Here is a 56,208-nt window from a genome sequence, read left to right on the forward strand (position 1 = left end):
ATCGGGGCTGGCGCGCGTGGCCCGCACCAGCCTTGCGATATAGTCCACGACGTCGTCGACAAGCGTGACCTCGCCGACGGTCGCCAACGCCTTTTCCAGCGTCTTGCGGTCGGCCTGGGCGGTGATGCCGTATTGCTTGATATCGTGCGAGGCGGTGCCGCCGCCATGGTGGATGATGATCGCCTTTTCCTCTTGCGCGCCGGGGTAGCTCACCCGGTGCTTGAACAGGAAACGGTCGAGCTGGGCTTCGGGCAGAGGATAGACGCCCTGATGTTCGATAGGGTTCTGCGTCGCCACCACCATGAAGTTCGGGCCGAGCGCATGAGTGGTGCCGTCGAAGGTGACGGCATGCTCCTGCATCGCCTCCAAAAGGGCAGCCTGGGTCTTGGGCGGCGTGCGGTTGATCTCGTCGGCGAGCAAAAGGTCGCAGAAGATCGGGCCGCGCGTCAGCGTGAATTGCCCGGTCTGGAAATTGTAGATGTTGGAACCGACGATATCGCCGGGCATCAGGTCGGGTGTGAACTGGATGCGGCCATAGGCGACGCCCAGCGCCTGGGCAAAGCAGCGCGCCGTCATCGTCTTGGCCGTGCCCGGCGGTCCCTCGAGCAATATATGCCCGCCGGCGAACAATGCCGTCAGCATCAGATCGACCGTATCGTGTTGCCCGGTGATGGCCTTGGCCACCTCTTCCCTGATCTGTGTCGCCAGGGCCTTCACATCATCGACGTTCACCGAGCCTCCTTGCCGTCCAGTCGTGCAGCTTTTCGGCTGCATCATGCATTTGTGTCAGGGTCTTTGCCGCGTTCGCAGCTTGCAGGCGGGTCGTGAACCCGCCGGCTTCGTCCTTATCGCGGGAATCGAGCCAGCGGTCGAGCGCTTCGCTCTGCAAACCGTGCGGCGCGCCGAGCAGCGCGCCGGCGCGTACGCGTGCCAGTGCTCCATAGCGGTCGCCTAGTTCTTCGAGCCGGCCGGCGCGGCGCAACAGCATCGCCGTGGTGTCGACCAGCGCGCGTTTGCCGAAGGCGATGGCGCGCTGATCGGCCCGTGGCGGCCCGAACCGGCCAAGGCCATGCAGGAAGGCAAGTGCCGCCGCCGCCAGGATGGTCAGCGTCAGCGCCAGGAAGGGCGGCTCGACCAGAAGCTTGGCGAGATCGTATTTTCGCCCGACGCCATGCAGCGTCAGGTCGAACATGACAGCACCCTCTTCGGGCTGCAGGAGCTCGATCAGCTTGAGCGCCGCCGCCGCCTTGTCGGGATCTTTCAAGCCGGCGTTATTGATGAGATCGGGGTCCGTCAGAATGTAGAACCGCTCGTCTTCGACCTCGGTCAGCACGGCCTTGCCGTTGCCGGCGGCAATCAGCGGGTGTTCGTCGGCCACCCATTGCAGCTGGTCGGGAACGCTGACCATTTGCCCTGAGACGTCGAGTTGCTTGACCGTGGTCTCACCTTCGCCGAGCTTGGCCTTGGCGATCCGGGCGAGCCAGTCGTTGACCACGACGTCCGGCAGCCGCTGGATCTTCATCTCCCACCCCTCGTGCTCGAACAGCGGCAAGGTCGCCCATTTGGGCAGCACGAACAGCGTATCCAGGCCCTTGCGAAGCTTGACGATGTTGGCAAGCGCATCCGGGTCGCTGTCGGGCGAAATCGTGACGATCAGGAGGTTCGTGTCGATCTGAAGATCGCTGTCGGACCGCGCCATGTCGGGCGCTTCGCCGGTCAGCTCCAGCCATTCCGCCAAGCCGGCATAGCCGATGCCGCTCTTCGAGAGCGGCGTTGCGCCACCGACGCTCGGCTGGCGAAAATCGGGGGCATAGGTGGACAAAAGGAAGAAGCCCGCCGCCGCGAGCAGGCTGGCGAAAATGCCCCAGAACACCGTCCTGCGGCTGAACGGTTCCTGCTGGGCGATGTCGGCTGTCGTGTCACTCAAGTCCAGGCATCCCTGAAGACGAATCGCTCATAGGCGCTGCGCGCCTCCTGCCAGCCCTCTGGCCCGACCGGCCGGCGCGCGAACAGAGCGGCCTCGACGATGCGCGCGATCTGGGTAAAGGCGCCACGCGCCCGCGTTGGCAGCGACGCCGCTCCCGCGATATCGCGCGCGGTCAGCGACGGGCGCAGGAAGTCGGGCAGGCGGCCGGCAATGTCGGCAACGCTGCGGCGAAGCAGGAGATGCACCGCCTCGTCATACTCGCCCCGGGCGGCCAGCGCATCGGCTTCCGACAGCAGGACCTGCGCGGCGCCCACGTCGGGGTGCCATGTCGCTTCCGCCTCGGTCACGCTCTTTTTGCGCCACCAGGGCAGGCGCCAGGCGACGCCTTTCACCTCAAGCAAAATCAGCAGCAGAATGATTGCGGCACCTGTGATCACGGCCCCCCAGAACAGGTAGATCATGTACGGGCCGAGCGATTTCAGGAACTCGCCCAGCGGTCTTAGCCACTCGGGGGTCTCGGGTGGTCTGTAGGCCGGCAGGTCGAACTGGATCGAATCGTCCGACAGCAACTGCTTGTGCAGTTTGGCCAGCCATTCGGCTTGCGCAGCGTCCGGCTGTGCAGCAGTCACCTTCTCGCCCCCCTGCAACCTGCGGTTCGCGAGCCGACACTGGCAATGCAGCGTAACTTTTGCAAGTGGGCTAGACGCCAGTCGTTAATCTTGGCAAATTTACTACTGCGGCTGCCGGACAATATTCGGCGGTGGAACAGGGGGCGCATCATGACTTCGGCAACATTTGCACGGCCTGAGAAATTTCAGATCGGCAGGGTCTTCAACAACATCTTCTCCGTCATCGGCCGCAATGTCGGCCTTAGCGTCGGACTGGCACTGCTGTTTTCCGGTTTGCCGACGATCTTGCTCCAGCTGTGGACCGGCTCGCGCATGCAAGCGCTCCTGCAGGCCGATCCTGGCGCCGCGGCCGATCCCACTTTCGCCCTTCGCAATTCCTGGGTCACGTTCGTCGCCATTTTCATCAGCTCCATTTTCGCGCTCCTGCTTCAGTCGTCGCTTGTACGGGCCACGATCGAGGATTTGAACGGCAAGCGTCCGACCTTCGGCGACAGCCTGCAGATTGCCATTCGCTTTTTGCTGCCGACGCTGGCGATAGGTTTCCTCGTCGCCCTGGGGGCGGGCCTGGCCGCGATCGCCTTGATTGTGCCCGGCATCATCCTGTGGCTTGGCTGGTCGGTCTCGGTGCCGGTCCTGATCCAGGAGCGGCTCGGCGTGTTCGGTTCCATGTCGCGCAGCCGCGCCCTGACCAAGGGCAGCCGTTGGTCGCTGTTCGGCCTGTTCCTGGTCCTGATCATCATTGCCATGGTCATCCAGGGTGCAGTCGGCGTGGTTGTCTACCTGTTTCACGGCATCGCCGCGGCCATCGTCGCTGGGCTGGTGCAGAGCGTGATGTCGATGCTGCTGTCGGTCGCCGCCGCAGTCAGCTATGTCGAGCTGCGCCAGGTCAGGGAAGGCACAAGCGTCGACGAACTGGCCGAGATTTTCTCATAAGCAGACGGCTTTGCACTGCCTTGACCCGGCTGGGTCAAGGCAGTGCGGGGAGGAGGCATCATAACGTCACTGGCGCAGGACCGACCGGAAAAATTTCGCATCGGCAGGGTTTTCAGCAACAGCTTCGCGGTCATTGGCCGCAATCTGGGTTTCCTTGCTGTGGTTGTCGGACTTTTCTCGACACTGCCCGCACTGCTGTACAATCTCTGGAACCTGTCCCGGGTCGCTACATTGGTGAACGTCGACAGCGCCGGGAACGCCGCCGCTTTCGAGACGTCGGCCATGGGAGACTACTCGGGCTTATCGATAGTCGCTTCCTTGATCATTTTCGTTCTGGCCTTGCTGGTGCAAGCGGCGCTTGTCAGAGCGGCAATCGAGGATTTGAACGGCAAGCGGCCGGTCATCGGCGACTGCATCCAGATAGCATTGCGCAGCTTCTTGCCCACGCTGGGCATAGGCATTCTGATCATTGTCACTCTGGTGGTGGCTGTTTTTGTGATGGTTTTCATCGCCTGGGTCATTCCCCCTATCGGGTGGCTGATCGGGCTTGCCCTGGCGTTTATCCCCGCTTTCATGTGGCTGATTTCCGTATCGGTTTCCGTGCCCATTGCGGTTCAGGAGCGGCTTGGCGTGTTCGGCTCGATATCGCGCAGCCGTGCCCTGACCAAGGGCAGCCGTTGGTCGATATTCTGGCTGCTGCTGATCATTGGCGTGGCGGCGATGCTCATCCAGGCGGTGTTCACTTTGTTTTTCGGACTGGCCGTCGCCACCACCGGCGGCATCACCGGCGTCGGTGTCCTGGTCGGAGCGCTCGGCAGCACTCTGGTGTCGACGATCTTTTCGACGATGCTGTCGGTGACCATTGCCGTCACCTATGTCGAACTGCGCCAGGTCAAGGAAGGCACCAGCGTGGATGAGTTGGCGGAGATTTTCTCGTAGAAGGCGAAGCCGACTCGGATGGTCGGGCGGCGGGATCTCAGTGACAGCAAGCGTGTTTCGCCTGCACGCTCGTCCGTGTTCCTTCCAGGTGAGGTTGTAAAAAGGCCCGGCGGCATAGGCGATGCCCCAATGCACGAAGGCGCAATCGGGGTCCGTATCCAGCGCCTTCTCGAAGCACTTTATGCCTTCCTCATGGTTGAAGCCGTAGCACCAGTTCAGCCCGATATCGAACCAGCGTTGCGTCTCGGCCGAGGTGGTGGAAATGGGGCGGCGATAGGTGCCGAGGTCGAAATGATCCATGCCTGATTCGCTGAGCCGAAAGTCGGTCAGGCGCAATCTGTGCCAAAATTCTTGCGCATGGCAAATGGCATTCGGCCGGCGTGGTCCCCCGAACCACCCCAGCCGTTTTCGTTCTGGAAAGGATCACCCCTCCAGCCACACCTTCTCAAAATGCTGTTCCAGCGACTGGTGCTGTTCGCAGCCTTGCACGCCCTTGCGATAGGTGCGGTAGACCGAGCGCCAGTAGGGCTGGATGATGATGCCGGCATCGCGCAGATTCTGCTCGATCCTGGCCATGATCTCCTTGCGCTGGGCGGCGTCCGGCGTTGCCAGCGCCTTGTCGAGAAGCGTGTCGAATTCCTTGTCGGCATAGGCGCTTTCGTTCCAGGCGGCGCCCGATTTGTAGGCGAGCGCCAGCACCTGGACGCCGAGCGGGCGGCCCAGCCATTCGGTTGTGGAGAAGGGGTATTTGCTCCAGTCGTTCCAGAAGGTCGCGGCCGGCAGCACGGTGCGCTTGATCTTCAGGCCGGCTTCGCGCATTTGCGCGGCGATCGCATCGCCGGTGCTCTTTTGCCATTCGACGTCGACCGAGATCAGCTCGAATTCGTGGTCGGCCTTGCCGGCCTCGGCGAGCAGTTTCTTCGCCTGGTCCATGTCGCGCTTGGCCGGACCGATATCGGCAAACTCAGGATGCATCGGGCCGACATGGTGGTTGTCGGCAGGCTTGCCGCGCCCGCCGAGGCCGAGCGCTAGAACGGCGGAATTGTCGACGGCAAGCTGGGCGGCGCGGCGCACCTTGACGTCGTCATAGGGTGCGTTGCCGACATTGAAACGGGCAACGATGGTCGATCCGGTGGCGATCTCGGAATTCAGCAAGCCCATCTGCTCGGTCTGCGACACGGCGTCGGACGCGGTTTCGTGGTCGGTGTCGATCTCACCGGATTCGAACGCCGACAGCATGGCGTTGGGGTCGGAGCCGTAATCGACCCATTTGATGCCATCGAGATGGAAGTCGCCTTTCCACCAGGGCTTGTCCTTGCGCTTCACCTCAGCACTTGTCTCGGCATTCCAACTGACCAGTTCGCAGGGTCCGGTGGTGATCGCCAGCGCCTTCATCGGATCGTCGCCGCCCTCATAGGAGCGGTGCATGATCAAAGCCGGATAGTCGGCCATACCGGCGATCAGGGAAATGTCGGGCTTCGGCAGATTGAGTTTGACGGTGAAGTCGTCGACCTTCTCGATGCCGCCGTCGACCGGTTTCTTGGTGTCGGCATTGATCAGCGCACCCATGCGCGCGGCGACCGAGTTGCCGGCGACGGAAGCATCGCACCAGCGGGTGAGATTGTGGATGACGTCGTCGGCGTTGAAGGCATCGCCATTCGACCAGGCGATGCCCTTGCGCACATGCAGCGTCAGCGTCCTGGCGTCGTCGCTGGTTTCCCAGCTTTCGAGCAGCCACGGCTCGAAGGTGAAGTCGCGGTTCCAGCGCACCAGATATTCGTTGCAATGGCGCGCGACATTGGACATCTCGACGCCGTCGAACGTGCGCGGATCCTTGAACCCCTTGACGTTCATGGCGACGCGCAAGGTGCCGCCGCGCTTCGGCTCCTCTGCCCGGGCGGGCGACGCGCTGAGGCCGCCCAATGCCAGTGCTCCGGCCGCGCTGACGCCGAAGCCGGCCATGATGGCGAGATATTCGCGGCGGTTGACAGCGCCCTTCCTGAAATCGTCGGCAACGGGCTTCGCCTGCGGGTGCAAATTGCGGTCGGTCAGCATGAATTTCATCGTCGTTCCCTTTTTTGTTGGGCGCCCCGACGGTCCGCTTCCGCTGGGGGCGGATGCGATCGCCGAGGCGCCGTTGCCTGAGCAGGTGATGATAAAGCGGGCCGACACCGGGAAATGTTCGCTTTTCCGCAATTCTTGTGCACTGCTCCGCAGTGGTAGATGGCCAATCTCCCCCCTTGTGGGGGAGATGTCCGGCAGGACAGAGGGGGGCGCTGTCCCGCCATCCCGTCTGCCGACTGGAGTATCTTCACAGATAATCGTTGCGTTGATTTAGGATACTGAAGGGCCGCGATCCTTCGCGCGCCCCTCTGGCCTGCCGGCTTTCGTCGTTTGGAAAGCCAAGCAATTGGCTTTCCATCCGCTACGCGGACCACTCCTCAACCCCCATGAGGGGGAGATCAGCGCTTCGCCGCCTCAATATGGCCAGTCGTTCTTGCCGAGCACGGCGACGGCGGCGATGGCTGCAAGCGTGCACACGAACGCCTCGCCGGCGCGCTGAACACTTTTGCGGGCGCGCAGAAAACTGTGCACCAGCCGCGGCTCCTCATACCACCAGGCGCGGCCGCCGGCGGCAACGATGCGGTCGCGATAGGTCTCGCCGTCCGATGACAGCGGATCGCACTGGGCGGTGATGATGACAGTCGGCGGCAGGCCGGAGAAGTCATTGTCTTTCAGCGGAGAAAAAGTCGGGTCGTCGGGCGACTGTGCCGGGGCAGCGCGAATGGTGCGGTAGAACGCGATGTCGCGCAGCGTCAGCAACGGTGCCTCGGCATGTTCGACATAGGAGCCGGCACTCTCGTCGCCGCCGAGGCCGGGATAGATCAGCACCTGGCCGACCGCCCGGCGCAGGTGGCGGCGCGAGGCGTGCGCGACCGCGGCGGCAAGGTTGCCGCCGGCGCTTTCGCCAACGAGCACGATCGGCAGGTCCGTTGTCACCGCCGCCCATTCGAACACGGTCAGCGCGTCGTCGAAGGCGGCCGGGTGCGGATGCTCCGGCGCCAACCGGTAGTCGGCCGAGACAACGTCGAAACCGGTGCCGGCGCAGATCTCGGCGCAGATGTCGTCATGGCTGTCGAGCCCGCCAAGCACAAAGCCGCCGCCATGATAGTAGACGATGACGGCGCGCACGGGCTTGCCCGCCATCCGGTAGTAGCGGATCGGGATGGCGTGTCCCTCATCGGCGGCGATGATGCCGTCGCTGGCCGAAACCCCCTTGGGATGACCCTGATGGAAGGCGCGGCACATCGCATCATAGACCGACCTTTGCTCGACGATCGGAAGTTCGGGGATTTCGGGCGGGAACCAGTCATTGGCCAGGTCGATATACTCCCACAGCGCCGGATCGAGCAGGGTGGCGTATTTCCCCCGCCTGGCGGTCTTGAGCTTGTGGACCGTGCCCATCTCTCAGAACTCGCCGTAGAGCCGTTCGGCGTTTTCAAACGTGAAGCGCAGCGGTACCGAGCCTTCGACCCGCCATGCATCGATGGTGTCGCCCGCCATCAGCCGGCACGCGTCTATCGTGTTGGTGACGGCGCCGCCATAGAGCCGGTTGGCAAGGTTGAGGATGGCGGTCTGGTGCATGGCGGCACTGCCGCTGCCGCAGGCATCCTTGACCAGAAGCACGCGAAAGCCGGATGCCACCGCGTCCTTCACGGTGGCGTCGATGCAGGCCTCGGTCCAGACGCCGGCGACGATCAGCCATTCGATGCCGCGCGCCTTGAGTTCGGTTGCGGCAGGCCCGGCGCCGAAGGCGCTGGCCTGCGTCTTGACCAGCATCGTCTCGCCGGCCGCGGGCGCCACTTCCGGGCAGATTTCCGTCAGAGGATCGCTCTTGTCGGAAAAGGCAGACTTGCCGTCGGCGTCGAGCGGATGGAACGGACGCGCCTTGGCGGTATCGACGACATAGGCCCAGTGATAGAGCGGCACGAAGTTGCGCCGCGCCGCCGCCTGCAGGCGCTGGACGTTGGCCAGCACCTCGCCAAAACCTTCGACCAGATAGCGCTTGTCCTGCCGATGCTCTTCCTGGAGGTCGATGAACGCCGCGGCGACCGTGCCGCGTTTGATCGAGATGGGGCTTTTCATGCGGATAGGCCTTGGTTCGCGACCAACGCCATTCCGTTCAGCGAAGTCGCGCAAACAGTGGTGATTGGCCGGTGCCTCCCCACCTTCGTCATCCACGGGCGAAGCAGGAGCGAAGCTCCGTCGCGGAGACCCGAGGATCCATGCCGTGACGCTGGTCGGAGAGTGCGGCGGAGCAGAACTTGCACCGTTGCGGCGCGGATGAGTCCCGGCATGGATCCTAGGGTCTGCGCCGCGTCGCTGCGCTCCTTGCTTCGCCCTAGGATGACGAAGGCATAGCTGCCGCGACTATTCCCGAAGGTTTGCGATACCGCGCTGACGTTAGTGAGGGACGCTGCGATCAAACCTGTTTCTCCAGAAACTCATCCTCGTAGGGAAAGCGCGACAGAAGCTCGGTGCCGGTGTCGGTTATCAGGATTTCGTCCTCCAGCTTGACGCCCTCGCGGCCGCCTTTCTCGCCGATATAGCTTTCCACGCTCACCACCATGCCGGGCACGATAATGCCGTCGCGGCCATAGGTTTCATAGTCCATGGCGTGCGCAATGAACGGCGTCTCGCCATGCATGCCGACGCCGTGCATCACCGAGGTATAGCGCTGGTCGACGAAACGGTCCGGGATTTTCCACGCCTTTTCGGCGATCTCGCGAAAAGCCATGCCCGGCCTGACGATCGAAATGTTGTGCTGAACCTGGTCGTGCGCCATGCGGTAGAGCGATTTCTGATAGCCGGTCGGCTTGCCCGGCCCGCAGCGGAAGGTGCGCGAAAAATCGGAATAATAGCCATAGCAGCCGATCGTATCGGTATCGAGCGCCAGAAGCTCGCCCGGCCGGATCTTGCGGCCGCTGGCCTCGTTGAACCACGGATTGGTGCGCTGTCCCGAGGTGAGGAGCCGCGTCTCGATGAACTCGCCGCCCTGGCGGATCACCTCGCCATACATGATGGCGAACAGCTCGTTTTCGGAAACGCCGGGTTTTATCGCCTCGCGCACGGCGTAGACGGCAGCTTCCGCGCCGGCCATCGACACCTGCAGGCATTTGACCTCCTCAGGCGTCTTGACCGCGCGCACCGCCAAAATCTCGCCCTGGCAATCCCTGACGTCGCAGCCGCGCTTTTCCAGCGCCAGCGCCTGCAAATGGCTGCAGCGGTCGAGCCCAAGCTTCATCGAGCCGCCGCCGTGCTTCGTCAAAAGCTCGGCGATCTCGTCGGCGAAAGGACCGGCGGTTTCGTCGTCGCGGCCCGACACCGAAGACCACACCAGCTTCGACGGCCGCGCCTCGTCGATCGTGTCGAGCACCATCGAGACATGGTAGCTCTGCGGATATTCGAACAGCACGATCGGCCCGTCGGTCGGGATGAAGAAATAGCGCGTCGAGTTGCGCAGGAAATAGCCGAACATGTTGCGCGAGCCGGTGGCATAGCGCTGGTTGTAGGGGTCGAACAAAACGACGCCCCCATAGCCCGCCTCGCGCATCCAGCCGCGCAGTTTCGCCAGCCGCCCTTTGCGCAAGGCGTCGGCATCGATGAAGGACGGCTCGGTGTCCGACAGCCACATGCCGCCGGCGGAGTCAGCCGCGACCGGGTGGCGCATGCGGTCCTTGAAATCCACATCCACGGTGCTGTCGGGGTCGAAAACGACGATGCTCATTGGGTGCGCCTCCTGAAGGGCTAGACCATAGCCATGCGCCGAAAAATGTCTGTGCGAGAATCCGCAGATGTCGTGCGAAATGCCGCAAGAAGGGCATGGATACAAAGGGCAATGTTGCGATCCTTCGCGCCCCCCTCTGTCCTGCCGGACATCTCCCCCACAAGGAGGGAAATTAGCAGCTTTCGCGTCCCGCTCGCCCTGCAACGTGGTGATTGGCGAAAGCCGAGGCGACATCTGATCTCCCCCCGTGTGGGGGAGATGTCCGGCAGGACAGAGGGGGGCGCTGTCCCGCCAGCATCTCACCGCGTTAGCGCGCAGCGCCCTCTAACGCCGCCGCATCGCCTTCGGTGCATGCCCATGCTCTTCGCGAAAAGCCCGGGCAAAACTCGACATCGAGGCGAAGCCGCAGGCCAGCGCCACGTCTCGCACCATCAGCGTCGAATGGGCCAACAGGTCGGCGGCGCGTCGCAGCCGGAGCCGCCGGTAATATCCATTGGGCGAAATGCTGAGCTGGGCGCGGAAATTACGCTCCAGCTTGTCGGAGGAGACGCCGAGCCTTGCCGCCAGTTCCGTCATCCCAAGCCGCGCCTCGACCGCATCCTCCATGAGGGCGATGGCCGACAGCACCAGTTCGTTCTGGACGCCGGTGCGCAGGCGCAGCGGCATCAGCTTGCGGTCGACGCTCGAACGCAAGGGGCTGTGCACGAACCATTCGGCAACGCCCGCCGCGAGCTCGCCGCCATAATCGTTGGTGATGATCTCCAGCATCATGTCCAGGCTGCCGACGCCGCCGGCCGAGGTGAAGCGCTTGCGGTCGATGACGTAGAGATCGCGCCGAAGCTCGATATCCGGGAACGCCTCGGTGAAGGCGGCCTGGCTGGTCCAGTGCAAGGTGCAGGCATGGCCGTCGAGCAAGCCGGCCCTGGCGAGGAAGAAGGCGGCGTCGGCCACCGCGCCGATATGGGCGCCGGCGCGCAGGCTCCTGCGGATCCAGGCAACCGCATCGTCCGCGACAAGCAAGTCCGCGTTGCCGCCGGAGCAGACGACGATGCGGTCGACCTTCGGTGCGCTCGAGGCTGAGAATCCCGGTTGTATGACAACCCCATTGGACGCCTCGACCGTGCCCTGGTCGGCGCCGACGATCACCCAGCGGTAACAATCGCGCTTGGCCAGCACGTTGGCGGCGCGCAATGGCTCGATCACCGAACTGAACGCCATCATCGGAAAGCCGGGAAAGACCAGAACGGCGAAGGTGAGGGGACCTTCGCTCGCTGCGGGTTGCGCCCGGTCGTGTGTTTGGCTGGCACGGTCGGTATTCACAATTGTGTATTTCCTGGGAGCGTCATTGGTGGCAGACAGGAAATGTAAGGGGCTTTTTGCCCCGCCGGCAATGGAGACGACGCCATGTTTGCGGCCCAGACCATCGACAGCACCGACAAGCCAGCCTTCTACCGCGAACTGGCCACCCAGTTGAAGGCGCTGCTGGAAGGCGAGAGCGACTCCGTCGCCAACGCCGCCAACACATCGGCGCTGATCTTCCAGATGGTGCCCGATCTCAACTGGGCCGGCTTCTATTTCCTGGCGTCGGACGAGGAGCTGGTGCTTGGACCGTTCCAGGGCAAGCCGGCCTGCGTGCGCATCGCCGTCGGCAAGGGCGTGTGCGGCACCGCCATCGATCTCGAAATGTCGATGCTGGTCAAGGATGTGCATGAATTTGCCGGCCACATCGCTTGCGACGCCGACTCGCGCTCGGAGCTCGTCGTGCTGCTGAGCGACAATGACGGCGTCTTCGGCCTGATCGACCTCGACAGCCCGACGCCCGGCCGCTTCGACAAGGACGACCAGGCCGGCATCGAAGCGCTGGCCGCGATCTATGTCGCGGCGAGTTCGTTCGAGGACTAGGCGAACTTCACCAGCATCAGGCTGAAGCCTCCGATGAACAGGAAGGCGCAGAAGGCGAGCGCCAGCGGGCGAAGGCCGCGCGAGCGCAGTTGCGAAATGTTGGCCTGCAGACCCATGGCGGCGAGCCCCATGGTCAGCATGATGGTGGTGGCGAACGCCATGGCCGACTTCACTTCGGCCGGCACGGCAACCAGGCTGTTCAGCGCCACGACGGCGACGAAAGCGGCGACGAACCACGGTATCGGCGGCCGCGCACCGGATTGGTCGCTTGGGCGATCGCCATTGCTCTTGCGGCGCGCCATCAGGCCGAGCGCGATCACCATCGGCGCCAGCATGGCGACGCGGGTAAGCTTGGCGACGGTGGCGATTTCGCCGGACTGGGCGCCGTTCTGGAAGCCGGCGCCGATGACCTGCGCCACCTCGTGGATCGAGGCGCCGGCCCACAGGCCGAATGCGTGCTGGTCGAGGCCGAGCACCGGCGCCAGCAGCGGAAAGCCGAGCATGGCGACGGTGCCGAACAGCGTGATCGAGGCGACGGCATAAGTGACGTCCTCGTCGCGCGCATCGGTGACGATGTTGGTGGCAACGATCGCCGAAGCGCCGCAGATCGAGGTGCCGGCGGCAATCAGCTGCGCCAGCTTGGCGTCGACGCCGATCAGCCGGCCAAGCGTGATGGTGAAGACGAAGGTGGCGCCAAGGGTGGCTGCCACGATGCCGACGCCGCCGGCGCCGATGGAGACGACCTGGCCAAGCGTCAGCTGGAAGCCGAGCAGCACGACGGCAAAGCGCAGCAGGCGCTTCTGCGAGAATGCAATGCCGGCCTTGGCATGGGCGGGCGTGCCGAGCACGTTGGAATAGATCATGCCGGCGACGACGGCGAGGATCATCGGGCTGAACAGCGCGAAGCCGGAGACATTATGGGCCGAGAAGGCCACAGCCGTGATCATCGCTACCAGCACGATCCCGGGGATGACGCCATTCCACACGGAATCGAGCCGCTTCCGGCCCACGGGCAGGTCGGCGGAAATCATGCTGATCGGAATATCGTTCGCTAGTTGGGCGGCGGCAGACAATGCAATTCTCCAGGCAAGTACCTCAGGAGAATGTCATTCCAGAATCGATCTTTCCAACGAATTGTTTTTGTTGAAATGATCGATTTTTGTGAACGTTTAGGGCGGCCGAGGTCAGAATGAGAAAGAGCGGCCGGGCGAAACCTGGAGCCGCCCTAGACCATGATGAATTCCCATCACGATCTAACCCCACTTTTTGGGATCATGCCCTAGTATTTCATCCCAATTCGCGCGGCGATCGTATGGTCCTGGCTGTCGCCGTTGCTGCCGACCGGGGTGCTGTAGTTCAGCCCGAAGGCAATACCGCCGATTTGCGCATCGACGCCGAGCCCGATTGACAAATAGTCGTTGGAAAAGGCATCTGCGTCCAGCGCGTAACGCGTGGTGCCGATATCGGCATAGCCGAGGCTGACGCGGCTGGAGCCGGCAAAGTCGTGCGTATACTCAAAGCGCGCGCGCGGTGTGAGCAGACCCCAGCTGGTAGGAATGTTGTTCTCGATGCGCAGGCCAAGGGTGCCCGACAGCGTGTCGACGGTCTGCTTGCCGAAGGTCAGATTATAGATGTCGCCACCCGTCTCGGTGAAGCCGCCAAGCGTGGAGTGGGACCCCGACAGACGTCCATAGGGTGATATCAGAGAGTCCGGCCGGCGAAATTCGTAGCCCGCCGTCAGCGACCCGAAGACCTGGCTTCCGTCGCGCGTTCCAGACGCGAAATCGCCGGTATCGGTCACATAGCGCTCACTGTCGAAATTGAGGGCGCCATAGCCGGCAAGGCCATCGACAAAAAAACCTGGCGCCGGGCGGTAGCTGCTATAGGCGGCGACCGAGATGGCATGGGCGCGGCTTTCGGTGCCGTTGCTCCCGACGTCGGTGACGTCATGGCCATAGCCAAACCCGAGACCGGCGGTGAAGGTCGGGGAAAAGCGGTAGTCGGCACCGACGCTCACGCCGACCAGCGTATGGTCGAGCTTGATGGCTCCATCGTCATCGGTGCCGAAATTGACGTAGCCGCCGCTCCAGAAGGCCAGTTCGCCAAATGGGTTCTCGGCCGGCAGTGACGACGTCTGGGTGTCCACGTCCGTGCCAGTTGAAGACTGTCCGGTCTTGATCGGCGACGCGCCGGTCGAGGTCCTGTCCTGCTTTGCGTTGGCGTTGGGCTGAATGCGCTCCGGATTGGGCGCTCCGTAAGTTGACTGCGACGATGCCGTGGCGATTGCGGCGAGCGCCGGATCGTTCGCCGCATTCTGCTGCTGAGCGTATGCGTCGGGATTGTCCGACGATTGCTGGACGGCAACGCTGAGGCCTATCGAATTGTGGCGCTGGTCGCCCTCGTTGTGGAGCTGTTCCAGCCTCTGTCCAAATCCCTGGATCTGAATGTCGGCGAAGTGCTTTGCCGCCTCCACCTGTGCCCGAATCAGGCCGATCACTTCCGGATCGCGGGAGGGGTCGGGCCGTGCCGTGACGTTGATGGTCACGGTTGCGGGAGGTGACGTTCCGTCGGCATTCGAGAGCGTGTAGGTCAGGCTGGTTGTGCCGGCAAAGGTGGCTGCCGCGGCAAACTGCAGGATATAAGCGCCGCCATCGGGCACAATGGAAGCCGTGCCAGCTTCGCTCGGCGGCGGCGAGGCAATCGTGGCGCTGGTAAACGGCCCATTCGTAGCCCCTTGCGTCAGGTCGAGGGACCCGGTCGTTCCGGCCATCACGTCCAGCGTGTGGTCCTGTGCCGACGGCAAGTGGATCTCGACGACCACAGTGTAGTCACGTTGGCCGGTAAAGCCGTTGCTGTCCGTGGCCCGCACCGTAAAATCGTAATTGGCCGCGACAGTGGGTGTGCCAGCCAGTGTACCCCCAGGCGAGAGTGCGAGGCCGGGAGGCACCGAGCCGGAAACCACGGTGAAGGTGTAGGGTGCGGCGCCGCCATTGGGGCTGCTTGCGGTGATGGTCTGGCTGTACGGCGTGCCAATATGTGCATTCGGCAATGTTGCCGGCGAAAACTCCACCGTCACCGTGGTGCAGGACAGGACAAGATTGGTCACGTCGGCTCCCGCCACCGTGCCCGAGGCCGTCGTGACCGTGCATGTCTGGTCGGCCGGCTTGGCAGTAACCTCAACGCTCCAGTTGGAGCCGGTCAGCAGGCCATCCGCAAAGGCAAAGGTGGTATCGCCGACATTCACGTCCCTGGTTTGCGTCCCTGCCGGCGAGCTTGATGTCAATTTCAAACTCACCGTCCCGGTCTGACCGCTCGCTGTGCCGCTGATCACATAGAGCGGCTCATCAAAACAGATCAATGCGGACCCATCGCCGGAATTGACGCCTTCCGCCACCGCAGCCGATTGCAGCGAGCCGGCATCCGATGATCCGCCGCCGCCGCCGCCGCCGGCGCCGTTCCAGTTCTGCTGGCACGAGGTCGTGCCGACGCCTGCGCCGCCACCACCGCCGCCGACAGTAGCCCCGCCACCGCCACCACCAGCATATCCGGCGCCCAGGAAAGACCCTGAGAAATTTCGTGCAGTTCCGCCTTGGCCATTTGCCTGACCGGCCGTGCCAGGAAAACTATCGCACCCAGCGCCGATCGCGCCACCGGCACCTACAGTGCCACCTTCACCGCCGAAGGGGCCAAGGCCGCCCGAAACATCGGTTCCTGCCGAGCCGGATCCCCCGCTCTTGCCACCGGCGCCACCAGCTATCGAATTTGTAGTGTGCCAGCCCCCGTTGCCACCGCCGCCACCGCCGCCAGCAATTGCCAGGCGGGTTCCGCCCAGCCGCAGGTCGGTCGCCCCTCCACCATTGCCGCCGTCGGGAGTACCGCTCGCGCCACCGGGATTGACCGCGAGCGAGCCACGGCCGCCAACGCCGACAGAAAGGATGTCACCCGGCGCGACAGTCAAGGAACCGCTCACCTGGCCGCCGAGCCCGCCGGCGCCGCCTGGGCTCAATGGGCTGCCCCCGATGGTGCCGGCGCCGCTCTTGCCAACCCCGCCTTGCGCTCCCTTGAGGTATACTGTGGCGGAATGGGTGTTGCCAGGAACCGAGATGGACTGGTCGGCGCCAGTAAAGCTAAAAGCATGAGCTGTCTGTGTGGGACTACAAGACTGCCCGAGCGCTGACGTCGTGCCCGCGAGCGCGTAGACGACCGTCATCGCGCCTAACAAACGTGAGATTGTACGCTTTGCCAGCCCTCGATGCATGGCGCCCCCCCGTCAGCCCGTCCAGTGCTTCTCCGCTTATATTATGATGCCAAGATTAGATCAAATAGAAATTTGAACCAATGGTAGGTTGAATGTCCAACAATATTAGCTGTTGCTGTTTTTTTGTACGCGTACGAGAGCCCTACTCGACGGCGCAGCAGTTTAGGCGAGCAACCACCGCGCAAGGTGAAGACTGGCGTTGCCTGGCAGTACACTTATGGCCTTGCCGGCGCCGCCCGCTCTAGCCGCGCGGGTCAACTCGGAGGCTGGGCCAACGCCAAAATCTTGACAGCGCCGCGCTTCCTGCTCCAGCGTGGCGTCATGTTCGTTTTCTCGTTCGCCATCGCCAAGCGACGCCGTTCCTGCACCACGCAGCGCGGCAAGCTGTTTGCGCGACGAAAAGGACCGGCCCAATAAAATTCCGGTTCGTTCGTTCCAGCCCCGCCCGCGATGTCTGCCGGCGGGGTTTTCATGTCTGGAGCCTTTGCCATGTCCAATTCTTCCATCCTGTTTCGGCCGGCCCAACCGGCGGACGCTGCTGCCATCCGGGACATTGTGCGTGCCGCCTATGCCAAATGGGTGCCTCTGATCGGCCGCGAGCCGCTGCCGATGCGCGCCGACTATGACAAGGCGGTCGCCGAACATCCGTTCGATCTCGCCATCGAAAATGGCCGCATCGTCGGCATGATCGAGACCATGCTGGCCGAGGATCATCTCTGGATCGAGAATGTCTGCGTCGCGCCACAGGCGCAGGGCAGGGGAATCGGCCGGCTGTTGCTGGAACGGGCGGAGCAGAATGCGCTGGAGGCCGGCTGCTTCGAGCTGCGCCTGCTGACCAATGGCGCCTTCATGGCCAATGTGTTGTTGTACAAACGGCATGGCTATACGATCGACCGGGAGGAGCCGTTCATGAACGGCATGACGGTCTATATGAGCAAGAAACTGGGGTGATGGCCGATAACAGGGAGGATCGGATGGCAGTCAGGGTCCGGTTGAAGCCGCTCTCGGGGCGGTATGCGGTTTCGCGCCTCGAAGCAAAAGAGAGCATTCCCGGCTGGGCCGAAGGACCGGGCTTCGTCAGCATCACCAGGACAGAGGACGAGCTTTCGGTCGTCTGCCTGCAGGATCGGGTGCCGGACGGGGTGAAGCATGACAGGGACTGGGTCGCCCTGAAACTCCAAGGTCCCTTTGCCTTCGACGAAACAGGCATCGTGCTGTCGGTGATAAAACCATTGTCGGAAAACGAACTCGGCATTTTTCTGGTATCCACCTTCGATGGTGACCATCTGCTCGTCAAAGCCAAGGATGAAGCCGCGGCAAGGGGGCTTCTGGTCGCGGCGGGGCACACGCTTCTGTAGCCGTCGGCTCAATCGCCCGCCCTTGCGTTTGACATCGCTCTTGCCCCATCGTTATCCCTGAACCGATACGACGATCTGGCGATCGCCCCCCATCAATTCAGAAATCCCCCGAGGAGTAGCCCATGTCACACAATCTGCAGTTCTATATTGACGGCGTGTGGGTCGATCCTGTCGTGCCCAGCACACTCGACGTCATCGACCCGTCAAACGAAGATGCTTTCGCGCAGATTTCGCTCGGCTCAACGGCCGATGTCGACAAGGCGGTTGCGGCCGCCAAGCGCGCCTTCGAGACATTCGGCTTCACTTCGGTCGAGGAGCGCCTCGATATCCTCAACCGCATAATCGAGGTCTACAAGAAGCGCAGCGCCGATCTGGCGCTGGCCGTATCGCGCGAGATGGGCGCGCCGCGCCAGATGGCACTCGACAGCCAGGTCGGCATTGGCCTGGCACATCTGCGGAAGATGGCCGAGGTGCTGAAGTCGTTCGAATTCCGCCACGTCAAGGGCTCGTCGCTGATCGTCAAGGAGCCGATCGGCGTCGTCGGCCTGATCACGCCGTGGAACTGGCCGCTGAACCAGATCACCTGCAAGGTCGGTCCTGCGCTCGCCGCCGGCTGCACCATGGTGCTGAAGCCCTCGGAAATCGCGCCGCTCGACGCCATCATCTTTGCCGAAATCATCGACGAGGCCGGCGTTCCCAAGGGCGTCTTCAACCTCGTCAATGGCGTCGGCCCGGGCGTCGGCCAGGCGCTGTCCAGCCATCCCGATGTCGACATGATGTCGTTCACCGGTTCGACTCGCGCCGGCATCCTGGTCGCCAAGGCGGCCGCCGACACGGTCAAGCGCGTGCATCAGGAGCTTGGCGGCAAGTCGGCCAACATCCTGTTTCCCGATGTCGATCTTGAAAAGGCCGTCAGCAAGGGCGTCGCCGGCTGCTTCAGCAACTCGGGCCAGTCCTGCAATGCGCCGACCCGCATGTTCGTGCCGCGCGACCGCCACGACGAGGCGACCGGCTATGCCAAGACGGCGGCCGAAAAATTGACCGTCGGCCCGGCCGATGCGGCCGGTACCAAGCTCGGCCCGGTGGTCAGCCAGATCCAGTTCGACAAGATCCAGGACCTGATCCAGGCCGGCATAGATGAAGGCGCGACGCTCGTTGCCGGTGGCCCCGGCCGTCCGGCCGAACTCAACCGCGGCTACTATATCCGCCCGACCGTGTTCGGCGATGTCACGCCCGACATGCGCATCGCACGCGAGGAAATCTTCGGACCGGTGCTGGCGATCATGCCTTACGACACAGTGGAAGAGGCGATCGGCACCGCCAACGACACCGTCTATGGGCTGGCGTCCTACATCCAGGCCAAGAATATCGAGAAGGCCCGCGAAGTCGCCGCCCGAATGCGCACCGGCAACGTCTACATCAACTATCCCCAATGGGACGCCGGCCTGCCCTTCGGCGGCTACAAGCAATCCGGCAACGGCCGCGAATACGCCGAATACGGCCTCGAGGATTTCCTCGAGATCAAGGGCATCGCCGGCTACGAGGCGGCGGAGTAGGGCTACCCCTTGGGGACCGGCAACCAGCCGGTCCCGAGGCTTCAGCTCTCAAAGGTGCGGCTTCACTCTTCCCGGAAAGCTTTCTGGATCTGATCCGACAGCGGCTTCACCAGATAGGAAAGCATCGTCCGGTCGCCCGTCGGGAAGAACACTTCGGCCGGCATGCCTGGCGCCAGCGCCAGCCCGCGCAGCTTGGCGACCTCGGTTTTGGGCAGCGTCACCCGCGCCACATAGAAGGCTGCTCCGGTGCGCTCTTCGATGGTGAGATCGGCCGAGATCCGCGACAGCGTCCCGGTCAGCTCCGGCGTGGTTTGCCGATTGAACGCCGACAGGCGCAAAATCGCATTCTGGCCCATCGTCACCTGGTCGATATCCTGCGGTGCGATATGCGCTTCAACGGTCAGGTCGTCCGTCACCGGTACGATCTGCATCACCTGTTCGCCGGGGGTGATGACCCCGCCGATCGTATGCACCGCCAACTGCAGCACCACGCCATCCTGCGGGCTGCGCAGATCGATGCGCTTCAACTGGTCCTCGGCCGCTACCTTGCGTTCGACGAACTCGGAGATCTTTCCCTGGGTATCGCGTAAATCGGTCGCGACCTCGCTGCGAAGATCCTGGTCGATCTGGATGATCTGCAGTTCGATCTCGGACGCCTTGCCTTTCACCTGGGCAATTCCGGCTGTCAACTGGCCATGCTCGCCTTCGAGCCGCACCGCGTCCCGTTCCAGCGACGTCATGCGGTCGATTCCTATCAGCTTGCGATGCCAGAGCGACCGCACGCCTTCCAGCTCGATCTGGATCAGCTCGATCTCGCGGCGTTTCGCCTGCAACTGCTCGGTCAGGCCGGCACTCTCCTGCGTCAACTGCGCGATCCGTTCGCGCAATTGCGATCGCTGGCCAGACCGCGCCTGGTGCCGGAAATCGAACAGCGATTGTTCTCCGGCCATGGATGCGGCGACACCGGCTTCGTCGCGCCGCGATGTCAAAACCTCCGGAAAGCTGATCGTGTCCTTGCCGTCACGCTCCGCCTCCAGGCGCGCCAACCGTGCATAAAACTCATCCAGACCTTTTGAGACGATCGCCAGATTGGCGCGCGTTGTCGTCTCGTCCAGCCGCACCAGAATATCGCCCGCCTTGACCCGGTCGCCTTCACGCACCCTGATCTCGCCGACCACGCCGCCCGTCGGATGCTGAACTTTCTTTACATTGGAATCGACCACCAGCCGGCCAGCTGCGATCACCGCACCCGACATCTTGGTCACCGCCGCCAGGCCGCCAACACCTCCGACAAGCAGCAGACAGGTAGCAACGCCAGCCACGAGATAGCGGCGGACCTGCCGGTGATGCAAAGCGCTTCTGTCCTCGCTCATGCCGGAACGCCTCGCTCCGTGGCGGCAACGACCTTGAGCGGCGCTGCCGATCGGAAGACCTTGTTCAGCACCTCATCCTTCGGACCGAAGGCCTGCACATGGCCATTGGCCATTACCAGCACGGTGTCGACATTGGCCAGGACACTGGATCGGTGCGCGACGACGATAACGATGCCGCCGCGTTCCCTGATGCCCTGGATGGCGGCGGACAAGGCCAATTCACCCTCCGAGTCGAGATTGGAATTCGGCTCGTCCAGGATGACCAGGAACGGATCGCCATAGAGAGAGCGGGCAAGGGCGACACGCTGCCGTTGCCCCGCCGACAGCGAGGCGCCGGCTTCGCCAACCTTCGTGTCGTAACCGTCGGCCAGATGCACGACGAGATCATGCACGCCGGCGGCCTTGGCTGCCGCAAGCACCATGTCGGATGACGCATCCGGGTCGAAGCGGGCGATGTTCTGCGCAATCGTGCCGTCGAACAACTGCACATCCTGCGGCAGATAGCCGATATGTTTACCCAGCTCGTCGGCCGGCCACTGGTCAAGCGTCGCGCCGTCCAGCCGCACGGCGCCGCGCGTCGGCAGCCAGACACCTGCAAGCGTACGCACCAGCGATGATTTGCCGGAAGCACTCGGGCCGATGACCCCCAGGCCTGCTCCCCTGGCCAGTGAAAAACTTGCATCCCACACCACCGGCGTGCGTTCGCCCGGCGGCGCGACACTGACATTCTCGACCGCCAGGGCGCTGACAGGCGCGGGCAGGGTCACGCCGGTTGCGCCTTCCGGCAGCGCGGACAGAAGCTGCTTCAGGCGTGCCCAGCTTTGCCGCGCTGAAATGAAACCCTTCCAATGCGCTATCGCCAGTTCGATCGGAGCCAGCGCCCTGCCCATCATGATCGAGCTTGCGATCATGATGCCGCCGGTCGCCTCTTGCTTGATGACCAGATAAGCGCCGATCGCCAGCATTGCCGATTGCAGCATCAACCGCAGGATCTTGGAAATCGTGCCAAGCGTTCCCGCGACATCGCTGGCTGCCGCATGGGCGTTCAGGTACTCGGCATTGACGGCAGACCACCGCTCGGCGATACGCCCGCCAAAACCCATGGCCTGCATGGCTTCGGCATTGCGCCTTGTCGCCTCGGCCAACGTGCTGCGGACGGCCGCGTGCTGTCCGGCGATCCTTGTCGGGCCGCGGGTCCGGAATTCGGCCAGAAGCGTCAGTGCAAACAGGACAACGGCGCCGGCAAGCGCGGTAACGCCGATCCAGAAATGAAAAATGAAACAGATGCCGATATAGAGCGGCATCCATGGCAGGTCGAACAAAGCGGTCGGTCCGGCACTGCCGATAAAGGAGCGGACCTGATCGAGATCCCGTAGGGGTTGCAGCCCGTCGCCGGAAGGCTTGGCGCGCAGCGGCAGGCGCATCAGCGCCGAATAGACCGACGGGCTCAGCTTTGCGTCCAGCCCCTGTCCCAGCCGCACCATCAGGCGAGAGCGGATCAGCTCCAGCACTCCCTGAAACACGAACAATGTTCCCGCAAGCACCGCCAGGCCGACCAGCGTCGGCACGCTGCGACCCGGAACGACGCGGTCATAGACTTGCAACATGAAGAACGAGCCGGTCAGGGTCAGCACGTTGACGACCCCGCTCATCAGGACGATGCCCGAAAACGCACGTCGAAAGGACGCCAGGATTCCGACCAGCGTAAGCGGCGTCGATGGCGTCAGCTGCATGCAGGCTCGCAATCAGGATATGGCATCTCGTCCTTCAATAGATAACTGCCTTGAGTGTGACATGGACGGGCAGGCCGGCCTGGAACTGCGCGCTGCCCCGCGCCACCAGCCAGCCGTCCGCACGCTCCAGGCGCGCAACGACCTGCAGCGTTGGTGAAGCGGTCGAGCTTGCGGGCAGGGGCAAGGAAAATTCTATCGTCTTTGAGCCGCCCTCGCTCTTGAGGCTGGTTTTGGCGGCGCGGCGTCGCCCACTGTCCTGAATGGCGGGATCCTCAAGATAGATCTCGAGATGACCTTCCGGGATAGCCTTGCCGCCCACAAAGGTGACGGCGCCGCGAATATCTGTTGCGCGAATATCTGGCGATTGCGCTGCCGCTGCCCCGGTGGCCGCGGCGACTGCCGCAACTCCGGCGGCCATTAACACTGTGCGGCGGTCGGTCATCGCGTCCTCTCCCTTTTCACTGCGCTGGGGTATGCGGGAGGGGAGCCTGACGGCACCCCTCCCCCGGCAACGCGTTAGATGACGATGAAGTCTGCAGCCGAAAGATCCAGATTTGTGTTCAGGTGTGCAAACTGAACGGCTGCTCCCTGTCCGGAACCATCGGCGTCGTAAGACAATATTCCACCGTCGGTGTCGTAGATGATGCGGTCGTCGGCATCATGAGCAGCGCCGGCTGCGCTCTTGTAGAATGAGCCCAAAGCAAGGGCGCCGTCGCCGCCAACGCTGGCAAAGATGAGGTTGTCCAGCAGGATCGTATCGTCGGCGACCTTGAAGTCCTTGATCCAGTCGATATTGCCGTTCCCGAGTTCTGTCGAGAAGCGGAAATAGTCGTCGCCGGCGCCGCCGGTCAGCGTATCGGCAGCCAGCCCGCCATCCAAAAGGTCGCTGCCGCCGCCGCCGTTGAGCGTATCGGCGCCCGCAACGCCCGGCTGAGCTGGTGCCGGCGGGAATTCGACCGACACGTTCAGCTTGTAAGTCGAGCCCTCCGGCACGGATTCGACCCAGCCATCGCCAGGAGCCGAGTCCGACCATTCGCCCTCCACAATATAGTAGGTTCCGGTTTCCTGAACGATGAAGCTGGTGCTCGAATCGCGGCCGTTGTTGGAGCCGGGGTCGTTGCCGCCATCGTCGTTCTGGGCGACGATATTGCCATCGCTGTCCAGCACCCTGACGATGCTGTCATGGACATTGGGGTCGGCAATGCCATCGATGTCGATGGTGATGATCGTGCCGGCCGCCAGGTTGATGCTGTAATATCCGCCCAAGCCGTTTCCGGTGGCATTGACGGTGGTGTGAAGGGTGGTCGTCGAATCGAAGATGTCGGGGTCGGCGGTCAGCGAGAAGTTGTTCGAGATGTCGAAGGCGGTCGAGACCGAATTGTTGGTCGCGTCCGGTCCGAGCGTGGCGTAGCCGGTGCCCATGCCCGGGCGTGGCGGAGCATCGCCCTGATAGGCGAAATCGCCAAGCAGGGTGTCATCGCCGCCGCCGCCGTCGATCTTGTCGGCGCCGCCCTGGCCGGTCATCACATTGGCCGCGCCATCGCCGGTCAGGTGATCGTTGAAGCCCGAGCCAGCCAGATTTTCGATCGAGATATAGGTGTCGCCGCCGGATTTGCCGCCACCCAGTTTGAGGTTTTGCCCGCTGGCCGCGTCGGCGTAGTCCGCCGTGTCGCTGCCGGCGCCGCCATTCAATATATCGGCGCCGCCACCGCCGGTCAGCGTGTCGTTGCCGGCGCCGCCGGAAAGTTTGTTGGCCTGGGCGTTGCCGATGAGATGGTCGTCGAAGAACGACCCGACGGCGTTTTCGAAGCCGACCAGGATGTCGTGCCGGATAACGGTGCCGCGCCCGACGATCTGCACCGGGCCATCGCCGTCGCCGCCATTGGCCGTGCCATTGGCGAGGTCGATCGTCACGCCGGCGGAGCTGCCTTCGTAGACGACCGTATCGATGCCGGCGCCGCCATCCAGATAGTCCTGGCCGGCGCCGCCGATGATCGTGTCGTTGCCGGCTTCACCGTACAGGATGTCGCCGTCATTGCCGCCATCCAGTATGTCGTTGCCGCCGCCGCCGTTGAAATAGTCGCCGCCGCCCCGGCCCCAGAAATGATTGGCCGCCGACGTACCGATGAAACGGTCGATGCGGTCATCGGAGCCGATCAGGTTTTCGATGCTGTAGAAGGTGTCGCCGGTGGCGGTGCCGCCATTGGCAACGTTCGTCTCGAGGTTGACGAGCAGTTGGAAGGGGCTCTCCTTGCTGAAGTCTACCGTGTCGACGCCGGCGCCGCCCCGGAATATATCGACGCCATCCTGGCCGCTCAGCGTATCGTCGCCGTCGCCGCCGTCGAGGATGTCGTTGCCTTGGCCGCCGAGGATCGTATCGTTGCCGCGGCCGCCATAGAGCGTGTCATTGCCGTCGTCGCTCTCGGTCTGGTCTGGAAGGTCGGCGACATCGATGGTGTTGTTGATGTCGCGGCTGGCGAGCGAGTCGCGGCCGCCGATGATGAGGTCATCGCCGCCCTGGCCGAAGATCGTGTCGTCGCCGGCGCCGCCGTCGAGCGTATTGTTGCCATTGTCGCCGAAGATGACGCTGGTCATCGTGTTGTCGCCGATGGTCGGTGCGGTTTCGGTGCCGCCGTCTCCAGGCTGGAGTGTCGACTCGTCGGCGTAGATGATGTGTTCGACGTTGGCGATTTTCCGGATATTCAAGTTCCGGTTCAGCAGAACGACCGTGTCATTCCCGCCATTCGCTTCCTCGCGCACGATGTCGTCGAGGGAATCGACGAAATAGGTGTCGTCGCCGCCATTGCCGGCCATGCGGTCGCCGCCGCCGCGGCCATCCAGCACGTTGGCTCCGTCATTGCCAATCAGGACGTCGTCATAGCTGCTGCCGATGCCGTTCTCGATGTAATAGTCGGTGCCATCGGCGTTGTGCCCGGCAAAGATCGACACATTGTTGCTGTGGCCGTTGACGCTGGAGAACTGTCCGGCGCGCAAATCGAGGATCGTGCCGGCCGTCGAGCCGGAGAAGTCGATCGTGTCGGTTCCGCCGGTGTCATGGATGACAAAACCGATATCGTGCTGCATGCCCGAAGAGGTCAGCCGGTAGCCGTCCACGGCACTGCCGAAGCCGTAGACGTTGTCGCCCGTGTTGAGATCGATATGCTGATAGGTGCGCACGCCGTTCTCGTCGACGGTGGAGAAAAAGCGGCGGATGACAGCCTCGATGTCGGCCATCATCGGCGTTGACGCCGACCAGCGGCTGGTTTCACCGACATCGATCCCGTCGAAATAGGACATGACGCTGTATTGCTGACGGTCGTAGGTCCAGGTCGCATTGTTCAGATAATTGATCTGTACGCCGCCTGGGCCGCTGTAATTGTAGAGCCCGGGGTGGTTCAGCCCGAACTCATGACCGAATTCATGGATGAAGGAATCGAAGACATAGCCGCCAATATCCGTCTTGTTGACCTCGGTGTCGTGGAAACGCTGGCCGATGCTGACATAGCGGTCGTTGGAATAGGCGCTGCCGTCGTCCTCTTCGCCCAGTTCGGGGCTGACAACCTGCATCCAGTCCGTTGCGCTGTTGTATGGTGCATTGTCGACGATTTCGAACTTCAACGGGGTGACACTGGCCCACATCTGCAAGGCGCCGATCGCGGCGGCCTTGTATTCGGGATGGTCATTGAGCTCGGAGACATTTATCCTCAGCGTTCCCGCCGCGATCGCCGGCGTTATCGACCGGTCCAGCGCTCCAAGGTAGGTGAGGAAGGCCCCGTAATCTTCGCTTTTGCCGTACGGGTTGTCCGGCGTCTGGTCGTTGACCCACCATTGATCGCTGGTTTGGCTTGAGTTCGGCATCCTTGGGACTCCTTGGTCTCGCAGCCGTGGCAATTACGGCTGTACGGTTTAGCAGTTGCCAACCACCGACAAGCATCGTTTGCGCTTGCCGGTCGAGCCCCGTCCCAGTGCCAACAATGCTATTGGAATCTTCACTTGTCTAGCCTCAGTTCGCGCTCGGTACATATGAAGGTTCTTGGGCGCGCTTGTACCGGCGGGTTTTGAGATACTGGTTTGGTGTTAATTGAGCTATCGCTAATCTATGGTCGTACCTCGCCCGTAGGCACGAGGGGCTGAATGCGCAAGCGTGCTTCAGGAACCCGTCCGGCGCGCGAAATGTTCATATGTCACGCGCCAGGGGTCGCTCTCCGCTCGTCTCTCCTCACCGATCCAGTGAAAGCTGGCGGCGGTGATCTCGGTGAACCGCCACCGCGCCTGCAGGCCGCGCGAGTCGGCGCCCATCTGGACGATGTCCTTGCCTTCGGCCCGCCCGATCTGGCGCGAGTAATCCTGGTTGAGCGGATCGCTCCAGATAATGTGCCAGCCACCGATCCCGGGATCGAAGACGCGCAAGGTCGTGCCATACATGGTGGACGGGGCAGGGCGCCTGGGCCTGATCCAGATGTCCTGAATGGCGCGGCCTTCGAGCACCCAGCCAAAGTGACACTCGCCATCCGATTTCTGGATTGTGCCGTCGTTGCGGTGGTGAACCGTCTCCATGTCCCAGCTGCCAATCAACCATCCATAGAGGTCCATGTCTTTCGCCCGGTCGGCTGGCGGACCTTCGGATGCGAGAGCGGTGAGAAACGTCGTCATGATTGTCTCCAGGGCAAGCCTCGCGGAAACGCTGGGCGCCACAACCCTTGCAGCGTTGCGGGCCCGGGTCTTGGGAAAAATTGCTGTAGTGCCGCGGCTGCCGACCTTCCGCGTTCGCGCCATATCGCATCTATGCACCAATGCTAATGTAGCGTCGGCGGGTACCCCAATGCCCGCCTGGCCGGCGCCTCCTCAGGCAATCTCTTGGATGAGCGGCGCCGGCCGCTGGCCTGGGCGGCGTCCAAGTTCCTGCCGGGGAAATATGAGGCTTGGCGGGAGGGTTATCGCTGGGCGGTTTTGGCCGGCATTTGGATATCGGTCTGTATTCCCAGAACGTCCGCTGCCCAATCGCGCAGTTCCGGAGAAGCATCGCCCGATTTCATGATCATTGGAACCCAATCAATTCTCGGGCGGCGCTTCATCTTCCCAGCCGGCCAGCTCCGGCAGGTCGTCAAGCCAACTCTTCTCCGTCGCCGAAGCTTCGCCGGCCTGCGGTACCGCCTCTGTGGCGTTTTGCATGAGCGAGTCCATCCACTTGCGATAGGCAGCCGGCGCCAATTCGGGCGGCAGCACCTTGGCCTTGGCCAGCATGCGTTTGCGGAAACTGAGTTGCCGGCGCAGTTTGGTCGTCGTGAACTTTATCGCCTTGCCCTGGTATTCCACCGTCCAGCGCCCATCCCCATGGCTGGTCAGCCGGTCGATGGCAAAACCCGCATCGACCGGCCTGTCGCGCCAGGGAAGCTCGATGGCATTTCGCCTCAGATCGAGTGCCCATCGCCGGTAGTCGGCACCGGTACGCTGCGGCGGCAGCACGCCAGCCTGTTCGAGGATTTTCCTGCGAAAGGTAGGCTGCTTCTTGATCTGGCCGGTTGTCAGCTCGATGCGATGCCCACGGAACTCGACATGCCAGCGGATTCTCCCGTTGCCGACATATTTTGCCAGCCTGTCGATGGCGAACTCGTCGTCGGACAACTCCACGCATCCCTGGCGGATGCGTTCGAGGATGTACTGGCTGTCAGTGGGCATGACGTGCCTTGGCTGGGGAACCTGGATTCGAACCAGGACTAACGGAGTCAGAGTGTTTCCGCACGGATTGTTTCCATTGGCTTTTTTCGGCCCATGTCGCAGTCATGTCGCGCCTACCGCGATCATAAGCTGGTTCTGCGCTGCCGAAAGCGCTTGAGCATCGTCGGTACTGGGGAACAGATGCGAATAGACATCGGCAGTCATGGCGATCGATCCATGGCCCAACCTTTCCTGCACCGTCTTCATGGGTAATTCCAGGCCACCATCGACGCGGCGATTTATCAGCCAGCTTGCATACCAATGCCGGATGCTATGCAAACCAGGATACTTCGCCACCATGATCGCGGCGCCGTCACGATCGCGTTTACCAGAATCGACTATAACGCCCGCTGCAACCTGGGCAGGCCATAGGCCGCGCTTAATAATATTAGCGTGCCATTCGATGTTGCCTTCGCCGTTCGGGAACACGAGGTTGAGGTCACCCTTTGGGCAAGCCAATTTCCATTCCCTCAACACATTCACTGCCATCGGGGGCAGGGGAATTGTGCGCTGGCCGGCTTCTGTCTTGGTCGCCCCGATGGAATGGTATCTGTCGGCTCGCTGATGGACGTGAAGCAACGCCTTGGCAAGATCGACATGATCCCATCTGAGGCCGCGAAGCTCGGAAGCGCGAAGCCCGGTGAAGATGGCGGTGACGAGCAACGGCTTGTAGCGCCCGGTGACGTGTTCGAGGATTGCCCTGATTTCTGGATTGGTCGGAATGTCCTTGCCGACACGGAGCTTTGCTTTCTGGCGACGCTCAACCTTCCTAGCCTTGCCATTCAGGCGACGCTTCGAGGCATCATAAACGGCATTTCCAATAATGTGGCCACGGCCCTGGGCATCGGCGATCAACCCGCCAAGGCTGACTACGATGCGTTTGATCATAGCGGCTGACCTGCCAGCCTCACGAAGCCGATCCTGGAAATTTCGGACAAATGGAACGGTGATGCGCGTCAACTTCTCCGTGCCGATCATCGGGGCGATATGGATTCGATAGTGCTGTTCGTATTGTTGGACAGTGCTTCGCTCCAGTCCGGCTTCATCGCACGCTTTCAGCCAGTTCTTTCCTGCTTCGGCAACGGTGACCGTCTGGGCGTCGGGAACATGAATGCCAGCGCGGATTTCGACCGCTGCTGAGGCCGCGAAGGCGTCGGCCGCCTTTTTCGTGCGAAAAGTCTTCAGGCGGCGAGCGCCGCCTTGGTCACTATATCGGCAAACCCAGGTTTCCTTCTCCTCGCCCTTCGGCGTCGTCCAAGTTCGCTTATTTACGGACATTGGTCTTGTCTCCTTGTGCTTTGTTTCGATGCCGTAGGGCAGCCTGACGGCAACTCTCGCGGCAAAATCTTGAGGTGTTTCGGCGCCCTGTGGCGGTGCCGGTCAAAAAGCCGTTGGAGCACCATTCGCAGCGCTGAAAACTGGCGCCTACTTCGAAGGCGTAGAGAACTTCCAGGCACATGAACTCAAACGGCGTCGCGACCTTAACGGCCAATTCTGGATTGCCCGTCGTAGGCGAAAAATGGATGTCAGATTCAATCGTAAAGCGATCTCGGATGAGCAGCGCGGCTTCTAGCTTAGCGGCGGGGGGATCTGAGCATGCAGCGAGATAGCGGTTCATGTCCTTGGAATGGCTTATCAGCTGCCAAACCTCCGCCTGATCTTTTTCCCAGGGAAAACCGTAGTTGTTGATGAAGGCGCGATAATCCTGGAAGGTCCGGCAGTTCGCCATCGCCACCGAGATTGGATTTTCCAGATTGATGAGCGTGAAGGAGCGTGGCCGAATCTCATCNGCAGTTCGCCATCGCCACCGAGATTGGATTTTCCAGATTGATGAGCGTGAAGGAGCGTGGCCGAATCTCATCGGTCAGAGGCGTGAAGCGGCGTCTGTCGTCAGCCAGAGCGTCCCAATCTATTTCACCCTCAGGGACAGTCACGTCGCGGAGGGGGTGTTGCCATTCCAATGTCACTGGGATCATAGGTTTTCTGTCTGGATAACTTAGAAATTATCCCCTGACATAAAATTATAAGTTTCGCAACCGCTCAAATCCGCTAGCATCCGCTCCGATCTATCGAACGATTGCGAGCGACAAAATGAAGGCAAAATCCAAACAATCCGGCGACATCGTGTGGGGCTGCAAGGCCATTGCCGCAACGATTAACAGGACACCCGGCCAGACTTTTCACATGCTAGTGAAAAGGCAGATTCCGGCATCGAAGGTGGGGGCGATCTGGGTTGCCAGTCGCCGCCGCCTGCTTGCCCATCTGGCAGGCGAGGTGGGCAAGTGATGGACCTTTATCATTTCACTGCCGGCCAATGTCTGCGCGGTATTGCAGCGCATGGCTTAACGGTGGGCGACGTCCCAACTGACCTTTGGAGAGGCACAGGCCTCGTAGGCGTTTGGCTAACTTCTTCGAAAGTCGAAATTGGTCACGGCCTTGCAGGCTCAGCCTTGGACAAGGCGCGCTTTCGGCTCAAAGTTGATGTGCCGGAAGCGGACCTTCACAAGTGGCGGGTTTGGGCCGCTACTAACGGCACCCAGGAAACGGTAGACGCCTTGCGACGTGCCAATGGTTCCAGCGACCGAACCTGGTTCATCTACTTCGGGCGCGTCTCACCCGATCGCATTGTTCAAGTTGTCGATCTTGCGACTAGCAGCGTCGTGTCAGACTGGCAGAATTGTTGGCCTGTCGCGAACAGTAGGCCAGGCGTCCGCTTCGAAGACCGCTTCAGTTGGCATGAGCGACTGCTTCAGAACGTAAGGAGCAAGGTGCAATGACGAAAAGCACCAATGGCGGTCAGCTGACGGCCGAGGTTATCACCATCCCTGCTGATCGCTTGCCATCGTCCAGGCCAGCCCCTGCGGGGCCTGCCGAGGTGATCGATTTGACTCGCAGGGACATTTTCAACGTCGCCGGCATTCGCACTCTCGCTGCGATGATCGCTCCACTTTGCGGTCATGAAATCGAGGTTGAGATTGATCGGCTCGCAGAAGAATTTCGTTGGAAAGTAAGAAAGCGTTTCGACGCCACAGAGTCATCAATCGGCGGAGCGGTACGAGCGATCAGATGCGGCCTCAGGGCCGAGGTCCGGAGAAGGAAGGGAATGACTTAATGACAGCTGCAACCGCCGACGATCTGCTCGGCTCCGGAAAAAAAGAAAAGCCCGACCAGGGCGGCCGGGCAAAGGAAAAATCACAGAATAAGGAAGATACACCAAAACCCGGATCGGGCAAGTCCGACGCGGAATCGCAAAAAGATCCGCCGAAACGTGAGCCTCGCGTTCCGCCGCCTGATCGCAATGCGCTACCGATCAAATGGCCCTATGGGATCACTGACCAAGCGAAGGCCGAAAGGCGCGCCCTGCGTGATGAATGGATGACCGGCGTCCATGGCGTCTTCGCCGACGATATCATAGCTTTGCGTCTACTTTGGCCGCTGTTCAATAGTATGTATGTGGACAGCTCCCAACGCTGTTTCCTATCGAACGGCCAATTGGCTGCACAGGTGCGCCGGAGCATTTCTGTCGTTAAACGCGGCCTTGACCGCCTTCATCGTGCCGGCTGGACGTTCCCGGAAGAGACCCACACGTTTGATGACAAAGGCAAACCGATCACGCTCAGAAAAATCGGCTTCGCATTTCCCGAGGGATATATCCGCATCAAGAAGGGTCGTGCAGGCGCTGCACCGGGGGGTGAGGCGGGCAGTGCAGGAAATGCCGCTGAGGGCGCAGGGGCTGCGCCTGCCAGCCCGGGCGCTGCGCAGTCCGGCGCACCGCAGGACCCACATTCCCCTTTAGGAACTTCCCCTGGAGATGGGCCCCTTGATGCAATCCCAAAGAAAGGCGGCTCGCCTATCGGCGACCTTCTTGATAAATTGAAAATCAATCTCCTGAAACCTGCGGAAACTAAAGGTAATCCTGATCACCACGGGTCATATATCGGCAAAGGCCCATTCGTTTCCGAGGCCGAAATCATCCCGAGGGCAAGGCATCTTTGCAAGATCAGCTTCAACAGGCTTAGCGAGCAATGGTATCACAGTCTCCCCAGACAAATTCAGTATGTGACCTCCTTACCACCCCAATGGGTGGACCTTACGGCTGAACAGCAAGCCGAGGTCGCCGAGATCGTTGTCGCCACGAATCGGCATCTTGTCGCCAAGGAATGAGGGGCGGCATCCCTCACGGTAGCTCATAGCTAGCAATTTCTGGCACGCATACCACCTATAAACTGTCGTGAGAAAGGAGCGGATCACCTAAACCGGGAACGAATGACATGACGTGCATCGAAAGAAAGAACAGGTATCTCAAGCGGAAATCGAAAGGGCTCGCGGTCCTCGATGTGGAGGTCGATCTCACGGAGCTCACAGACAGCCTGGTAGAGGCCGGATACTTGGCAGAATGGGACTCACACGATCGCTCGAAAATAGAGCAAGCCTTGAGTCGTGCTCTCGTAGACCTGACCAAGGTCACGCGTTCCAAGTTGCGGAAACTGGTTGAGGTATAGTGCGACTTCCACTCATCGGAGGTCTCGATAGATGCGCGCACTTACCAAGCTCACTTCCGGCAATAGCGATCAACTCGATACCATCATCGCCTTGGCAAAGGTCTTTGCAAAGGCCGATAACAATGTGGCTTCGGTCTTGGCCGAGGACGGGCTTCTCGCCGACATCGCAGACGTAGTCGCAGCTTTGGTCGCCAAGGAGACCAAGTCGCTTTCAAATCGGCTTACGCTGCTTGAAATCGCAGCGGGTTCGCAAAGGGGCCCAAAGCCAGGGGGCGCCAAGACGCGCACCGCCAAGGTGAAGCTATGACCCCGTCGCAGGCAATTGCAGTCGCCACTGAGGCGCTTGGCAAGGTTCGCGATAAAGTTCTTGTCGACTACGAAGCCACCCTCAAGAAGCAGGACATCAACGAACGCGAAATCAGCGTACGTCTCGCCACCTATCGGCGGCAGATGGAGACCTGGTTCCAGCGTTCGATTGAAGGGATCAAGAAGCGTTACCCAGTCCATTGAGAACCTGTCGTTGGCCTGGGCGTTTCCCCTTCCTCTCAGGCTCACTGGCCGCCGCGCTGTGACGCCAGCGTGGCGGCGCCGGGGGCTATAAAATGTCAGAAGCCGAAGACGAACGTAGAGCGCACGCCCGCCCACGCGCGCAATTATTCTGGCAGCGTTCGAACATTTGCTCGATGCATCGGCCCGATTTCTGCAATTGCTTTACGGATTGCTGCCCTGACACGAGTTCTCAGTCTTGGAGCCAATGTCTGCTATGATCAAAAATGTGGAAAATATGAGGGCTTTGCCTTTCCCCAAGGCCCTTTCGAGGGCAGAAAAGAAAGCGTTCCAAGAAGGGTTCCGGGCGTATTTCGGCAACGGGGCAGGCGTTTCACAGGCCCAAATCGACGGTTTGATAGATCTGACACGGGCGAAAGCGCGGCTGGCAGCGCTGCAGTCGATGCTGGATGCCGAACTCCGAGATATGAAAAAGAGTGGTGCGACTTTCAGCATCGATTTGCTTGCCCTGATTAGGCAGACCGACTCGACATCTCGCCTTGCCGTGAAGCTCGCTGACCGGTTAAAGGCCTCGCCAATGGTGAGCAAGGCCTCATAGCTCACCGCCGCCAAAGTTATCTTACTCCACACGGCCACGCTATGAGCTTCGATGAACACACATTCTAGGTACGAGGTGTCCTGCTCGATTCAGAGCGCTGGGGCCGGTGAAAAAGGTGTACTGAGTAGTCAATGAGTATATATCCGCACCCTAGGGATCGGACCTGATTTGCCGCCCAGGAAATTTCCCACCTCAACGCCAGCCCATTTTGTATTCGCAATCGTAAAGCGCGAAGTTGATTGTGGTTGTTGCCTTTGATCGAGGCCAGGATGGCGATTGTTCACAGCCTATGGTCCAACCGACCAGCAGAGCGAAGACGCGCGATTTGCACTGCCAAGGGCCTATCATCTAGCATGCCGGCGTCATAGCCTGGAGCCGTGATGCAGACCCGGCGCTTGGTGATCACGGGCCGCCCACCACGCTATTCGTCAGCGGTGACGTGCCGGATATGGAATGATCAGAGGTCAAAGAGATCAGTCCGTCCAAGGCCGATCTCGTCGACTTTTTCGCGTAACAGGGCGGCAACCACTCGAAGGTTCTGTGCCGTTTCTGTGCCAGATGAGGGCTGGGTAGCTCTGACGCCAAGAAAACCCGCCGTGAGCGCGCAACAGCGGGTTTTCGTAGTCACGGCTACATCCAAAGAATCGACCGCTTGAGGTAGAAATGTGTGGTTGTCGCTGCGGTTCCATACAATTTTAGTTAGCTGGGCCAGATGCCGACGTAAAAAAGCCCGTCGCCTTAATTGGCCACGGGCTGGAGCTATGGGGTTGGGTCAGGAGGGCAAAATGTAGACCCGACAACACGATGCGCCACGCCTCATGATCGAGGTCTTAACCGAACCGCGACAATTCGAACGATCTTGTCGACCTGTGGATAACTTTGCTGACGCCGGCTCATCGGCAGGGAGAAGACGTGATTTGACCTTGGCCGCGCGGCGCTCAGGATGCGACGGCTTGGGGGGGCGCGACATGCAAGTATGCAAAGACATGATTGTGGTGCCGCCGATCGGCGCACATTTCGAGACGCCGGAATTCCTCGCCGAGATCAGCGCCCTGCTTGATGAGGCCTACCCGACTACGATTTCACGATCACCACCATAAGCAAGTTTCGGGATGACAGCTTCGTGTTGATCCCGATGCTCGGCAGCGTCGGTGGTGAAGGCTCCGTTTTGGCGGCTTACCCGGATATGACGGCAATGCAGGAGATCGGCCTTTTCCTGTTCAAGCACATTCATCGGCCATCGCCGTCGCGACATTAGTGGCCGCACGTCGGCCCAATCACCATGACTTGCCTTCGCATCAAAATCCTTGTGTGAAATGGTAAGGCATTGAGCCGCGTTGAGGGGCTGGCGATGCCGTTGGAACGTTACCGTGGGGTATTCGAACCCGAGGATCTGGACTTGCTCCAGAGGGTGCTCGACAAACTGTGCGGCGAGCGCGGGATCGCCCGAGACGACAGGGAACAAAGGGAAGCCCTGGCTTGGGGAGTCATCCTCCTTTTTCAGAATGGGATTGCCGACGAGGCGGAACTGCTGCAGACGTGCAGGTTGCGCTGAACGCTAATGCCCGTCCTTAAGAAGCCGTGCCTCACGAAGTAGGGAATTCCAGTCGGTGCCCATCAGTTCGATAAGCTGGCGTGATTGCTCTACCGAAACACCTGTTTCTTTCGCCAATCGTGCGGCGAGTGCTTCCACCTCAATTCCTTGACGCTGTTTTTCCATAAGCCTGCTCCGCAACCAGAACCGGTGTGCGGCAACAAGGTTCCCTCCGTCTCACCATCTGCCTTGTCGGCTAGTCCTTTAGGGCGTCCGCGTCGCTATTGTCGTCACGCTGACGTTGACGAAGGCGCCTCAGCAGTTCGCGTGAGGCTTGGATCGCCCTGCGCGATTGATCCATATTCTGGCGAAACGTGGCGCGTTCCTCCATGGACTTCTGCCACTTCAGCAAGGTGGCCGTCGTAGTCGCAGCGGCTGCGCGAGCGATATCTATGGGCGTTGTAACCATCACATCCTCCCAAAAAGGCAATGGTAAACGCCATCTTTATAGGCCCGCCGAAACCCTTTCTTCAATCAAAAACGACCATACGGGCATACGGCAAAAATGGCTATTCGGCGAGTCGCTCGACGGCGGCTTCGTCGACCTCGGCTTCCATCTCGTCGTTGATGGTCTTGGTCTTGCCGAAGGCGGCCACCGGCTCACCGTCAAAGCCCTGCAGCCACGCGTCGGCATGCTCTCCCCAGTAGGCTGACACCGCACGTCTCCTTGCCATCCTTGCTCGCTTGGGCGTACATCCAGGCGTAGGTGGCGCGCTCCTGATCTTTCCTAGCCACGGCCATCTGTGTCATCCTCTCGGAAGTCCTGCAGTGAGGCGTGGCGCAGGTCATCCTCGCCGCGCAGGTGCTTCACGCGGCCGATCAGCCCCGGCTTGACCCATTGCGTCGCCGGCCGCTTCATAATGCCCTCGTGCGCCGTGGCCGTCACCTGGCCGCTGTGATTCGGGATCGAGGAAACCTTTTCAAAGCTTCGCTGTTAGGGCACCATGGCCCCTTCTTCTTCGATCTAACCGAAAACGGAATCCCCTACCCGGATACCGAAGGCACCGAGCTTGCAAACTCGGCCGCCGCTGAAGATGAGGCGGCAAGGGCGTTGTTTGAAATCGTGAAAGACCAGGTGCCGGGCGGCACATTCCGCCAAGTCGCCTTCCAAGTTCATGACGGCACCAACATTTCGCTGTTTGAGGTGAAAGTCACGTGTGAGGTGACGCGGGCTGCACATTCCGATGACAGACCGTTGGAAGCCTGACGATTCATACCTCGAAAGCGCTCGCCGGAACCAACGCCGGGCGGTTGGCGAACTCAACTCCCTACGTACGACCATCGACGAGACACGCCGCGTCCTGGCTGCGTCACGGAAGCTCTTGGAACAGATGGCCGAACGCGAAGACCCCCAGCCGCCAGGTTAAGGCGCCTTCTATTGGAATCCGCTCATCTTGACGCGAGAGCTGGCAGGTCCGTCAACCGGCTACCCGCAGAAGCAGTGCGACACCGATCCCATAAGGGATCAGCAGTGCCGCCAAGGCGACCCACAGGCCCGGATCGGCGAATACCTGCATCTGGCTGCGAAGCTGTTCCATTGCACCCAACGGCGAAAGGCCCGCTGTGTTCCAAAACTGAAAAGGCCGGCGCACTCAAGCTGGCGATGGGCATTAGGTTCCATTGCTAGATCACCAGCAAGCGCGCTTACCTGCAGCGGAACCTGACGGCCATACGACCGTTATTCGAAAGGACAACGAAAGGAGATCGCCATCATGGACTGGAACCGCGTCGAAGGGAATTGGAAGCAATTCAAAGGTAAGGTCAAGGAGCAGTGGGGCAAGCTCACTGATGATGATCTCGACCGCATAGCCGGCAACCGCGATCAGCTCGAAGGTACGATCCAGGAACGCTACGGCATTGAGAAGGATCGCGTGCGGCGAGACGTCGACGACTGGTATGGTCGACAAGACTCGTAGACTAGCACAGTTGGACCTACAAGGGCGCGTGACGAACCGCGCCCTTGTCGCCTTTTTGGCATCCGTCGTGCCGTTCGGCTCGGCCTTGAACAAGCGATTTTTGGGAACGTGTCGGCTTCCAGCCGCGTTGATCTCCACAATCGGAGATCTTAGCAATGTCCATCCACAAAGAAGACTATCGAACGAACAGGGCTGACTACCTGATAGCGAAAAGGCCAGATCTGGTTGAGCGGACGAAGCCGAAAAAGAAGACATTGCGGCGTGACGATAAGCGTTCCGCAAGGTTATTAGAAAACCCCTCCGCGTTATCCGAGAAGCCGGCCTCACGCCGTTAGAAATTGCAGAAGGTCAAGAGGAACATTTTAGCGATTTTGAATGTTCGACTGTCTATGAACAGCCGAACCGTACTCTCAGCAAATCAATCCAGAGCAGCACGAGCCCTACTGAACTGGTCGCGTGTGCGACTTGCAGCAAAGGCCAATCTTAGCGAAATGGCCATCAGCGATCTTGAGAACGGATTCAGCAAATCGCGTCCCCACAACATCGCGGCCATCCGGAAAGCGTTTGAAGACGCCGGAATTGTCTTCACCGTCGAAGGCACTCCATCGCTGCTAGCCCGCTCAGAAGGTGATAGCGGCCTCGCCGCCGATAATAGACAGTGGCGCCGCCGGGAGAAAAAAGGATAAGCGGAAAAGCCACCATTGTTGGATGGAAACGGTTGAACCATCCTGAATGGGCAGTACGCAGGCTGGCGAATGGCTAACTTGTCATGCCACCTCAGTCAGGCGAACCCTCCGGGGAACCTTCCGTGAGATAGCCTCTGCTTCAGGTCGTTGGCATTCAGGATGGCCGCCAGCTCTTCGGCATACTCCATGTCGGGAAGGTCGACAGATGGGTGGCCCGCTACAATAGCCGGCNGCCAGCTCTTCGGCATACTCCATGTCGGGAAGGTCGACAGATGGGTGGCCCGCTACAATAGCCGGCAGCCCGGTGAACACGTCGAACACCGTCCACGTCCCATCCGCTTCCCGCCTTACGCCGTACCGCAGAGTTGCCATGAGAGGATGCTAATGGAAGTCGGGAATAGATGGTACAAAAATGCGAGCGGGCGATCGGACAACAGGCACGCCTTTCCGGAAACTTTTGCCGCTGCGGCGGGTTCGGTCGGGCATGACCAGAATGGCCGACCTCGGACCGCCCATCCCCGGCAAGACACATGACCTGACTGGGAAGAGCATTTCTATGGTACCGGGGCACCAGCCGCTGGAATTCGACGCCTAAGAGCGCAGCACAACCTAAACTGGGCATCGCTATCGAACCAGCGTTTGCGCGCGGCCACTTCTAGGCGCATGCTACCTAAATGAGTTCTATCGAACGGAAGCTGGCCGAATTGAACGACATTCAGCAGGACTTGACTGAACAGGCTACAATCCTGCGCTATCGCTGCGAGTGTTCGCGCCAAGACGCGAGAGAGCTATGCGAAGAGCTCCGCCAACTGGTAGGTCTGCCCCGCAGCAGCAACAAATTCGCGTCTATCATCACCGGCTCGCGCAAAGGCTGAGCGACGGCGGCCCGCGTCACCCCAGGAAGGAAAGCACGGGCCCGACCGTTGTGTCTTCAGCTTCGACAGGCGGAACCGATGGGCGTCATCGGGAGAATTTGGCGCCAATCCAAGCACGACTTGATAATCTCAGCGTTCTCATCGGATAATGAGGTGCAATAGAGGCGGCTGATCCGATGCGGGCGAGTTGTCCAGCCGAGGAGCGCCTTATGCCAACAAGGGTTGGATCGGATGGCGCCAAGGTTCATAGCTAAACAACTGTCTTGGCCGACCGAACCGGCGGCTGGCTGGTCCGGGCCGGCATGAACCGGGGCAATGCCCGGCTCAACGGCTACGCTCTCAATGAATTGCAACTGGTCCCGGAAGATCGCGCCGTGGAGGTCGGTTTCGGCGGCGCAGTTGCCGCAACTTCTCCGTGGGGCAGCATTCGTTTGCGGTGTTGATCGCTCGCAGGATGTCGTGAACGCTGCCTCCCGCCGGTTCGCCGATGCAGTGCGCGCCGGACGAGCCGAGTTCCGAGTCGGGCTAGTCGAGGACTTGCTCTTGCCAGATAGCACATTCGACAAGGCTCTCAGCGTCCACACAGTGTACTTCTGGCAAAGCCTTAGAGCTGGATCCGCAGAGCTCGCTCGCGTCCTCAAACCAGGCGGTCGCGTCGTGCTGGGCTTCCTCCCGAAGGCGCATATGGACCGGATGAACATGCCGGCCGATATTTTCACACCTCGCGGGCCGGATGAGGTGATTGCTGCCTTGCGAGACGCAGGGTTCAGCGACCCTGAAGTGCGGAGACCGAGCACGGAAACCGCTTGGCTCCTTGTGACAGGCAAACGAAGATAGTTTCGGCGCCAGATGCAAAAAACCCGCCGACCAGGGCCAGCGGGCTCGTATTGCCGGAGAGCGAGGATGTTCCTGGGCCGCACAAAAAAAGCCGCCGGCCGGGGAGCCAGCGGGCTCACGGGCCTATTTTCCCATCATCATCGCAGCTTTGCAGAAACTTTCATGGGCCTTCGCAATGTCTGCGTCAGCGCAGTCCTTCATCACCGCGTCCTTGTCCTCCTGAGACATAGCCGACCAGGCGGCTTTCGCTTCGGCCTCAGACTTCATGGTCTTCATGCCGGCGTCGGTGAAGAAAGGAGACATTTTCGCAGGATCGTCGAGGGCTGACGTGCCGGTGGAGCTACCGGCAAAGGCCGTTCCCGTCATAAGAGCAAATGTCGCGCCGAGAATGATCACTTTCGAATACATCGAAATTCCTCCTAGGACAAACTGCTTGAATGCAGCTGTGCTAATTCAACGCTTGCGGGTAGAAATGGTTTCCAGCCAGACCGAAAATTGGAGAAATTCATACCGATCGTCGTCGTCAACCAGGAGGCATTGGCCCGCGAGTCGGTCAAGGCGGCCCGCGCCCACCATCGACGCTGCAATTGCCTAGCCGGTTGCCATGGCCCGCTAACGAGCGCACACTGTTGCGGTCGCCTCGAAAAACCAAAAACAAACAGGCACGAGGCGCTTGGGAGCGATCATCAGGCTTTCGCCCGACCAGGGAGAAGGCCCATGCCGACACCGGCAGAGATCCGGCTCATTTATTTGATGGGCCAACTCGCTCACAACCAGAGCATCGTTTCCAAGCAAGATATACTCGTTGGTTTGCTGAATCACGAAGGCAGTCCAACGACCGACGCCATTAGCCTTTTGGCGAGCATGCACCACACCCTGCAATGGACCCGCCAAAGCTTACACGAGGCGGAAGCGGTATATCGAGCCAGATATGCGGAGTAGCGAAAAAGCAAAGCTCGCGTACACAGCCGCAGAGTTCGCCGAAAAACACGGTTGACAGTGAAGGCAGCCGAAATCATCTTGTCCGTGAACGGCTCCTCACGTGTCGCTTGCGATGCAGCAGCACGCGCATTCAAAGAAGCGGTAGCGCACCGACAACACAGCAATGACAGAGAACGATGAAAAGCCCGCTGACATCTGGGGACGCCGGGCTTGTGCAGGGATGGCCCGCGCTCCGAGCGCGGGCCGACCATGATGAGTGAGGGGCCATCTTGGTCACCGGCAGAGACCGCTGCAGAACGAGCCGGGTCTGACCGAACAGCCTCAGAGTGAGGATGTTCCCCGACTGACGCAAAAAAGCCCGCCAGCGTGAGCCGGCGGGCAATCGGTCTGGAGTAGCTGGAGCCAGCATAGGTCAACGAGCGGCGAAGGGTGGTGGCGCTGAGCACCGCTCTAGGCGCTGGGTTGCCCGGCTCCGTATCTATTTCGCCGCCCGGCAGCGAAAAGGTTGTGAACCCATCGCGGCGCGCACGCTCGCAAACGGTTTGCGGCCCCATTGGCACAAGCCTCATCGATCCTTATAACAGCCTAGAGCAATAGCTCAGGGGCGTCAGAACCCTTCACGCAGCGGCGCAAGAGCAGCCGTCACCCGCTCTCTCCGACCTGGTCGGGGAGGCCGCGGCGCATGTCCAGGGCGAAAGCCTAAAGGCTGCGGCGCATCTCCTGCGTGAGATGTTCTGAACTCCCCGATCAAGGTCAGGGGAGTGGTATGAAAAATCTCGTTTTCGCGTTCGTTGGCCTCGCGGCCGCAATTTTCGTCGGCGAATTCATCTGGACATCGGCCACAAGCGTCTACCAACGGTCGGTATCGGAAAAGCAGGCTAAGAGGGATGAGTTTGATCACATCGTCCTGGAACGGACGATCCTGCTCTGCAAACAGGCGGGGTACGATCCGGCGGCGTCTTACTGCCAATCTGCGAGGGCTACATGCCTCAAAGACGCGGCGCGGTTTTCCGATCTGTGCTAACCGTCACCTTAGACTGAAATTTCGGCTTCGATAAAGGTTGCGCCCCAGGTAGAGGCTAATCCATTCTCTCGTCGGGGTGAGGGGACGCGGATGAGGTGGTGGCATTTCGGGGCAATGGCGATAGGTGCGCTCACGCTTGGAGTTGGCGCAGCCGAAATGCAAACACGCATGAGTTCCGGCGTCGCTGATATGCCAGCCCGAACTGACCAAATATACGCTGCCTATTTCAAGGCTCTATTTGCTGAACCCGGAAAAGCACAAAGCGAGTTTCAAATACTTGCTACAGAAAGCCCGCTTTTAACTTCTTATGGGATGGCGCTATTTGCTGGTGAAAGATGCGACATTCCAAAGCCTTCAGCCAATTTGATACGGGCGGCAGGCGGCGATGCCGCCTTCAAGACAGAAGCGGGCAAGAAGGTATTTGCGGTAGCCGGCGTGGTTGCGACTATGGAATTTCCAACGGAAGAGAATGAGGGCGTTTTCTGCGACGCTGCCCGAAAGCTAATTGAAGCGAGCGAGAAGGTTGCAGCGGCGCAGAAATGATTGCTGCCTGGTCGCGCTCGCCGAAATTATCTACTCCCTAGGAATCGGTCTTTGGCATCTGTGCGGAGCCGCCATCTTGCGGCCAACCATAATCAGGATACGCTACAGGCATGAACGTGAGGCAAGCGGGCGTTGAGGGAACGATTCTTTTTGGTGTGGGGTCTTACTCCGCCCAGGAAGCGGCCTTGCTCATCAAGACCTCAGCCCGGAATGTAAATCGCTGGCTTAAGGGGTACACTTATCGGCGGAATGATGTTGTCCACGATATCGAACCCCTGTGGCAATCTCAGGTTCCGAACGGTGACGACGAACATCTCGAAATCGGATTCCGGGATCTGATTGAACTTCGATTTGTAAAGGCCTTTACCCAGGCCGGCGTCGGTCTTCTCGCAATTCGCAATTGCATTGAATACGCCAGAGAATGCGTAGGCGATGACCGGCCTTTCTCCACCCGGCGCTTCCAGACCGATGGCCGAACCATTTTCCTGGAAAGCATCGAACGGACCGGCAAGTCTGAAGTTCTTGATCTACGGAAAAAACAATACGTGTTCCGGCAGGTGATCGACCAGACGTTCAAGGATCTCGATATCGAGAATGATGCTGTTGCGCGATGGCGGCCCTATCGCGGCCGGCCATCAATTGTCATTGACCCGGAACGATCTTTCGGCCAGCCGATCGCAGCGAAATCGGGAGTGCCCACCGTGGCGCTGGCCGATGCGGCAGAGGCCGAAGGTTCGGTTGAACGCGTTGCTCGGCTTTACGAGGTTTCGGCTGCGGTCGTCCGCGACGCGGTGAACTTCCAACATGACCTGAAAGCGGCGTGAAAGTTCTCATTGATGAGAACCTTTCACCGGCGCTGGCCAAATCCCTGAATGCATTGTTCGTAGGCCTGCATGACGTAATTCATGTGAGGGAAAAGTACGGCCCCGGCGTAAAGGACATCGACTGGATCCAGTCAAGCAGTACTGAGGGCCGCTGGATAGTGATCTCGGGTGACCGGCGCATCACCAGAAACGCTCTCGAATACCATGCCTTCCGAAATTCCCGGCTTGTGGGATTCTTCCTCTCGAAGGGCCTCTACAAGGCCCCGGTGACGAAGCAGATGGAGCGGCTTCTGGCCCTCTGGACGACCATCGAAAAGCAGGCGGAAATCGTAAAAGGCGGCGCTATGTTCGAACTCCAGATGAAGAGCAATCGGATTGCGCAGCTGAAATAGGTCGCCGTTGAGAACCGGCACCTTGCTGACCGCCACTGTTGCTTCCCATTGTGGGGCGCCGACCATCTTGACCATGTTTATTTGCAAGCTGACAGTTGGATGGATCCTGTGATAGTGCTTCGCCGTTAAAATTACTTTTGGAGGGGGATTATGAAATCAACAATTATTGCCGCCATGGCGGCTTTGACTATGTTGGCTCTTGCGATGGGTGCTTATGCACACGGCGGCGGCACGGATGCCAACGGGTGCCATACAAACCACAAAACTGGCGAGTATCACTGCCACTAGGCCGGGCTGGTGTGTTTTCAGACGGGCGGCGCGGGCTCGCGCCGCCCGCCGTTAGGTCCACATGATCTGCCAACCGGCGACAGCCGCCAGAGCAAATCCGGCGGCGCCCTCGATTAAGCGAGAAATGATTTCAAACATACGTGGCCGCCCTTCGAAAAAACTCATAAGGCGCTCCCGAAACACTATCGAGAGTACCGCAACAGACGACAGGGTCAAAGCGATGCCTATCATCATGGTGGCCGCGAAAAGGATTCCGGCGCCTGGTACTCCCTTGGAAATCGCGAAGGTCATCACAAACAGTGTCAGGGGGCATGGGATCAAGCCAGCCATCACGCCAACGGCCTCACCCTCATGGCTATGGTGATGCCCTTGCCTCAACGCCCGCCAGACCATCCAGACGCCAATCAGTCCAAGCAGCCCGCGACTGACATCCTCCAAAAGCGGAGCGCGGCCAACGCTTCCCAAAGCTATTGAAACAAGGGGGAGCGAGAGGACCGCAATGAGGACCGCAATCGTCACATGGGTGAAGGCTAGTGTGAGCGAGACAAGAAGCCCCCGCGAGACCTTCGCATCGGACCCCGCGAGATAGGTCGCCAGGACGGCCTTGCTGTGCCCCGGTGTCAGGGCATGAGCGGCACCGAAGAGTACGCCCATCGGGACGAATGCGAGGAACGCCAGCCAATCACCTCCTGCCGATAGCATTTTAATTTGGTCGGCAAGCGCGAGGTAGATTGTGCGTTGGAACTCTACGAGCGCCTGGAACATGGGGAGACTGGCTGCCGGCCTTTAGTGGCTGTGGCCATCGTGCTCGCCATGAGAATGCTCGTGGGGGTGAGGATGATCATGATCGTCATGCTGGGATGATAGCCGGATTTTGGCCCCTGCCAGGGCAGGCAAATGCTGGAACAATTCATCCTCTAGCGCTGCCGAGATTTTGTTGGCCTCGGAAACCGACAGGCCGTCGTCCACCGCAATGGCAATGTCCGCATGGAGCTTGTGGCCGATCCACCGTGCTTGCGCATCGACTATACGCGCACCGGGCACATGGGCTGCGGAGTGGTGAATTTCGTCCATCACACTGGGCTCCACCCCATCCAGCATCCGAGTCAGCACCGACCGCGCTGACTGCCAGACGATCCCGAAAATGGCAATCGTGATGAGCAGCCCAATGATCGGATCAGCCAGGGGAAAGCCTAGCCAAACGCCAAGAGCCCCCGCGACCACGGCCAAGCTGGTGAGCCCGTCAGTCCGCGCATGGTAGCCGTCTGCTATCAATGCCGCGCTGCTGATCTCTCGGCCCACACGGATGCGGAATACCGCCACCGCCTCGTTGCCAAGGAACCCTACAATGCCGGCTATCGCCAGCCATCCGAGATGCGTCACGGCCTGCGGATTAATCAACCGGTCAATGGCCTGATAGCCGGCCACTAGGGCGCTGAAGAGGATGATGAGGACGATGATGATACCGGCCAAATCCTCCACCCTGCCGAGACCATAAGTGAACGTGCGCGAGGGCTTGCGGCGGGCCAGCATGAAGGCAATCCAAAGGGGAATAGCCGTGGTGGCGTCCCCGATGTTGTGGATGGTGTCGGCCAATAACGCCACGCTGCCGGAGAGGACAAGGACGATCATCTGCAACGCTGCCGTTATCGCGAGAATGACGAACGACCACTTGATTGCCCAGATGCCCCGATCCGTGGTCGCGATGGTGGCGTCGATCACCCCATGGGTATGCCCGTGCGGACCGCTGCCATGATCGTGACCATGCGCGGTGTGATCGTGGGACCCAAAGCCAAACCAGTCGAGGATACGCGCGGACAGACTGCTCATAGGTATTTCGCCAGTTGCTTGAGTTCGGACAGGGAGCTGCCGCCCGCCTCGGCGGTGTCCGTGATGCAATGCTCGATGTGGTCGTGGATCAGCTCGCGTTTAGCACTACTGATGGCACTCTCGACAGCATGGAGCTGCTGCGCCAAGTCAACGCAAGGACGATGAGCGTCGAACATAGCGAGCACTGCTGCTAGGTGGCCCTGGGCTCGCCTCAAGCGTTTAACGATAACGGGATGGGAAAAATGAATTTCTTCGGACATTGCGGTGGGCTGTATCCCCCCCAGGGGGATAGCGTCAAGTCGTTAGAGTTCAACAATGCCCATCTTGGTCGGCGATGCCCGATGCGGCATCAGTGCATCGCTGTGCAATCGACTAGGGTACGAAGTCAGTTGCCTACGTTGAGTGCCGCTTGCTGGTCGATGGTGAAGCCGCCACGGCGCCGCCGGAAGCCGCTGTAGAGATCATCGACCATGGCCGCCTCCGCTGGGTACAAGATATGCCCGTAGGACAGTCCCTGCATCATCGCCTTAAGCTCGCGATCATGTTGCGGGTTGTCGGCAAGGCATTTCTCGACGGAGGCATCCAGGATCAGCTTCCAGTTCAAGAGATCGGCGGCGACGGCGTCGCTGGCCTCGCGACGAAGCCGGGCGAAGATGGTGCGGATATCGAGCTCGCGCGTTGCCTCGACATAGCCAAGGCCGCGCCGGCCGGCGTCCACCATGAAGCGCTCAAAATCGGCTTGGCCTGGCGTCCCCTGGATCACGTCTAGGAGATCGGGAAGCTTGGCCAGCGCCATGCCGCCAAGGCCAAGGATCACAGGGGAGAATAAAAGAAGGTCAGACCATGCCATGAGGATGCCCTTTCATGTCGCGTCCATGTCGCGTCGAGTAGCCGCGAACGGATGAGAACCGTTGAGAATCGAGGCGAACGTGTCGCAACATGTCGCGGCACGAGATTGCGAGAAACGGAAAGTGTGAGTGATCTAAGTTTCTGAATTCATTTGGAAAAATGTTGGCTGGGGAACCTGGATTCGAACCAGGACTAACGGAGTCAGAGTCCGTGGGTCTACCGTTAACCTATTCCCCAGCAGGCGCTGTCGCGCTGGTGGGCCGCCGAAGCAGCCGCGCGTGCCTTGTAGCCGGCGCCGGAAAATAGTCAAGCCTAAGCTGCGTTTCAATCACAGCGTTTCATAGGGGCAATTACGCCCGGGTGGCGCGCCGCACCCAATGATCCTCAGCTCTCCGTCCGGCTGTATTGCGAATGTTCGAAGAACAGCACCACGCCGAGCGCGATCAGCAACGGGATGATCAGGTAGAACAGCCGGAACACCAGAAGTGCCGCCAGCACGCCGACCGGGTCCATATCAGACAGGCCGGCGAGGAACACGACCTCGAACACGCCGAGCCCGCCCGGCGCGTGCGAGATCTGCGCTACCGAGAACGACACCAGGAACACGCCGAGGATAGCGAAATAGCCGGGATTGCCGGCAACGGGCAGGGCAAAGAAGATGATCGCCGCTGCTGCCAGAAGCTCGATCGGGCCGATCAGCAATTGCCGCGCCACGATCGGCAGCGCCGGATAGTGCAGCTGGAAGCCGGCGATTTTCAGCGGCTTCAGATGCAGCCAACTGCCGAAGATGTAGGCGCCGACCAGGATCAGCAAAGCGATGCCGGCGGCGATCGCCAGGCCGTGGTGCGGGGCGCCGGAAAAGCGGTCGATGATTGCAGGCTCGAAAACCAGCACCAGGCCGCCGACCAGAATGCTGGAGAGCACGAAGGTGATCCAGCAGATCGCCACCAGAATGCCGACATCCTGGCCGGTCAGCCCCCTGGTGCCGTAGGCGCGGTAGCGGATCACGGCGCCCGAAAACACCGAGCCGCCGATATTGTGCGACAGCGCGTAGGTGGTGAAGGAGCAGAAGGTGACGAACAGCCACGACACTCGTCTGCCGATATGCAAGAGCGCGATGTGGTCATAGCCGGCGAGCGAGGCATAGGCGACCACCGAGCTCAGTGCCGCAAGCATCCAGCCGCGCGTCGGGATGGCGGATATGCCGTCCCAGACATCGTCGATCGAGATGCCGCGCAGTTCATGCCACAGCAACAACAGCGACCCGATGACCGCCGCGACACCGATGACCGGCCACAGATAGCGCTTCCAATTCGTGGCCCCCCAATTCATGGAGTTGTCGTCATGTGTTGCTGCCCATCGCCCAGGCGGGCGTTAAAACGTCCGCGATTCACCAATTCCCCCTCATTTCAGAAATGCCTCATTGAAGCCGGCTATTCAACCGGCAAGGGTGAGCAGCCGGTTCGCCAACGGCGAATTCGTCGTGCCAGTGGCAAGATGAAAGGCTAGCGAACGCCGGGACGCTGCAAAGCAGCGGGGATCTGGCAGGACGCAGCCGGCAAAATTTGAGTCCTTGCTCTTGGTGATCCGGTCCGGCGCTGCTACTCTGGCGGCAACTTAAAAGATTGAAGCGCCTGCTGCGTCCGGTTTTCCGGTTCGCGCGGCGCCGGAAGGAACTGAAGTGGAAGACCACGACACCGGCGCTGGCGCGCCGGAAGTGGGTGTGTCCAGGGCTTCGCCGCCATCAGGCGGGCCAAGCCCATCCGCCGGGCGGCCCCGCCAGGCGGGGCCCCAGTCCGGCAACGGACAGGCCGGCGACGCCCAGCATCAGCGCGGCAAGGCGAGAAAGCGGCGCAAGCGCCGGCGTGGGCGCAAGGTTTTTGCGCGCGACGACAGCCCTCTCGCAACGGCCGCGGCGGTCGGTGCGCCGGCCTCCGTCGGCCCGGCCGCTCCAGCGCCCGTGCCTTTGCCCTCGGCCCCACAACCCCGACCGGAACAGCCCATGCATCGGCCGCCGATGCAGGAACTGCCGGTGTTTGCCGCGCTCGATCTCGGCACCAACAATTGCCGGCTGCTGGTCGCGGTGCCGCAACGCCATGGCCAGTTCCGCGTCATCGACGCCTTCTCGCGCATCGTCAGGCTGGGCGAGGGGCTGACCGCCAATGGGCACCTTAGCCAGGCGGCGATGGACCGCGCCGTCGAGGCGCTGAAAATCTGCGGCGACAAATTGCGCAACCGCAAGATCAGGAAAGCCCGGCTGATCGCCACCGAGGCTTGCCGCACCGCCGATAATGGCGTCGAATTCCTGCAGCGCGTCGAACGAGAGGCGGGGTTGAAGTTGGAAATCATCGATCGCCAGACCGAGGCGCGGCTTGCTGTATCCGGCTGCGGCTCGCTGGTCGAGCGCGACACGCAAGGCGTGGTGCTGTTCGACATTGGCGGTGGCTCGTCCGAAATCGCGCTGATCGACCTCACCGGCCAGCGCTCGCCGCGGCTGGCCAACCATATCGTGTCGTGGACGTCGCTGCCGGTCGGCGTTGTCTCGCTGGCCGAGCGCTTTGGCGGCCGCACGGTGACGCGCGAGATCTTTGCCGCCATGGTCGATGATGTCGCGGTGCGGCTAAAGTCCTTCGATGGCCGCGACCGGCTGAGCCATGTGCTGGCCAGTCCGAAATTCCATCTGCTGGGCACATCCGGCACGGTGACGACGCTGGCCGGCGTCCATCTCGATCTCGAACGCTACGACCGCCGCCGCGTCGATGGGCTGTGGATGGACCGCGACAGCGTCGACCGCATGGTCGAAAAACTGGTCGGCTGGGATTTCCAGCAGCGCTGCGCCAACCCGTGCATCGGCGCCGACCGTGCCGACCTGGTGCTGGCCGGCTGTGCTATCCTGGAAGCCATCCGTGCGGTGTGGCCGTCGGAGCGGCTGCGCGTCGCCGACCGGGGCTTACGCGAAGGCATTTTGAGCGAGCTGATGGCCGATGACGGCGTCTGGCGCAACAGTGGGCGAGGCCGACAGTGACCAAGAAGCCGGAAAAGCCGGGCTCCGCCAGCATTCGTGTCCTCAAGACGCGGATCAAGAAGAAGAGCGGCCTGAAGGAATCGTCGCGCCGCTGGCTGCAGCGCCACATCAATGATCCCTATGTCCAGCGCTCCAAGGCCGACGGCTATCGCTCGCGCGCGGCCTACAAGCTGATCGAGATCGATGACAAGCATCATCTGCTGAAACCCGGCATGAAGGTCATCGATCTCGGTGCGGCCCCCGGCGGCTGGTGCCAGGTGGCGGCCGCGAGGACGAAATCGACGGCTGATAATCCACATGTCATCGGCATCGACTATCTCGAAATGGATGCGGTGCCGGGTGCGCCGGTGCTGCTGATGGATTTCCTCGACCCGGAAGCGCCGCAAAAGCTCGCCGAGGCGCTGGGCGGCGACCCCGATGTCGTGTTGTCGGACATGGCCGCGCCGACGACGGGTCATAAGCGAACCGACCACATCCGCACCATGCATTTGTGCGAGGTGGCCGCCGATTTCGCGCTGTCGGTGCTGAAGCCGGGCGGGCATTTCCTCGCCAAGACCTTCCAGGGTGGCGCCGAAAACGAGCTGCTGTCGATGCTCAAGAAGAACTTCCGCTCGGTGCACCACGTCAAGCCGCCGGCGTCGCGCGATGAGTCGGTGGAACTGTATTTGCTGGCGAAGGATTTTAAGGGCAGAGAGCCACCAGTGGCATCGTCATCCTAGGGCGAAGCAAGGAGCGAAGCGACGCAGCGCAGACCCTAGGATCCATGCCGTGACGTTAACGCGTTGAAAACGCTGCAGAATTCTGTGCCGCTGCATCCTTCGATCATGGATCCCAGGGTCTGCGCGACGCTTTGAGTCGCTTCGCCCTAGGATGAACGAAGCGATGAGGGGCGCTCGCCCCTTACTTCCCAGCCATGCTCACCGGCTCCAGTGTCTTCGGCGTCGTCATCCGGCCATGACCCGACACGGCGTTGCCGGCATCCGGCGCCAGCCGCATGAACGATACCGACGCCGCTGCTGACACTGCCGCCACGATGAAGAAGGCGATGTGGAAATCGCCGAGCGCCAGCGGTCCGCCATGGATCGAGGTCGAGACTTCCAGGATGCCGCCGGCCAGCGCCACGCCGAGTGCGATCGACAGCTGCTGGAACACCGCCGTGATCGGCGTTGCCTTGCTGGTGTCCTCGGCCGACACCTCAGCATAGGAGAGCGCATTGACGCCGGTGAAGAACATCGAGCGGATAAACCCGCCGACCAGCAATATGGCCAGCATCAGCGCGTAAGGCGTCTCCGGCGTGAACAGGCCGTAGATGGCGATCGATGCGGCGGCGATCAGCGAGCCCCAGATCAGCACCCGGCGGAAGCCGGCGAGCCGGAAGATCAGCGCGGTGACGAACTTCATGCCAATGGCGCCGATGGCCGAGACGAAGGTGATCATGCCCGACTGGAACGGCGTCAGCCCGAAGCCGATCTGGAACATCAGGGGCAACAGGAACGGCACCGCGCCGATGCCGATGCGAAACAGCGAGCCGCCGAGCACCGAGGAGCGGAACACCTGGTTGCGGAACAGTTCCAGCGCCAGCAGGGGATTCTTGGCGCGCCGCGCATGCAGCAGATAGAGCACGCCGGAAATCAGCCCGACCGCCACGGTGATGAGGCCGGTCGCCGGCGGCAGATAGGGCAGGCTGACCACCGACAGGCCGAAGACGACGCCGGAGGCCGCCAGCCCGCTCAGCACGAAACCGACGAAATCGAGCGGCGGCGTCTCCATCGAGTCGGTTTGCGGCAGGAAGCGCGTCGCCAGCCAGATGCCGATCAGGCCGATCGGCACGTTGATCAGAAAAATCCAGTGCCAGGTGAAATAGGTGGTGATGAAGCCGCCGATCGGTGGTCCCACAAGCGGGCCGACCAGCGCCGGCACCGTCAGCCATGACATGGCGGCAACCAGCTCGCTCTTCGGCGTCGCGCGCACCAGCACCAGGCGGCCGACCGGCGTCATCATGGCGCCGCCTATGCCTTGCAGGAAGCGCGAGACGACGAAGGCCGGCAGCGAGTTGGAGACGGCGCAGCAGACCGAGCCGACGATGAACACGCCGATCGCGGCGCGAAAAATGGTCTTGGCGCCGAACCGGTCGGCCATCCAGCCGCTGATCGGAATGAAGATCGCCAACGCCACCAGATAGGCGGTCAGCGCCAGCTTGAGCGCGATCGGGCTGGTGTGGATGTCGACGGCAATCGCCGGCAGCGATGTCGCGATGACGGTCGAATCCATGTTTTCCATGAACAAGGCGACCGCCAGAATGAGCGGAATGATGCGGTTCAACGAACGCGTCCGAACTGGTCTAAATGTGCCTGCCGGCCAATCCAAACAATGAAAAGGCGGGCAAGCCGATACAAACGGGCGGTTATCACGCCTCAGGCGCGATGTCGCATTAATTTGCTGTCACTTTTGTGCGACCGTGGGCGGACAAGAGGCGTCGCTGCGTTTCGCCACATTGAATGAACTTGCGAAAATTGACCGGGTTCACTATGCTGTAGTGAATATAACTACTATATGGACAATGCCATGGAAGAAGCCGTTTCCGCAGCCGACGCCAACCGCAAATTCTCGCTCCTCCTGCGCGGTGTCCGCGAAGGACAGAGCTATGTCGTGACCAGCCATGGGCGTCCCGTGGCGCGGATCGTGCCTGCAGGGCAGCCCGACCCTGCGGCGTCTCGTTCGCGCACAGCGCTGCTGTCGCGCCTCGAACGCCAGCCTGTTGTAGAAGCCGGGCGCTGGAGCCGCGACGAGCTTTACGAGGACGAGCGGTGAAGGTCGCGCTCGATACCAACATCCTTGTTTATGCCGAGGGGATCAACGGAGCCGAGAAGCGCGACATCGTTTTCGGCCTGCTGCACGACATTGCGCAAGAGGCAGCCGTCATTCCAGTCCAAGTGCTCGGCGAATTGTTCACCGTTCTCACACGCAAGGCCGGACGATCACGTGCACAAGCGCGCGACGCCCTGTTGAGCTGGCGCGACGCGTTTCCGGTTGTCGGCACGACACCGGAGGTGATGACGGTCGCGGCTGATCTTGCGACCGATCACCATTTCGGCATCTGGGATGCGACCATCCTGTCTGTTGCCTCGCAAACCGGTTGCCGGCTGCTGCTGTCGGAAGATCTGCAGGACGGCTTCACCTGGGGCGGCGTAACGGTCGTCAATCCTTTCGCGTCACCGCGCCATGTCTTGCTCGATGCCCTGTTGGGCAAGTCCGCCGAATAGGCCACGACCGGCTTTTCAACCACGCCGCGACGTGTTACCAGCCAGCGCCAATCCTGAAAGGGAAGAAACGAGTCGGCGCTGTCCATTTCGGTCCAGCGCTTTTTTGTATTCTCCCGGCGCTTTTCGTATCCGAGGACTGGCCATGGCAAAAATCATCGAAACGTCCACCGGCGCGCTGGCGCTGACCTTTGACGACGTGCTGTTGCAGCCCGGTCATTCCGAGGTCATGCCCGGTGAGACCGACATCCGCACCCGCATCGCCACCGACATCGACCTCAACGTGCCGATCCTGTCGGCCGCCATGGACACCGTCACCGAGGCGAGGCTCGCCATCGCCATGGCGCAGGCCGGCGGCATCGGCGTCATCCACCGCAATTTCTCGCCGGCCGAACAGGCCGAGCAGGTGCGTCAGGTCAAGAAGTTCGAATCGGGCATGGTCATCAATCCGGTCACCATCGGCCCCGACGCCACCCTGGCCGACGCGCTGGCGCTGATGCGCACCTATTCCATCTCGGGCATTCCGGTGGTCGAGAATGGCGGGACCGGCGGCCAGAAGATCGGCCGCCTCGTCGGCATCCTGACCAACCGCGACGTGCGCTTCGCCTCCGATCCGGGGCAGAAAGTCTACGAATTGATGACCCGTGAGAACCTGATCACGGTCAAGGAGAATGTCGACCAGGACGAGGCCAAGCGGCTGCTGCATCAGCACCGCATCGAAAAGCTCGTCGTCGTGGACAAGTCCGGCAATTGCGTCGGCCTGATCACCGTCAAGGACATCGAGAAGTCGCAGCTCAACCCGCACGCCACCAAGGATGCGCAGGGGCGCCTGCGGGCGGCGGCAGCCACCAGCGTCGGCGATGACGGCTTCGAGCGCGCCGAGCGGTTGATCGATGCCGGTGTCGACCTCCTGGTCATCGACACCGCGCATGGCCATTCGCAGCGCGTGCTCGATGCGGTGACGCGGGCCAAGAAGCTTTCCAATTCCGTCCGCATCCTGGCCGGCAACGTCGCCACCGCCGAAGGCACGCAGGCGCTGATCGACGCCGGCGCCGATGCCGTCAAGGTCGGCATCGGCCCGGGCTCGATCTGCACCACGCGCATCGTCGCCGGCGTCGGCGTGCCGCAGCTTTCGGCGATCATGTCGGCGGTCGAGACGGCGCATAGATCAGGCGTGTCGGTCGTCGCCGACGGCGGCATCAAATATTCGGGTGACCTGGCCAAGGCGCTTGCCGCCGGCGCCAGTGCGGCCATGATCGGTTCGCTGCTGGCCGGCACCGACGAAAGCCCGGGCGAGGTCTATCTGCATCAGGGCCGCTCCTTCAAGGCCTATCGCGGCATGGGCTCTGTCGGCGCCATGGCGCGCGGCTCGGCCGATCGCTACTTCCAGGCCGAGGTTCGCGACACGCTGAAACTGGTCCCGGAAGGCATTGAAGGGCAGGTGCCCTACAAGGGACCTGTGTCTGGCGTGCTGCACCAGCTTGCGGGCGGGCTAAAAGCCGCTATGGGTTATGTCGGTGGCCGCGACCTTGCCGATTTTCGCGAACGCGCCACCTTTGTGCGCATATCCAACGCCGGACTTCGTGAAAGCCACGCCCATGACGTCACGATTACCCGCGAAAGCCCGAACTATCCTGGCGGAGCCTGACCGGCAGCCAGAGCGGTACATGCTCTGGCGCCACCAGGCGACGATCGTGCTGCGGCTGGCGCGCCATGCCGGCGCGCTGTGCTTTGCCGCCGCGGCGGTTTTCATCATCATGACGCTGCTGGAATTCTTCTATTTCCGCCGGCTGAGCGGTGGCCTGCCGTCGCTCGACGTGCGCCTTGGCGGGTTCACGCCCGACGAGGGCATGGCCTGGCTGACGGCACTCGGCCGGCGCGGCAGCGAGATCATCCTGGTCTGGCACTATTTGACTTTCGACCTTCTCTTCCCGGCGCTGCTGTCGCTGACCATGGTCAGCCTGATCCTGGCAACCGGGCGGCGGCTGAAGAGTTTTCGTGCCATGCCGGTGCAGCTTCAGGCACTGTTCGCGCTGGTCATCGTGCTGCCCTACACGTGCGCCGACTACGCCCAGAACATTGCGGTGGCGCGGCTTCTGTCCGATGCGCTGTCGGCCAACCCGGATTCTCTGTCTTTCGCCTCGTCGCTGATCGTCACCAAATTCGCGCTGCTGGCGATCCCCGTCATCGTCATCGCGTTTTTGATCCTTGCCGCCCAGCGGCGTCCACAGGCATGAACGACAGAGCAGGGGCAACGCCATGAGCCAGACCGCGATTTTCTGGCCGATGCTGGCGCAGGTGTTGCTCGTCTATATCGTCTATGTCGTGATGGGCCGGCGCCGCTACGGCGCGGTCAAATCGGGCGAGGCCAAGGTCGGTCAATACAAGGTGCGCACGACCGAGCCCGGGTCGAGCGTCACGGTTGCCAACAATCTCATCAACCAGTTCGAACTGCCGGTGCTGTTCTATGTGCTGTGCCTGGCGCTGCACGCGACCAATGGCGTCAATTATCTGACCCTGGCGTTGATGTGGATTTTCGTGATTTCCCGCTATGGCCACGCCTGGGTCCACCTCACCAGCAACAATCTGCGGTTTCGCAGCCGCGCCTTCTACGTCGGCGCGATCATTCTCTTGTTGGCATGGATCTGGTTCGCGCTACACCTGCTCGGAGCGGTGTAGGGCAGTCGTTTACCCTCCCCCTTGTGGGGAGGGTCGCTCCGCGCAGCGGAGCGGGGTGGGGGTCTACAAATCGAACACCGCGATCTTGCGCTTGTCGAACTTGATGCCGATTTCGCCGCGCACCAGCTTCAGCGCGGCTTCGCCGAACACCGTACGCCGCCATCCCTGCAGCGCCGGCACGTCTGCGGCTTCGCCTTCGGCGGCGATGCGGTCGATGTCGTCGCTAGACGCCAGCACTTTCGAGGCGACGCCTTCCTTCTCGGCGACGATCCGCAACAGAACTTTCAGCAGCTCGGAGGCGGCATTGGAGCCCTCGGGCGGCTGAAAGCTCTTGGGCAGCTTCGGCATCTCTTCGCGGGGCAAAGCGAGCGCCGTGTTGACCGCGCCAAGCAATGCGGTAGCCGTCGACGAACGCTCCCAGCCTTTCGGCGTCGTGCGCAGCTTGCCAAGGGCTGCCGCATCGCGCGGCGCCTGCTGGGCGACCTCGTATATGGCGTCGTCCTTGAGCACCCGGCCGCGCGGCACGTCACGCTCGCGCGCCTCGCGTTCGCGCCATGCCGCCACCGTCTGCACGATCGCCAGCTCCTGGGGCTTGCGCAGCCGCATCTTCAGCCGCTTCCAGGCGTCTTCGGGGTGCGGATCGTAGGTTTCGCGCGAAGTCAGCACCTCCATTTCCTCGTTCAGCCAATGGGCGCGGTTTTCCCGCTCCAGTTCGGCGCTGAGATGCTTGTAGACGTCGATCAGATGGGTGACGTCGGCCAAGGCATAATCGAGCTGCTTGTCGGACAGCGGCCGGTGGCGCCAGTCGGTGAAACGCGATGACTTGTCGAGCCGTGCGCCGGTGATGCGCTGCACCAGCTGATCGTAGGAGACGCTGTCGCCGAAGCCGCAGACCATGGCCGCGACCTGGGTGTCGAACACCG

At 61.4% G+C, this 56,208-nt stretch carries 58 protein-coding genes, 1 tRNA gene and 2 pseudogenes (2 of these 61 running past the window's edge); 29 read left to right on the forward strand and 32 right to left on the reverse strand.

Annotated features, from left to right (window positions below):
- The 3 genes in view from X733_RS142935 to X733_RS142925 are tightly spaced (each overlapping or abutting the next) and all read right to left on the reverse strand, a layout consistent with a single transcriptional unit that may run on beyond the window.
- Nucleotides 1-732: the 5' portion of a MoxR family ATPase gene (locus X733_RS142935; RefSeq protein WP_023724875.1), read on the reverse strand. The gene continues 225 nt to the left of window position 1, outside the view; only the first 732 of its 957 coding nucleotides appear in the window; the start codon lies at nt 730-732; the stop codon falls past the left edge of the window.
- Entirely contained in the window at nt 719-1,927 is a 1,209-nt protein-coding gene (locus tag X733_RS142930; RefSeq protein WP_023724876.1) for a hypothetical protein, read from the reverse strand. The genes X733_RS142935 and X733_RS142930 overlap by 14 nt, the downstream gene beginning before the upstream one ends.
- Entirely contained in the window at nt 1,924-2,556 is a 633-nt protein-coding gene (locus tag X733_RS142925) for a DUF4129 domain-containing protein (RefSeq protein ID WP_023819567.1), read from the reverse strand. The genes X733_RS142930 and X733_RS142925 overlap by 4 nt, the downstream gene beginning before the upstream one ends.
- Here X733_RS142925 and X733_RS142920 point away from each other — a divergent pair.
- Entirely contained in the window at nt 2,527-3,489 is a 963-nt protein-coding gene (locus X733_RS142920) for a hypothetical protein (RefSeq protein WP_245274487.1), read from the forward strand. The genes X733_RS142925 and X733_RS142920 overlap by 30 nt on opposite strands.
- A gap of 318 nt (nt 3,490-3,807) precedes the next feature.
- On the forward strand, nt 3,808-4,428 hold the full coding sequence (locus tag X733_RS142915) for a hypothetical protein (protein WP_245263767.1): 621 nt from the start codon (nt 3,808-3,810) through the stop codon (nt 4,426-4,428).
- Nucleotides 4,429-4,500: 72 nt separating this feature from the next.
- On the opposite strand, the pseudogene X733_RS1000000170950 reads toward X733_RS142915, so the two are convergent.
- From X733_RS1000000170950 to X733_RS142885, 6 genes and pseudogenes are all read right to left on the reverse strand, one after another.
- Nucleotides 4,501-4,728: pseudogene (locus X733_RS1000000170950) on the reverse strand (hypothetical protein); the annotation flags it as partial.
- A gap of 123 nt (nt 4,729-4,851) precedes the next feature.
- Complete coding sequence (locus tag X733_RS142905; protein ID WP_023819569.1) at nt 4,852-6,492, reverse strand: ABC transporter substrate-binding protein; 1,641 nt, start codon at nt 6,490-6,492, stop codon at nt 4,852-4,854.
- A 414-nt stretch (nt 6,493-6,906) separates the two neighbouring features.
- Entirely contained in the window at nt 6,907-7,893 is a 987-nt protein-coding gene (locus tag X733_RS142900) for an alpha/beta hydrolase (protein WP_031193777.1), read from the reverse strand.
- A 3-nt stretch (nt 7,894-7,896) separates the two neighbouring features.
- A complete protein-coding gene (locus X733_RS142895) occupies nt 7,897-8,574 on the reverse strand; it encodes an isochorismatase family protein (RefSeq protein WP_023819571.1) in 678 nt (225 codons plus the stop codon).
- 337 nt (nt 8,575-8,911) lie between these two features.
- The gene (locus tag X733_RS142890; RefSeq protein WP_023743639.1) at nt 8,912-10,216 is read right to left on the reverse strand and encodes a Xaa-Pro peptidase family protein; all 1,305 of its coding nucleotides are present in this window, start codon (nt 10,214-10,216) and stop codon (nt 8,912-8,914) included.
- A 324-nt stretch (nt 10,217-10,540) separates the two neighbouring features.
- Nucleotides 10,541-11,437 (reverse strand): GlxA family transcriptional regulator, encoded by an 897-nt coding sequence (locus X733_RS142885; protein WP_245265733.1) that lies wholly within the window; start codon nt 11,435-11,437, stop codon nt 10,541-10,543.
- A 183-nt stretch (nt 11,438-11,620) separates the two neighbouring features.
- Here X733_RS142885 and X733_RS142880 point away from each other — a divergent pair, with 183 nt between their 5' ends.
- The gene (locus X733_RS142880) at nt 11,621-12,118 is read left to right on the forward strand and encodes a GAF domain-containing protein (protein WP_023705795.1); all 498 of its coding nucleotides are present in this window, start codon (nt 11,621-11,623) and stop codon (nt 12,116-12,118) included.
- Here X733_RS142880 and X733_RS142875 read toward each other — a convergent pair.
- The 3 genes from X733_RS142875 to X733_RS1000000169745 form a co-directional block, all read right to left on the reverse strand.
- Nucleotides 12,115-13,191 (reverse strand): YeiH family protein, encoded by a 1,077-nt coding sequence (locus X733_RS142875; protein ID WP_023705796.1) that lies wholly within the window; start codon nt 13,189-13,191, stop codon nt 12,115-12,117. The two genes, X733_RS142880 and X733_RS142875, sit on opposite strands and share 4 nt — an antisense overlap.
- Nucleotides 13,192-13,397: 206 nt before the next feature.
- Nucleotides 13,398-16,124 (reverse strand): autotransporter domain-containing protein, encoded by a 2,727-nt coding sequence (locus X733_RS142870; protein WP_023819572.1) that lies wholly within the window; start codon nt 16,122-16,124, stop codon nt 13,398-13,400.
- A 506-nt stretch (nt 16,125-16,630) separates the two neighbouring features.
- Nucleotides 16,631-16,867 (reverse strand): hypothetical protein, encoded by a 237-nt coding sequence (locus X733_RS1000000169745; RefSeq protein WP_155923299.1) that lies wholly within the window; start codon nt 16,865-16,867, stop codon nt 16,631-16,633.
- Between X733_RS1000000169745 and X733_RS142865 the strand changes: the two genes are divergently transcribed.
- From X733_RS142865 to X733_RS142855, 3 genes are all read left to right on the forward strand, one after another.
- Entirely contained in the window at nt 16,866-17,327 is a 462-nt protein-coding gene (locus tag X733_RS142865) for a GNAT family N-acetyltransferase (protein WP_023819573.1), read from the forward strand. The genes X733_RS1000000169745 and X733_RS142865 overlap by 2 nt on opposite strands.
- A gap of 23 nt (nt 17,328-17,350) precedes the next feature.
- A complete protein-coding gene (locus X733_RS142860) occupies nt 17,351-17,734 on the forward strand; it encodes an ACT domain-containing protein (protein ID WP_023752026.1) in 384 nt (127 codons plus the stop codon).
- Nucleotides 17,735-17,856: 122 nt separating this feature from the next.
- Nucleotides 17,857-19,290 (forward strand): aldehyde dehydrogenase family protein, encoded by a 1,434-nt coding sequence (locus X733_RS142855; protein ID WP_023752025.1) that lies wholly within the window; start codon nt 17,857-17,859, stop codon nt 19,288-19,290.
- 62 nt (nt 19,291-19,352) lie between these two features.
- Here X733_RS142855 and X733_RS142850 read toward each other — a convergent pair whose 3' ends face one another.
- From X733_RS142850 to X733_RS142820, 8 genes are all read right to left on the reverse strand, one after another.
- Nucleotides 19,353-20,663 (reverse strand): HlyD family type I secretion periplasmic adaptor subunit, encoded by a 1,311-nt coding sequence (locus X733_RS142850; RefSeq protein WP_023819574.1) that lies wholly within the window; start codon nt 20,661-20,663, stop codon nt 19,353-19,355.
- Nucleotides 20,660-22,396 carry a type I secretion system permease/ATPase gene (locus tag X733_RS142845; protein WP_023819575.1) on the reverse strand — a complete coding sequence of 579 codons (1,737 nt, stop codon included), beginning with the start codon at nt 22,394-22,396 and terminating at the stop codon, nt 20,660-20,662. The genes X733_RS142850 and X733_RS142845 overlap by 4 nt, the downstream gene beginning before the upstream one ends.
- Before the next feature lie 34 nt (nt 22,397-22,430).
- Complete coding sequence (locus tag X733_RS142840) at nt 22,431-22,838, reverse strand: hypothetical protein (protein ID WP_023819576.1); 408 nt, start codon at nt 22,836-22,838, stop codon at nt 22,431-22,433.
- 74 nt (nt 22,839-22,912) lie between these two features.
- Nucleotides 22,913-26,254 (reverse strand): M10 family metallopeptidase C-terminal domain-containing protein, encoded by a 3,342-nt coding sequence (locus tag X733_RS142835; protein ID WP_023752023.1) that lies wholly within the window; start codon nt 26,252-26,254, stop codon nt 22,913-22,915.
- A gap of 291 nt (nt 26,255-26,545) precedes the next feature.
- Nucleotides 26,546-27,049 (reverse strand): hypothetical protein, encoded by a 504-nt coding sequence (locus tag X733_RS142830; RefSeq protein ID WP_023682882.1) that lies wholly within the window; start codon nt 27,047-27,049, stop codon nt 26,546-26,548.
- A 399-nt stretch (nt 27,050-27,448) separates the two neighbouring features.
- Nucleotides 27,449-28,075, reverse strand: a complete 627-nt coding sequence (locus tag X733_RS0135390; protein ID WP_031193778.1) for a hypothetical protein — start codon at nt 28,073-28,075, stop codon at nt 27,449-27,451.
- Nucleotides 28,076-28,177: 102 nt separating this feature from the next.
- Nucleotides 28,178-29,392 carry a site-specific integrase gene (locus tag X733_RS142825; RefSeq protein ID WP_023819577.1) on the reverse strand — a complete coding sequence of 405 codons (1,215 nt, stop codon included), beginning with the start codon at nt 29,390-29,392 and terminating at the stop codon, nt 28,178-28,180.
- Nucleotides 29,379-29,849 carry a hypothetical protein gene (locus X733_RS142820; RefSeq protein WP_155924257.1) on the reverse strand — a complete coding sequence of 157 codons (471 nt, stop codon included), beginning with the start codon at nt 29,847-29,849 and terminating at the stop codon, nt 29,379-29,381. The genes X733_RS142825 and X733_RS142820 overlap by 14 nt, the downstream gene beginning before the upstream one ends.
- Nucleotides 29,850-30,205: 356 nt before the next feature.
- Between X733_RS142820 and X733_RS142810 the strand changes: the two genes are divergently transcribed.
- The 6 genes from X733_RS142810 to X733_RS142775 all read left to right on the forward strand — a co-directional run bounded on the left by X733_RS142810 (nt 30,206) and on the right by X733_RS142775 (nt 33,721).
- Nucleotides 30,206-30,400, forward strand: coding sequence for a hypothetical protein (locus X733_RS142810; protein WP_023819580.1), 195 nt, complete (start codon nt 30,206-30,208; stop codon nt 30,398-30,400).
- A 487-nt stretch (nt 30,401-30,887) separates the two neighbouring features.
- Complete coding sequence (locus tag X733_RS142800) at nt 30,888-31,226, forward strand: hypothetical protein (protein ID WP_023819581.1); 339 nt, start codon at nt 30,888-30,890, stop codon at nt 31,224-31,226.
- On the forward strand, nt 31,226-32,278 hold the full coding sequence (locus X733_RS142795) for a hypothetical protein (protein ID WP_023819582.1): 1,053 nt from the start codon (nt 31,226-31,228) through the stop codon (nt 32,276-32,278). Before X733_RS142800 ends, X733_RS142795 begins: the two co-directional genes overlap by 1 nt.
- 369 nt (nt 32,279-32,647) lie before the next feature.
- Nucleotides 32,648-32,923 carry a hypothetical protein gene (locus X733_RS142785; protein ID WP_023819584.1) on the forward strand — a complete coding sequence of 92 codons (276 nt, stop codon included), beginning with the start codon at nt 32,648-32,650 and terminating at the stop codon, nt 32,921-32,923.
- Complete coding sequence (locus tag X733_RS142780) at nt 32,920-33,126, forward strand: hypothetical protein (protein ID WP_023819585.1); 207 nt, start codon at nt 32,920-32,922, stop codon at nt 33,124-33,126. The genes X733_RS142785 and X733_RS142780 overlap by 4 nt, the downstream gene beginning before the upstream one ends.
- 253 nt (nt 33,127-33,379) lie before the next feature.
- Nucleotides 33,380-33,721: a hypothetical protein gene (locus X733_RS142775; protein ID WP_155924258.1), complete on the forward strand. Its 342-nt coding sequence runs from the start codon at nt 33,380-33,382 to the stop codon at nt 33,719-33,721.
- Nucleotides 33,722-34,787: 1,066 nt separating this feature from the next.
- Here the strand turns inward: X733_RS142775 and X733_RS1000000169750 are convergent.
- The 3 genes from X733_RS1000000169750 to X733_RS1000000170955 all read right to left on the reverse strand — a co-directional run bounded on the left by X733_RS1000000169750 (nt 34,788) and on the right by X733_RS1000000170955 (nt 35,971).
- Nucleotides 34,788-35,186 carry a hypothetical protein gene (locus X733_RS1000000169750; protein ID WP_155924259.1) on the reverse strand — a complete coding sequence of 133 codons (399 nt, stop codon included), beginning with the start codon at nt 35,184-35,186 and terminating at the stop codon, nt 34,788-34,790.
- Nucleotides 35,187-35,279: 93 nt separating this feature from the next.
- A complete protein-coding gene (locus tag X733_RS1000000170335; RefSeq protein WP_196813761.1) occupies nt 35,280-35,441 on the reverse strand; it encodes a hypothetical protein in 162 nt (53 codons plus the stop codon).
- A 383-nt stretch (nt 35,442-35,824) separates the two neighbouring features.
- Complete coding sequence (locus tag X733_RS1000000170955; protein ID WP_245274488.1) at nt 35,825-35,971, reverse strand: hypothetical protein; 147 nt, start codon at nt 35,969-35,971, stop codon at nt 35,825-35,827.
- Nucleotides 35,972-36,090: 119 nt separating this feature from the next.
- Here X733_RS1000000170955 and X733_RS1000000170960 point away from each other — a divergent pair, with 119 nt between their 5' ends.
- The 4 genes from X733_RS1000000170960 to X733_RS1000000170965 all read left to right on the forward strand — a co-directional run bounded on the left by X733_RS1000000170960 (nt 36,091) and on the right by X733_RS1000000170965 (nt 39,235).
- Nucleotides 36,091-36,522, forward strand: a complete 432-nt coding sequence (locus X733_RS1000000170960; RefSeq protein ID WP_245274489.1) for a hypothetical protein — start codon at nt 36,091-36,093, stop codon at nt 36,520-36,522.
- 505 nt (nt 36,523-37,027) lie between these two features.
- On the forward strand, nt 37,028-37,231 hold the full coding sequence (locus X733_RS142760; protein ID WP_023673385.1) for a CsbD family protein: 204 nt from the start codon (nt 37,028-37,030) through the stop codon (nt 37,229-37,231).
- Nucleotides 37,232-37,569: 338 nt separating this feature from the next.
- Nucleotides 37,570-37,917 (forward strand): helix-turn-helix transcriptional regulator, encoded by a 348-nt coding sequence (locus X733_RS0135405; RefSeq protein WP_245274490.1) that lies wholly within the window; start codon nt 37,570-37,572, stop codon nt 37,915-37,917.
- 1,138 nt (nt 37,918-39,055) lie between these two features.
- Complete coding sequence (locus X733_RS1000000170965) at nt 39,056-39,235, forward strand: hypothetical protein (RefSeq protein ID WP_196813763.1); 180 nt, start codon at nt 39,056-39,058, stop codon at nt 39,233-39,235.
- A gap of 517 nt (nt 39,236-39,752) precedes the next feature.
- Here X733_RS1000000170965 and X733_RS142750 read toward each other — a convergent pair.
- Nucleotides 39,753-40,037 carry a hypothetical protein gene (locus tag X733_RS142750; protein ID WP_023682357.1) on the reverse strand — a complete coding sequence of 95 codons (285 nt, stop codon included), beginning with the start codon at nt 40,035-40,037 and terminating at the stop codon, nt 39,753-39,755.
- 309 nt (nt 40,038-40,346) lie between these two features.
- Here X733_RS142750 and X733_RS142745 point away from each other — a divergent pair, with 309 nt between their 5' ends.
- From X733_RS142745 to X733_RS1000000169760, 6 genes are all read left to right on the forward strand, one after another.
- On the forward strand, nt 40,347-40,571 hold the full coding sequence (locus tag X733_RS142745) for a hypothetical protein (RefSeq protein ID WP_023682359.1): 225 nt from the start codon (nt 40,347-40,349) through the stop codon (nt 40,569-40,571).
- A 766-nt stretch (nt 40,572-41,337) separates the two neighbouring features.
- Nucleotides 41,338-41,595, forward strand: a complete 258-nt coding sequence (locus tag X733_RS142740) for a hypothetical protein (RefSeq protein ID WP_023819594.1) — start codon at nt 41,338-41,340, stop codon at nt 41,593-41,595.
- A 168-nt stretch (nt 41,596-41,763) separates the two neighbouring features.
- A complete protein-coding gene (locus X733_RS142735) occupies nt 41,764-42,138 on the forward strand; it encodes a hypothetical protein (RefSeq protein WP_155924261.1) in 375 nt (124 codons plus the stop codon).
- Between the two features lie 110 nt (nt 42,139-42,248).
- Nucleotides 42,249-42,962: a hypothetical protein gene (locus X733_RS142730; RefSeq protein ID WP_023819596.1), complete on the forward strand. Its 714-nt coding sequence runs from the start codon at nt 42,249-42,251 to the stop codon at nt 42,960-42,962.
- Nucleotides 42,959-43,354 carry a DUF5615 family PIN-like protein gene (locus tag X733_RS142725; RefSeq protein WP_023819597.1) on the forward strand — a complete coding sequence of 132 codons (396 nt, stop codon included), beginning with the start codon at nt 42,959-42,961 and terminating at the stop codon, nt 43,352-43,354. Before X733_RS142730 ends, X733_RS142725 begins: the two co-directional genes overlap by 4 nt.
- Before the next feature lie 150 nt (nt 43,355-43,504).
- Nucleotides 43,505-43,642: a YHYH domain-containing protein gene (locus X733_RS1000000169760; RefSeq protein ID WP_155924262.1), complete on the forward strand. Its 138-nt coding sequence runs from the start codon at nt 43,505-43,507 to the stop codon at nt 43,640-43,642.
- A 51-nt stretch (nt 43,643-43,693) separates the two neighbouring features.
- Here X733_RS1000000169760 and X733_RS142720 read toward each other — a convergent pair whose 3' ends face one another.
- The 6 genes and pseudogenes from X733_RS142720 to X733_RS142695 all read right to left on the reverse strand — a co-directional run bounded on the left by X733_RS142720 (nt 43,694) and on the right by X733_RS142695 (nt 47,653).
- The gene (locus tag X733_RS142720) at nt 43,694-44,407 is read right to left on the reverse strand and encodes an ABC transporter permease (RefSeq protein ID WP_023819598.1); all 714 of its coding nucleotides are present in this window, start codon (nt 44,405-44,407) and stop codon (nt 43,694-43,696) included.
- A gap of 102 nt (nt 44,408-44,509) precedes the next feature.
- Nucleotides 44,510-45,463 (reverse strand): annotated as a pseudogene (locus X733_RS142715) (cation diffusion facilitator family transporter); the annotation flags it as partial.
- 5 nt (nt 45,464-45,468) lie between these two features.
- Nucleotides 45,469-45,732: a metal-sensing transcriptional repressor gene (locus X733_RS142710; protein WP_023819600.1), complete on the reverse strand. Its 264-nt coding sequence runs from the start codon at nt 45,730-45,732 to the stop codon at nt 45,469-45,471.
- A 125-nt stretch (nt 45,733-45,857) separates the two neighbouring features.
- Complete coding sequence (locus tag X733_RS142705) at nt 45,858-46,322, reverse strand: hypothetical protein (RefSeq protein WP_155924263.1); 465 nt, start codon at nt 46,320-46,322, stop codon at nt 45,858-45,860.
- Nucleotides 46,323-46,484: 162 nt separating this feature from the next.
- A tRNA-Gln gene (locus tag X733_RS142700) sits at nt 46,485-46,558 on the reverse strand.
- A gap of 147 nt (nt 46,559-46,705) precedes the next feature.
- Entirely contained in the window at nt 46,706-47,653 is a 948-nt protein-coding gene (locus tag X733_RS142695) for a lysylphosphatidylglycerol synthase domain-containing protein (protein WP_023705805.1), read from the reverse strand.
- 349 nt (nt 47,654-48,002) lie between these two features.
- Here X733_RS142695 and X733_RS142690 point away from each other — a divergent pair, with 349 nt between their 5' ends.
- Nucleotides 48,003-49,346, forward strand: coding sequence for a Ppx/GppA phosphatase family protein (locus X733_RS142690; protein ID WP_023819602.1), 1,344 nt, complete (start codon nt 48,003-48,005; stop codon nt 49,344-49,346).
- Nucleotides 49,343-50,065, forward strand: coding sequence for an RlmE family RNA methyltransferase (locus X733_RS142685; protein WP_023711559.1), 723 nt, complete (start codon nt 49,343-49,345; stop codon nt 50,063-50,065). Before X733_RS142690 ends, X733_RS142685 begins: the two co-directional genes overlap by 4 nt.
- A gap of 181 nt (nt 50,066-50,246) precedes the next feature.
- Here the strand turns inward: X733_RS142685 and X733_RS142680 are convergent, their stop codons facing one another.
- A complete protein-coding gene (locus tag X733_RS142680; RefSeq protein WP_023819603.1) occupies nt 50,247-51,668 on the reverse strand; it encodes an MFS transporter in 1,422 nt (473 codons plus the stop codon).
- 243 nt (nt 51,669-51,911) lie between these two features.
- Between X733_RS142680 and X733_RS142675 the strand changes: the two genes are divergently transcribed.
- From X733_RS142675 to X733_RS142655, 5 genes are all read left to right on the forward strand, one after another.
- Complete coding sequence (locus tag X733_RS142675) at nt 51,912-52,157, forward strand: type II toxin-antitoxin system prevent-host-death family antitoxin (RefSeq protein ID WP_023673036.1); 246 nt, start codon at nt 51,912-51,914, stop codon at nt 52,155-52,157.
- On the forward strand, nt 52,154-52,609 hold the full coding sequence (locus X733_RS142670) for a PIN domain-containing protein (protein WP_023673035.1): 456 nt from the start codon (nt 52,154-52,156) through the stop codon (nt 52,607-52,609). The genes X733_RS142675 and X733_RS142670 overlap by 4 nt, the downstream gene beginning before the upstream one ends.
- A 142-nt stretch (nt 52,610-52,751) precedes the next feature.
- On the forward strand, nt 52,752-54,254 hold the full coding sequence (guaB, locus tag X733_RS142665) for an IMP dehydrogenase (RefSeq protein ID WP_023673034.1): 1,503 nt from the start codon (nt 52,752-52,754) through the stop codon (nt 54,252-54,254).
- Nucleotides 54,255-54,273: 19 nt separating this feature from the next.
- Complete coding sequence (locus tag X733_RS142660; RefSeq protein ID WP_023673033.1) at nt 54,274-54,843, forward strand: hypothetical protein; 570 nt, start codon at nt 54,274-54,276, stop codon at nt 54,841-54,843.
- Between the two features lie 22 nt (nt 54,844-54,865).
- Nucleotides 54,866-55,285, forward strand: coding sequence for an MAPEG family protein (locus X733_RS142655; protein WP_023673032.1), 420 nt, complete (start codon nt 54,866-54,868; stop codon nt 55,283-55,285).
- A gap of 63 nt (nt 55,286-55,348) precedes the next feature.
- Here the strand turns inward: X733_RS142655 and rnd are convergent, their stop codons facing one another.
- Nucleotides 55,349-56,208, reverse strand: the 3' portion of a protein-coding gene (gene rnd, locus X733_RS142650) for a ribonuclease D (RefSeq protein WP_023708785.1). Its footprint extends 292 nt past the window's final position; the window shows 860 of its 1,152 coding nt (coding positions 293-1,152); its start codon lies beyond the right edge, outside the window; its stop codon occupies nt 55,349-55,351.

Source organism: Mesorhizobium sp. L2C066B000, assembly GCF_000502335.1.
Lineage (GTDB): Bacteria > Pseudomonadota > Alphaproteobacteria > Rhizobiales > Rhizobiaceae > Mesorhizobium.

Bases quoted from the DNA above. Each gene is read 5' to 3' on its own strand.
- X733_RS142850 (WP_023819574.1), bottom strand. From the start codon at position 20,663: ATGAGCGAGGACAGAAGCGCTTTGCATCACCGGCAGGTCCGCCGCTAT.
- X733_RS142675 (WP_023673036.1), top strand. From the start codon at position 51,912: ATGGAAGAAGCCGTTTCCGCAGCCGACGCCAACCGCAAATTCTCGCTC.
- X733_RS1000000169745 (WP_155923299.1), bottom strand. From the start codon at position 16,867: ATGGCAAAGGCTCCAGACATGAAAACCCCGCCGGCAGACATCGCGGGC.
- X733_RS142825 (WP_023819577.1), bottom strand. From the start codon at position 29,392: ATGTCCGTAAATAAGCGAACTTGGACGACGCCGAAGGGCGAGGAGAAG.
- X733_RS142865 (WP_023819573.1), top strand. From the start codon at position 16,866: ATGTCCAATTCTTCCATCCTGTTTCGGCCGGCCCAACCGGCGGACGCT.
- X733_RS142885 (WP_245265733.1), bottom strand. From the start codon at position 11,437: ATGATGGCGTTCAGTTCGGTGATCGAGCCATTGCGCGCCGCCAACGTG.
- X733_RS142745 (WP_023682359.1), top strand. From the start codon at position 40,347: ATGCCGACACCGGCAGAGATCCGGCTCATTTATTTGATGGGCCAACTC.
- X733_RS142785 (WP_023819584.1), top strand. From the start codon at position 32,648: ATGCGCGCACTTACCAAGCTCACTTCCGGCAATAGCGATCAACTCGAT.
- X733_RS142895 (WP_023819571.1), bottom strand. From the start codon at position 8,574: ATGAAAAGCCCCATCTCGATCAAACGCGGCACGGTCGCCGCGGCGTTC.
- X733_RS142705 (WP_155924263.1), bottom strand. From the start codon at position 46,322: ATGGCATGGTCTGACCTTCTTTTATTCTCCCCTGTGATCCTTGGCCTT.
- X733_RS142855 (WP_023752025.1), top strand. From the start codon at position 17,857: ATGTCACACAATCTGCAGTTCTATATTGACGGCGTGTGGGTCGATCCT.
- X733_RS142890 (WP_023743639.1), bottom strand. From the start codon at position 10,216: ATGAGCATCGTCGTTTTCGACCCCGACAGCACCGTGGATGTGGATTTC.
- X733_RS142860 (WP_023752026.1), top strand. From the start codon at position 17,351: ATGGCAGTCAGGGTCCGGTTGAAGCCGCTCTCGGGGCGGTATGCGGTT.
- X733_RS142730 (WP_023819596.1), top strand. From the start codon at position 42,249: ATGAACGTGAGGCAAGCGGGCGTTGAGGGAACGATTCTTTTTGGTGTG.
- X733_RS142900 (WP_031193777.1), bottom strand. From the start codon at position 7,893: ATGGGCACGGTCCACAAGCTCAAGACCGCCAGGCGGGGGAAATACGCC.
- X733_RS142695 (WP_023705805.1), bottom strand. From the start codon at position 47,653: ATGAATTGGGGGGCCACGAATTGGAAGCGCTATCTGTGGCCGGTCATC.
- guaB (WP_023673034.1), top strand. From the start codon at position 52,752: ATGGCAAAAATCATCGAAACGTCCACCGGCGCGCTGGCGCTGACCTTT.
- X733_RS142795 (WP_023819582.1), top strand. From the start codon at position 31,226: ATGACAGCTGCAACCGCCGACGATCTGCTCGGCTCCGGAAAAAAAGAA.
- X733_RS142735 (WP_155924261.1), top strand. From the start codon at position 41,764: ATGAGTTCCGGCGTCGCTGATATGCCAGCCCGAACTGACCAAATATAC.
- X733_RS142810 (WP_023819580.1), top strand. From the start codon at position 30,206: ATGAAGGCAAAATCCAAACAATCCGGCGACATCGTGTGGGGCTGCAAG.
- X733_RS142775 (WP_155924258.1), top strand. From the start codon at position 33,380: ATGATCAAAAATGTGGAAAATATGAGGGCTTTGCCTTTCCCCAAGGCC.
- X733_RS142720 (WP_023819598.1), bottom strand. From the start codon at position 44,407: ATGTTCCAGGCGCTCGTAGAGTTCCAACGCACAATCTACCTCGCGCTT.
- X733_RS142905 (WP_023819569.1), bottom strand. From the start codon at position 6,492: ATGAAATTCATGCTGACCGACCGCAATTTGCACCCGCAGGCGAAGCCC.
- X733_RS142845 (WP_023819575.1), bottom strand. From the start codon at position 22,396: ATGCAGCTGACGCCATCGACGCCGCTTACGCTGGTCGGAATCCTGGCG.
- X733_RS142750 (WP_023682357.1), bottom strand. From the start codon at position 40,037: ATGTATTCGAAAGTGATCATTCTCGGCGCGACATTTGCTCTTATGACG.
- X733_RS142710 (WP_023819600.1), bottom strand. From the start codon at position 45,732: ATGTCCGAAGAAATTCATTTTTCCCATCCCGTTATCGTTAAACGCTTG.
- X733_RS142830 (WP_023682882.1), bottom strand. From the start codon at position 27,049: ATGACGACGTTTCTCACCGCTCTCGCATCCGAAGGTCCGCCAGCCGAC.
- X733_RS142800 (WP_023819581.1), top strand. From the start codon at position 30,888: ATGACGAAAAGCACCAATGGCGGTCAGCTGACGGCCGAGGTTATCACC.
- X733_RS142740 (WP_023819594.1), top strand. From the start codon at position 41,338: ATGAAAAATCTCGTTTTCGCGTTCGTTGGCCTCGCGGCCGCAATTTTC.
- X733_RS142780 (WP_023819585.1), top strand. From the start codon at position 32,920: ATGACCCCGTCGCAGGCAATTGCAGTCGCCACTGAGGCGCTTGGCAAG.
- X733_RS1000000169760 (WP_155924262.1), top strand. From the start codon at position 43,505: ATGAAATCAACAATTATTGCCGCCATGGCGGCTTTGACTATGTTGGCT.
- X733_RS142660 (WP_023673033.1), top strand. From the start codon at position 54,274: ATGCTCTGGCGCCACCAGGCGACGATCGTGCTGCGGCTGGCGCGCCAT.
- X733_RS142840 (WP_023819576.1), bottom strand. From the start codon at position 22,838: ATGACCGACCGCCGCACAGTGTTAATGGCCGCCGGAGTTGCGGCAGTC.
- X733_RS142835 (WP_023752023.1), bottom strand. From the start codon at position 26,254: ATGCCGAACTCAAGCCAAACCAGCGATCAATGGTGGGTCAACGACCAG.
- X733_RS1000000170335 (WP_196813761.1), bottom strand. From the start codon at position 35,441: ATGGAAAAACAGCGTCAAGGAATTGAGGTGGAAGCACTCGCCGCACGA.
- X733_RS142655 (WP_023673032.1), top strand. From the start codon at position 54,866: ATGAGCCAGACCGCGATTTTCTGGCCGATGCTGGCGCAGGTGTTGCTC.
- X733_RS0135390 (WP_031193778.1), bottom strand. From the start codon at position 28,075: ATGCCCACTGACAGCCAGTACATCCTCGAACGCATCCGCCAGGGATGC.
- X733_RS142760 (WP_023673385.1), top strand. From the start codon at position 37,028: ATGGACTGGAACCGCGTCGAAGGGAATTGGAAGCAATTCAAAGGTAAG.
- X733_RS142880 (WP_023705795.1), top strand. From the start codon at position 11,621: ATGTTTGCGGCCCAGACCATCGACAGCACCGACAAGCCAGCCTTCTAC.